Raw genomic sequence first — 51,426 nt, 5'->3', positions numbered from 1 at the left:
TTGTTCTTATCCTTCTCTTATTCCTCATGCTTGCACCTGAATCCTTACATAAAAAATAAATTTTAACTACACCTACAGCTATACCTAAACTGATTAAAGTTGCTCAAAATTGGGGAATTCCTGAGAATGCATGAATGCGATTATGCCAACAAATTTAATATTAATAATTAATTTCATAGTAAATTTACTGATTTTTTAGATACGGAACTAATTTATTTTATGCGGCTTTGGGTTCTAAAATTGTACTCAACTGCTCGATACCTTTATGTAGATGTCGAGTTACAGTCATCGGACTAATGCCGATATGTCTAGCTGCTTCCTTTCGAGGTAAATCCCATAAAAATACGCATTCGATCGCTGCTTTAGTTTTAGCTTCGAGTGTATTTAATGCTGTTTGTAACTGTAATTTATCATCTTCTAGTTTTCTCAACTCTAAAGCACGAGGATCGGCAATGGTATCGCCTACCGTCAAGGAAGAATCTAGTGAGTTGTTGACTAGTGCATCTAAACTTATTGGTAAGCGATTTTGTAATGCCAATCTGCATTCACTCCATTCTTGAAATGGTACGCCTAAACCTTCAGAGATTTCCAGATCGTTGGGCAAACGTCCTAATTGTTCGGTCAACTCTTTTCTTAGTTTTTTACCTTTAGTATAAAGTTCCTGCCAACGACGAGGAATTCTCATCATACTTGCTTTATCTCTCAGATAATGAAGCATTTCGCCACGAATATAGGGAATAGCAAAAGAGCTAAATGCTGCTCCCTGATGAGGTTCAAAACGTTCGATCGCTCTAATCAAACCTAGATAACCAATTTGTTCTAGATCTTCATAAGGTTCGCTACATTTCTGACAAATTTGATGGGCAACTTTACGTACTAAACCAGCATTTAGTTCTACCAATTGATTGCGTAATTTTAAAGAAGGACTATGAAAATAAATCTTCAGAAGTTCTATAGAACGGTAGCTAAGAGATTGAGTAGACATAAATCAATGAAAGCTATAGTAACAGTAACCCATAACGTTTTATACTTAATGGGTAAATCTAACTTTCATTGTCTTTCGCTTCAAAAAGCTATACCATAGTTGTTTTACGGAAAAATCAAATGTATTTTTTTCGATCCTCCGCACAAATACGCAAAAAACTTATAGTAATTTTGTAAAATTAGCGAAATTTTAAACCTAATATATTGGATATTTTTATGTCAGTTAAAAAAATGCGTTATAAATATTTTATTTTCATTTTGAATTAAATACGAGGTATTAATCCAAGAAATTTGTTATTTAAAGGCATCTAAATATTTAATTATTCTACCAAACTCACTCTTAGCTTTATCTGATAAAATATACATTGGTTTTTTGTTAAATTAGAGCGATCGTCGGTTATCGCAGCCTGGTTTTTACTGATAAATATCAGAGTTTTAGTTGATTTCTGGTAAAAATTCAATTTGTTCTGTGCCTGGTTTTGGACTTGTTTCTAATCCCTCGGGTTTTTCAGTCAAACCTAATTTTTTTAGTAACACCGTCATGCCCAGTCCTAAAATTAGACCTCCAATTAGCCCACCAATAATTAGTTTTTTAAACAAACCTTCTAGTTGTTTTTTATGTGCTTTATAATTCTCCAGCGAGCTAATTTTAGGTTCACTAGAGTGATTTTGTTGAGATGTGGAGCTTTGGAAATTTTGAAGAGGTTGGTCGATATCGAATCGATCTTCTGGTAGAGTCATCGATTTTAAAAATTACTAAATAAACGGCAATATAACTATTTTAGATTAATTATTAAATTTCATTTTAAGTTGAATGGCAAAACCGGCGACTAGCAATGTTAAACCTCCCGTAATCCACAGTGGAGTTTGGTAATCAAAGCTAACTAATAAACCAGAAATAATTGGTCCAATCGCGTTAGACATACTCAAGTAAGAAGCATTAATCCCTAATACTTCTCCTTGTTCTTGAGGACTGCTATTGAGCGACAGCACCGTATCGATTAAAGGCATGGGAAAAGAATTAACCAAAGCAAAAATACTCAAAATAACCACAAATGCGGCAAAGGTAGGGAAAGTTGGCATTAATAGAAAGGTTAATCCCCGAATTGCTAGGGTTACAGCAATAATATTTAGCAGATTGAATCTTTTGCTTAAAGGTTCTAAGGCGAAAACCTGAGAAATAAACCCCAGCATTCCAACAACGGCAAACATAATTGCCAATCTTTTAGTGTTTTGGTTGAGGACATTGAGAAAGAAAGGTTGAAAGGCAAAGGTAAAAATAGTGAAAGTGCTGCCGCTGAAAAAAGTAAGTACGAATAGTTGTCCCAACTTAGGTTTAGTTGCCGATTTAGCTATCTTTCCGAAGGCAAAATCATTCCAACCTAATTGAAAGTTTCCCCGTTGCGATCGCGTTTCGGGTAGGAAAAATAACGATAACAATAGAGCAATTGCCGCGATCGCCGCACTGACTAGAAAGCTCATTCCTAAAGGAGATACTCCAGCTACAGTAGGTAACTGCTGAGCTAAATAACTTAAAAACGGACCGACGACAAAACCCAAACGAAAGCTAGCACCAAAAATGCCAAAGGCTTTAGGACGCTGTGAAGGGTCGGTAATATCACTAATTGCGGCTCTAGCTACAGAATTATTACCTCCGGTCAAACCGTCTAGGATTCTAGCAGTATACAATAACCAGGCAAAAGCGGCGATACTGGCAATAAGATTTGCCAATACCGTTCCTGCTAAACTTACAATCAGTAGGGATTTACGACCGAGACGATCTGAGAGTCTTCCTAAAACCGGCGTTCCGAGAAACTGAGATAAAGCGAACGCCGTAATCAACAAACTAGCTTGAAAGTCGCTTAAGCCAAATTGTTTGGCGTAAGGATAGAGTAAGGGAATAATTATGGTGAAACTAACCGAGTTGATAAAGGCAATGAGAGTAATTAGCCAAAATAGAGGCGGTAAATCTAATTGTTGCAACCAACTGTTTTGTCTCATGTAAAGAAGGTTGAATCTATCCTATTGGCGATTGCCGACAATCTTGGTTTGTCGTCTTCAATTCGATTACTATTTACCTCTTTTGCAGTATTGCCTTCATTACCGCTTTAGATGTTTCGATATCTTCAGCAGAAGGTGCCGTTTGCTGCCAGCTCGATCGTTGTTGCAAATTATCTATCCATTTGCTTACTTTTGAGTAAGGTTTTAGTGAGATACCCAAAGTGCGAATCGCTGCTACTGCAGTTCCCGCTACAATATCGGCATAGGTCAGGCGATCGTCAACAAAAAAGGACGAATTAGCTGTCAAATTATCTTCAAAATATTGTAGAGCTGTCGCCATAGTTTGTTTGGCTGCTGCTATTTGTTGGGTGGTGACTTCTACGTCTAACATCTGTTTCATCAAAGCAATAGAAGCTGGCGGTAGCTCATTGACGGTAACTAATTCAACAATCCGTACCTTAGCGATATCTTCAGCCTTGGTCGGCAATAAAGAAACTTGGGGATATTTGGCTTCTAAATAATCGAGAATAGCTAAAGATTCAAATATACTAAATCCATCATCAACTAATACTGGAATATGGTGAAAGGGATTGATTTTAAGAAAATCTGGCTCGAACTGATCGCCGTTGAGTTTCATTAGAATAGGTTCGAATTCAAGCTTTTTTTCTAATAAAGTAACCCAGACTCTACGAGCATTTACCGATAAACGAGAGTAATAAAATTTCAACATAGCTTAATTTTTGTTAAAAGTATCAGCTCGAGCTAGATTGAAGTTTATATCTAACCAGCTAGATTCATAGTCGATCTTACTAGAATTCCCTCTAACAATTATCAGAAATTCCAGACTCTTATCTGACTTCCAAAGTTCTATTTAAAGCCTAATTTTTTCCATGGTGTTATTAAAACGGTTGCAGTCAGTTTTGGCAAAGTCCACTATGATTTGCCGCACCAGCTTTGTTTACCAAGACCGTAGAGAAAACAACGGGTGTCTATATATACCCGCTCAAGCTTAATAAGCTCCTTTTTCCTCGATTTTGCTATCTAATCTAACCTTGACAGCTAAATCAACTACTACCAGGCTACAAGAATTAATTACATAAAGCTAGGTTGATGGCGAATTAAGTTTAAAAATTCTTCGCGAGTTTTTTGGTCGTCTTGAAACGCTCCCAACATCGCGCTGGTGACCGTCCAAGAACCAGGTTTTTGTACTCCACGCATCGACATGCACATATGAGTTGCTTCCATAACTACTGCAACTCCCTTGGGTTCTAGCACTGATTGAATGGCTTCGGCAATTTGACGCGTGAGACGTTCTTGAACCTGAAGACGGCGAGCATACATTTCTACAATTCGCGCTAGCTTGCTCAAACCTACCACTTTTTGATTGGGAATATATGCTACGTGCGCTCTACCCATAAATGGCAGCATATGGTGTTCGCACAAACTAAAGAAATCAATATCTCTGACTAGCACCATCTCATTGTGTCCTTCGTCGAAGATTGCGTCATTAACGATAGTTTCTAGAGATTGATTGTAGCCTTGAGTCAAAAACTGCATCGCTTCTGCAACTCTTTTAGGCGTTTTTAACAATCCTTCTCGCTCTGGATCTTCACCAACAGAATCTAAAATATTACGCACCGACTCGATTATTTGTTCTTTAGCTTTTGCTGAAGTCTGGTGGATTTCCGCTTCTCTACCATTATGAGTGTTGCGGTCTGGACGACTATTAACCTGTTCTACTAAATTAGACTTTAATGGATTCTGACCATTTTTGTTCGTAGAGGCGGAAGGAATAGAACTGTTTGAAAAAGCTCTGGTCATAATTAATTGTGAGTAAAACTCTTCGATCTTGCTACTAATTTATGTGTTGAGCGTCATTTAAGTTATAAAGCCCCTCCACTGGGCATGACGGTCATTTCTTCGACTACCGCTTGAGATGGTAGTAAAGCTGCATGGAGTATAGATTGAGCGACAGCTTCGGGAGTTAGCATCGCTTGACGGTCGAAATCTGCTCGTACGGTGTCGGTATCCCAGATTGGAGTATTGACCGAACCTGGTGAAATAGTAACGACACGAATACCATTAGCCGATTCTTCTACTGCTAGTACTTTTCCCAAAGCAACTACGGCAGCCTTGCTGACGCTGTATGCTCCCCAATCGGGAAAAGCCCGATGGGCAGCGATCGAAGCAACATTAACGATCGTTCCCGTTTTACGCTGACGCATCTGAGGTAAGATGCCTTGTATGCATTGAAAAACGCTAGTAAGGTTGAGGTCGAGTATTTGCTGCCAGTCGACCAGAGGTGTTTCTTTCAAAGAATTGGTATAGCCCATCCCCGCATTATTGACGAGGATATCTACATCGCCAAAGTCATTGGCGATCGCCTCAACACGCTCTTTTACCCGATCTACAACCGCTAGATCTAATGGATATGCTTTTGCCACTACTCCCATTGCTGCGATCGCATCGGCTACTGCTTCTAGCTTATCCAAGGAACGACTGACTAACGCTACGTCAATCCCCGATTTGGCAAAGGCTAAAGCAGTTGCTTTTCCGATTCCGCTACTAGCGCCTGTCACAATCGCTCGTAGCTGATTTGGGGGTGGATTCATTATTGTCTGTTGTAAAAAAATTGTCTCTTAAAAAAAATAGCTACATGCTAGTTGTTTGTTAGCAACATCACATTAAAAACTAATGTAACAAAATATTGCCTTAGCAATTATAGCATCCTCATAATTGCAATTTGCATTCGATTATCCAAATTCCCCAACCTAAATTGACAACTACAATTTCTTACCTTAGACTGCTTCTCAGTTTGGAAACGGGGGGCTTGAACTAGCAGAAAAATCTAAAGTTTCGTATCTTCCTCACTCGTCTCTGCTGTAAAAACAGACAGCGAGAGCTTTTGAATTTAGGCGAGCACTATCTCACAGAAAGCCTAACCTCGAAAACTCGGTCAGTTTTAGACTGCAGCTAGTTTTGAGTTCCCTCGAACTCGGCGTTCGATAGGAAACTTATTCATCTGGAGATGAGACCATTGCAGTAGCCCGAACCTTCAGCAGACGCGTCCTAGAAATTGGCTACCTATATTGCCTATGAAGATAGTTCGGCATTCTGTGAATGTTCCGCGGCAGCGGTTTCAAACCTGCCCATGTTACGGAACTTTTGATAGCGTAACTCTTGTCTTTGTTTGGGGGTCATCTGCCACAACTGCTCGAGATTTGCCCAAATAGCTGCTTTGAGGTTAGCTGCGGCTTCCAAAGGTTCGGCGTGCGCTCCCCGAGTTGGTTCTGGTATAATTTCATCGATTATACCCAGTTCTTTTAGATCCCGAGAAGTTATTTTGAGGGCAGCGGCGGCACGGTCGGCTTTTTTAGCATCCTTCCAGAGAATTGCCGCGCAAGCTTCGGGACTGGCTACAGTATAAACTGAATTTTCTAACATCAATAGTCGATCGCCAACTCCAATTCCCAACGCTCCTCCAGAACCTCCTTCGCCGATGACCGTACAAATAATTGGTACGCCGAAGCCAAACATTTGACGCAAATTATAAGCGATCGCCTCTCCCTGACCTAATTTTTCAGCTTCGACTCCCGACCATGCCCCTGGAGTATCGATAAAGGTCAAAATTGGCAGATCGAACTTGTTAGCGTGTTCCATCAATCGCAGAGCCTTACGATATCCACCGGGAAAAGCCATACCAAAATTACGAGCGACATTATCTTTCGTATCTCTACCTTTTTGATGTCCCAAGATTACCGTCGGTCTGCCATTAATTCTAGCGACTCCCACAACTAACGCCGGATCGTCATAGCCGCCGCGATCGCCATGTAGTTCTACCCATTCATCGGTAATTGCCTGAATGTAGTCTAAAGTGCTGGGGCGACGAGGATGGCGGGCTAGCTGTAATCTTTGAGCAGGAGTTAGAGAATTAAAAATTTCTTTACGCAGTTGCTCGGCTCTTTCTTCTAGTTGAAGAATTTCTGCCGATACGTCAACCTGATTTTCTGCGGCTAAATTTTTAATCTGTTCGATCCTTGCTTCTAACTCGCAAAGCGGCTTTTCAAAGTCTAGTAAAAATGTTCGTTTGGGCTTGGGCATACCGTACTCAGAAATTTATTTTGGCAAATATAGCAATTCTCGGTTGAGTGAGATACACCTCGGTCAATTTAGGCACGCTTGCACTAGGCACTAGGGCTAAAGTGCTCCTCTACTTGTTTGGATTTGTACCTTACTAATATGAGAACCGCTATAGTAATTTAAAACTATCATTATTCTCTGTAAAATTGCTATCGATTAATATAGATTGACTATTAAGCTTTGAATTTTATTAGCTCTAGAAATCATTGCCTTTTTAAGAAAGAGTCAGGAACGAGTCTGTTCAGAAAAAATGAGCAGATTTTAAAAGTCAATCCTGACACTTTCCATAAATTCTATCCTGTTGATAATATTGTAGTACTAACACTTTAACCGATTATTAGTCACCTGTTATCGAACTCGATGGCACTGTCAACAAAGTGTTTGCTACCTTCAACGATTTGTGTAGCGATCGCCACGTTTGAGAAATCGAGTCTTTAGATGTATCGGTAAGTCAACTGTTAGACTACAGCAAACTAGGAACGGTTATTCCCTTATTAGGTCGTCTGTCATTACAAAACAAATCGATCGAACCGTAACCATTCAGACGGGCGAGGAACTAGAATACCGTGGAGTAAGGAGGCAAATCCCTTGGGAAATCACACCAATGCCGGGGTATGCGCCCATGTCGTCGCGCTACCGAACGACTTTGCCTGCTTCCCAGACTGCGCCATTTTTAGCTGATACAAAATATCTCCCGTTTGCTCCATTTAGGTGGTCTTGTTCTTGTTCTTTTCTTCTTGGGCAATAGAGGTTCAATTATCTTCCATTCTGTTTCTGTTAGACTGCTTGTATATGGCATTTTTTTGCTCATTTACTTTTTTACGAAGATTCCAAATGGATTCTATAAAGTAATTTATATAGAACTAAAGTTTTCTAGGAGCCGTGCCAATCGCTAACTCTAACGCAGTCATCTTGCCGCTAGGATCGATAATCGGGTGGATTGACAAATCGCTTAAGGCTTGCAAACACCAATTCGCGCCAGACAGTTTTGAGGCTGGATAGGTAGTTGCTACGGCTATAACCCTCATTCTGGCAGCACGAGCAGCTTCAATACCGACAGGGGCATCTTCAATTACAAGACAGTCTTCTGGAGCAATGCCCAAACACTCTGCTGCTTTTAAATAGCCTTCCGGATGGGGTTTGTAGTAAGCGACATCATCAGTGGTAATTAAAACCTGGGGAAAGGGTAGACCAACGTGACGTAAGCGATTGGTTGCAATTAGACGATTTCCAGAAGTGACAATTGCCCAACATTCTGACGATAACCCCGAAACGAGTGCTTCTGCACTAGAAACAGCTATCACTCCTGCTAAGTTTGTAGCCTGACTTTCATCAAGTGTTCTAGCTTCGGCGATCGCATCGAGATGTGGCGCGACGAGCCGAATCGTTTCTGCTGTAGGGCGACCGTGGGATATTTTAAGAATCTCCTCTGCATTGAGGTTATGCTGCTGCGCCCATTGTCGCCAATGGTTTTCGACACAGTGGGTCGAATCGATGAGAGTGCCGTCAAGATCGAACAGTATGGCTTGGCATTGCAATTGCTTCATAATTTAATTATTCTTATCGAATTTATCGCCACGCATCCAGATTTGAGATAGCTTTATCAGCCTCTGTCTGCTTGTGATGCCGCTTCTCCAGCCAGACTAAGAGTTGCTCGTAAGATTCAAACCATAATACCCGCGAGCAATTAGGGTCGTTTACTCGCCAACGCACTTTTCCGGAACGGTCAGTCACGGATCTAATTCGAGGCTCAGAACTGAGTATGCACAGATCGAGGAAACCGCACCAAATTTGACGAATTACTATAAGCAGGTTTGGGATAGGAAGTTTTTTCCTTACTGGCTGAAGACGTAAAAACTCTATTTGTCGAGCTTGAGTGGAGTGATGTCGCGTTTTCATCTTTCACAGAAAAAAAGTATCTACTTTCAAGCTAATTTGTTTGGACGACAAACAAACTTATAGTGGATAATTCCTAATTAAAACAAACTCTTCGCTAGATTGTTTCTTATGCTTACAAACTTTGCCAAAACACCAAACGCAGATGCAAGTTTACTCAAGCAAATTAACTCGGCTCGCATACTAGGATTGCTAAGATGTCACCCTGGCTTATCCCGCGCTGAGATTGCTCGCCGTACGGGGTTAACGCGCTCCACCGTAACTGTAATTACGGCTGAGTTAATGGCGGAAGAACTAGTTTGTGAAGGTTCTCAACTGGCTTCTAAACCAGGAGGGGGTCGCCCTGGAATTAAGCTACACTTAAATCCAGAGGGTGCATTTTTTATCGGAGCCGCAATTGAAGCCGACCATGTCAAAGTCCTAGAGTTAAATCTCGCCGCTCAAATTACCAACAAGTTTTCTTGCCAACTGACTCAGGGGACTGCTCCAGATATTGTTATCGAGCGGTTAATACATTTAATTGAAAAGCTGCGTCGAGCTAATCCCTTGAGTTTACAGCGTCTTCGAGGGATTGGGCTAACCATCCCTGGAACCATTAATAGAGATGGCTTACTAATTCGAGTACCTGGACTAAACTGGCATGGCATCAACTTACGGCAGCACTTAGAAGCTCGGTTCGATCTCCCTTTCTTTATCGACAATGATGCTAACGCTGCTGCATTAGCTGAAGTTTATTTAGGAAGTGCTATCCAAAGTGAGAGTTTGCTCTATCTATTGCTGAATGAAGGGGTTGGTAGCGGCATCGTGGTCAACTGTAGCATTATGCGGGGAGCAAACGGTACGGCAGGAGAGGTCTGCGAACTAATCGTAGACGCTCAGAATTCTAGAGGTAGCGACTATGGTCAGCCTGGTAGTCTAGGAGCATTAGTAGGTAAAGCAGGTCTGTTGCGGCAATATCGAGAGCAAGGTGCCACAACTGCCAACTTGAACGATTTAGTTCGAGCCCTAGCTCAGAAAAATGCACTCGCACGCGCCATGGTTCATCAATGGGGACAGCGATTGAGCAGAGGTTTAATTAGTATCCTCAATGTTCTCAATCCAGAGCAGGTAGTTATAGGCGGACCGCTAACTATTCTGCTACCTTATGTTGAAGAGCAGTTAAACCAGTCGCTGGAGCGACAACTTCCCCGCAATGGAGAAGCAGGATTTTTTGATACTCCTAATTCCCGATGGAAAATTTCTGAGTTTGGCGAGGATGCTTCAGCTATTGGCGGTGCGATACTTGTCTATCAATCCTTGTTTCAAGTTCCAAGCTTAGTGTTCTAAGGCTTGATTTAATCTTAGAATAAGAGAATGTACGCTTGACTATAGTTAGCTGCATAATTAAAGGGTGTGTCCGTCCTCTTGTTGAAGGTGCACTGACAAGATTTACCGCGGTAAACTCGATAGCCTAAGTTGGTAATGCGTTTGAGTTGAGTCGTGTTGGCAGAATGGCAGTGGGAACAGTTCATCAATGCTTACTGTAACTAGCTTGTCTTCATTAATCAGGATATCAAACCGCTCTCCTAATATCACAATCTAAGATCTCAGTACTGACAATTTCGTTCTAATAACCTGGTCTATTGCTCGATCTTGTTCTGTTTTAGCTATAACCTTAAACTCTAAAAAAATCATTTTTATGTCGACTCGACCCCATTGACATAAGTTAACATAAATAGGCTCTTAAAAGAAGCCAGTGCGGTATTATAGTTTCCCCAAGTGGAGCGACTGGTGTAGCAGAGTAGCCCGTATCCCACGCTGAAGCGACGTGGGTTTTGCGCTGCCCATTTTGATTTATAACCAATAGTTAACAATCCCTATGAATTCAGTAAATACTAAACTTCCCCCGATTATTCCTCGCAAAACTATATTTGGCAATCCCCAACGCGCCAGTCCTCAGCTATCAAAAGATGGTAAATATTTGGCATATCTCGCACCCAATGAACGGGATATTTTGCAGGTGTGGTTGCGAACTGTAGGTAAAACTGACGATCGCATCTTAACCGATGACAAAAAACGGGGTATTAGAGCCTATTTTTGGACATATACTGCCGAACGGCTAATTTATTTACAGGATGTTGACGGTGACGAAAATTTTCATCTTTTTTTGGTGAATGTCGCTACCAATGAAGTCAAAGACCTAACTCCTTTTCCTGGAGTTAAAGCGCAGGTAGTCGATCTCGATTATCAGTTTCCCGATGAAATTTTGGTGGGACTCAACAAGGAAAATCCCGAAAAATTCGATGTGTATCGTCTCAACCTGCAAACTGGTGAAATGGAACTAGAAGCAGATAATCCCGGTAATATCGTTTCTTGGACTGCTAATGCCGAGTTTAAAATTCTGGCGGCAACTGCGGCAACTGCCGATGGGGGGTCGGAATTATTATATCGAGAGACTACTGACAAACCATGGGAAGTCTTGCGTCATTGGGATGCTGACGAAGAAGGAGGAGCATTAGATTTTTCTCTCGACGGCGATACTTTATATATAGTTGGCAATCACGATGCTAATACTCAAAGGTTAATTGCCCTAGATTTAGCCAACCGAGAGGAAAAAATTATTGCCAAAGACGAGCAATATGACGTTGGCGGAGTGATTACCCATCCCACAAAACGCAATATTCAAGCGGTTTCTTTTTATAAGGATAAGTTGGAGTGGCAGGTATTAGATGATGAAATTGCAGCCGATTTTGAAGCGATCGCCAGTATTCGTACGGGACAGTATTTTATTTCTAGTCGCGATTTAGCCGACAAACATTGGATCGTTGGTTTTCTTACCGATGATGGTCCAGTTTATTACTATCTCTACGAGCGTGAAACTAAATCTCACACTTTGCTGTTTAGCAATCGACCAGAATTGGAAGATTTACCCCTCGCACCTATGGAGTCGATTTCTTATCAGGCGCGAGATGGTTTGACCATTCACGGTTACCTGACAGTCCCTCAAGGATTAGAAGCTCCTTATGCTACGGTACTTCTGGTTCATGGCGGCCCTTGGGTACGAGATACCTGGGGATATAGTCCTCAAGTTCAATGGTTAGCTAATCGCGGTTATGCAGTCTTGCAGCCTAACTTTAGGGGTTCTACGGGCTATGGTAAAGATTTTGTCAATGCAGGCAACCGTCAGTGGGCGGCAGCGATGCACGACGATTTAATCGATGCAGTCAACTGGCTAATCGAGCAAGAGATCGCCGACCCCAATAAAATTGCCATCATGGGTGGTTCCTATGGCGGCTACGCTACTCTGGTAGGCTTGACCTTTACTCCCGATGTTTTTGCCTGTGGGGTAGATATTGTCGGACCTTCCAATCTAATTACCTTAATGAAAAGCATTCCTCCCTACTGGAAACCATTGATGTCAATGTTCCAGCATCGAGTAGGTAACTTGGAAACAGAGGAAGAGTTTTTAAAATCGCGATCGCCTCTATTCTTTGTCGATAAAATTAACAAACCTCTTCTGATCGGTCAGGGTGCTAACGATCCCCGCGTCAAGCAAGCTGAAAGCGAACAAATTGTAGAAGTAATGCGTAAAGCTAATAAACCTGTTACCTATGTTTTATATACCGATGAGGGACATGGTTTTGCCCGTCCTGAAAATCGTCTGCATTTCTATGGTGTCGCCGAAGAGTTTTTAGCAAAGTACCTGGGAGGACAATTCGAACCGATCGATGAAATTTCAGGACATTCGGGTACGATCGGCTAACCTGAGTCCGGGTGAAAGCTGAAGCCTTTATTATTCTATAGACCGAAAATAGACCGAAAATACTGTATTCTGCCTAAAATCATTCGCTAAAATATCATAACCCAAACTGATGCGATCGGTCAGGTTTCAAGCGCTGAAAAAAGGTACAGATGCGACAAATTTAAATTTCTGGTCAAGCCAATTTAGTAACCCCTAATGAAAATGAAGGGGTTATCTTTTTTTTAACTTTTGTCAGTACTTTTTTACCTTTTAAGGTAGACTTTTTCCGAAAAAAAATGTTCCCAAAATTTTAAAAAGGTTTTTCGATCTAGCTATCATTTTTTTTACTTTTTATTATTATCTTAAAAATAACCACAAAACTAATAAACAAATAATCACTAAAAACATACCTATGAAATTTCAATTAAAAACTCTTTCTCTATCTCTAACTGTTGGTTTAATTGCTTTTTTAGGAGCTTGTACTTCAGTTGATAGCAGTACTCCTTCTACCGAAACTTCAGGTACTGATGATTCTGTAGAGTTAGAAGGAACTACCGAGGGTACAGAATTAGAAACTCCCGGTCTCGAAACTAGCGAAGAAATGGAAACTACCGAAGACCCCGTTACTGGTTTAGAAGAAACTGAAACTCCAGAAATAGAAGCCACTGAAGAAACCGAAGATCCTAACATGGAATCTAACTTATCTCCTTTGGATGAAACAGAAGAATCTGAAGTTATCGTTCCTGAAGGTATTAATAACGAAGTAGAAACTGAATCTGAAGCGGCTGAAAATGTAGAACCAGAACTAGAACCCGCACAGTAATTAGTTGCTTTTTAAAGATATATAAGCAATTAGTTATCCGTATTGCCTCCCCAGTTTGGGGGGGTTTGTGCTGTTCTATAACAAACTAAATAATAGTTAATATAAGGTAAACATTTATTCGATCGTTTACTTTATTGACGTAGATTTAAAAGTTCTTCAGGAGAAGCTAAAAGTTTTACTTTGACCATAGCTAAATGGCGATCGCTATCTAATAATAATTGCCAACGAACATTGACGCTAAACAAAGCTGTTTGTGCTTTTCCCATCACGGTAAACAACGACAAGTCCGAATCAGTTTTCTCGACAATTCCTCGCTCGGGAATTAGCTTCATACCTGCAGCTTCGGCTTCTAGATAAGCAGCAATTTCTTCTCTACCTACAACTGGAGAAGTAAATGGTGCGTGCAAAACACCTTCTTCAGCAAATAAAAATGCCGTTTCATCAAATCTACTATGATTGATAGTAGTAAAATAATTGAGAACGATAGGCTCTGTAATTCCTTCAATAATCAATTTTTCTGTATTAACAGTCATAAAGATCGCGCTAAAAACATCTCGACGATTGTTAGCTTAAAGGATTAAATCCAGGTTTTCTTGTGTCTCTAGAATGAGATTTGATAAATTGACTTAGATTGAGGCTCAATTATGAGTTTGACTAGTAGCCAAGTTAAAGCTGCCGCACGCTCTTTTGGTTTTCACCGAGTGGGAATTGCGGCGGTAGATGGACACGAAGATAATGCGTTCGAGCATCTCCAACAGTGGTTAGCATTGGGTTATCATGCTGATTTGAAATGGATGGCAAATCCCAAACGAAAAGATATTCAAGCGGTAATGCCAGAAGTGCGATCGCTAATTTGCGTGGCTTTAAATTATTACACTCCCCACGAACATTCTGACGCACCAGAAGACGCTAAAATTTCTCGTTACGGTTGGGGTAGAGATTATCACAAAGTCATGGGCAAAAAGCTCAAAGCTTTGAGTAACTGGCTGCGATTGCAAGAAGAATCCGTTATTACCCGATACTATGTAGACACCGGACCAGTACAAGATAAAGTTTGGGCGCAGCGTAGCGGCATCGGTTGGATCGCTAAAAATGGTAATGTAATTACGCGAGACTATGGTAGCTGGATATTTTTAGGTGAAATATTAACCAATCTAGAATTAACTTCAGATAAATCCCATACTGAACACTGCGGCACTTGTACTCGTTGTCTCGAAGCTTGTCCCACTGGCGCGATCGCCGCTCCTTTCGTCGTAGATGCCAATCGCTGTATTTCTTATCATACAATTGAAAATCGTGCTGAAGAATTGCCAGAGGCGATCGCTAATAATTTATCTGGTTGGGTAGCAGGTTGCGATATTTGTCAGGATGTTTGTCCTTGGAATCAAAGATTTGCCCACCCAACAGATATAGCAGATTTTCATCCTTACTCTAATAATATTAAACCCAAATTAACAGAATTAGCCGAGATCTCCGAAGCCCAATGGAATCGTCAGTTTCGTGCTTCAGCCCTGCGAAGAATTAAGCCAAAGATGATTCGACGCAATGCAAGAGCTAATCTAAATCGAAATAAATAACTATAAATTTTGCGGTAAGGATTCAGGTATCAGGGTTGACAAAAAGGAAAAAGAGATTAAAGTAGCCAATAATGAGCGAAGCTAATCACCCCTTCAAAGCCGAAGAACTGCGCCAGTTGTCCAATGAGAAACTGGCAGAAATCGTGACTACCCAACAAAAGCTGATTGAGAAGCTAGAAAAAAGAATAGAACAACTGGAACAGAGCCTCAACCTCGACAGCCAAACCTCATCGAAACCCCCTTCAACTGACTTGCTGAAAAAAAGCGAGAGAAAACCAGAAGTAGGGTTGGAAGAAGCCAAAAAAGAGACAAAAAGAAAACCAGGAGGACAACCAGGACATCAAGGGAAGACGAGAAAAGGATTTGGGCGTGTAGACCGCTACGAAGTATTGAAACCGACCATCTGCTCCAACTGTGGAAATCAACAATGGAAGACTAAGGGGGTACGAGTAGATACTCAACAGGTAGCCCAGTTGGTGGCAAAACCGATACAAGTCGTAGAGTACCAACGTCATCACTGTCAATGCGGCAAGTGTGGAGCAATAGAGGCAGCTCGACGGTCTCCCACAATGATTCCAGGTCAAGACTTGGGAGTCAGACTACAGGGGTTACTTTCCTGGCTGGGAAACTATGCTCATATGTCCTATGCTAAACAGCAAGAACTGTTGTGGGAACTGGGAGCAATAGAAATTAGTAGGGGAACTTTAGTTGCCACCAATGAACGAACGAGTACAACAAGCGAGTATCAACAGTGTTGAAGGGTTGAAAAAGTCGATTAATTCAGAGCATCCTCCTCTACATTGTGACGAAACCCCCTGCTCAGTTAAAGGAGTCAAAGAATGGCTCTGGGTTTTAGCTGGGTCAGAGTTCTGCCTGTTTCATGCCGGCGATACTAGAAAACGCAGAGAATTGGAAGCTGTATTAGGAGTATTCTATGATGGAGTTTTGATTAGCGACGATTTTAGTGTCTACAACGGCTATTCAGTAGCAGGACAACAAAAGTGTTTGGCTCATCTACGTCGTCATTTTCAAAAACTGTTAAAGACTAAAGGGGTAGATAACCAAGAAATTGCTACCACCTTTCTGTCTCTAATTGATGAGGCATTTAAGCAACATCGGGTTTGGCGACAGACCCATCAGGAAAGCCACTATCGAGATTGGGCAGAGGATTTCCGAAGGCGAGTGACTAGCGCAATTAAGACTTGGCTCAAGAATGCTGGTCATGAAGCTGGAAAACTGCTACGTTCGCTGCGTGATAAGGCGGAGCAATGGTGGTATTTTCTGACACATCCTCAGATACCCCCCGACAATAATCTAGCTGAACGATGTTTGAGAACTGCTGTAACCAAGCGGAAAGTTTGTGGTGGCTCTCGTTCCATCGAACGGTTTCAACATACAGCCAACCTGCTGAGTGCAATTCAATCTTGTCGTTTGCAAGGACGTTCGGTGATTACTTTTTTTCAACAGACTTTACAAGCTACAGTTGGACATTGTTCTTATCCTTCTCTTATTCCTCATGCTTGCACCTGAATCCTTACAAGCTGCGAGTCGAATTTCCCGATGTGAAGATGACTGTTATTTGGGGTAGATGAGGTTTAGAAGACTTAATTGAGCGTAATATACTAACTTTAATTTAAAATACAAATTACTCGCGGTAAGCTTATGCTTACGTTTTAAACTTTCGGCAAAATTATGCTTCCTCAAGAGATAAGATTATCGCGCATTGCCCAACGTAATAATCAGGATTGTAGAGTTTGAGGTGGCAAGGTTATGCTTCCTCTTGTGGCAAAGTTATGGTTCTAGTGACAACCGAACTGAGGTTAATAAAAATGCGGGGTTTAACCACCCCGCTGAGTGTGTGACTATCTAGTCGAAGTTTGAACTACTAGACTTTTTGCAGAAGTCAGGGGAAAGGGAAAAGGAGAAGGGGGAAAGGAGCAATTGTTATACCTTTAACCTTTTCCCTTGCCTCAACCGAAGTTTATTGGACTTATGCAAGAGTTCTACTCTCCGCTGAAATGGCAGAGCGTGCTCTAGCTTAGCTTAATTAAGCAAGAGCAGCTTCGCGTTCTTTAGCTGCTGCGATTACTTCATCAGCCACATTTTTCGGACAGGGAGCATAGTGAGAAAACTCCATAGAAAACTGACCGCGACCGGATGTCATAGTACGCAAGTCACCAATGTAACCAAACATTTCGCTTAATGGTGCTTCGGCCTTAATGCGTACTCCCATTGGAGTTGTATTTTGGGCTTTGATCATTCCCCGACGGCGGTTGAGATCGCCGATGACATCACCCATATGATCTTCAGGTGTAAACACATCGATGTTCATAATCGGTTCGAGTAATTGGGGACCTGCTTTAGGTATGGATTGACGATAGGCAGCCCTAGCAGCAATTTCAAAAGCGATCGCTGAGGAATCTACAGGATGATAGGCACCATCGGCTAGAGTAACTTTAAGGTCTACACAGGGATATCCAGCCAGTACGCCATTTTCAATACTGTTTTCAAAACCTTTTTGTACGGCAGGCCAAAATTCTCTAGGTACGTTACCGCCAGTTACAGTAGATTCGAACTGAAAGCCACTTCCCGATTCTCCAGGCTCGATAACATAGTCAATCTTACCAAACTGACCGGAACCACCAGACTGTTTCTTGTGAGTATAGCTGTCTTCAATACGCTTGGTAATCGATTCGCGATAGGCTACTTGAGGTTTACCAATTTCTACCTCTACTCCATGAGTCCGCTTGAGAATATCAGCTTTAATATCTAAGTGCAATTCACCCATACCTTTCATGATAGTTTCGCCACTATCCTGGTCGGTTTCGACGTAAAATGAAGGGTCTTCCTGAACCATTTTACTTAAAGCCATGCCCATTTTTTCAGCCATCGCTTTATTTTTGGGTTTGACAGCAATAGAAATTACGGGGTCGGGGAAAACCATCGGCTCTAGAGTAGCTGGTTCTTTGGGATCGCAAAGGGTATGTCCTGTCTGCACGGTTTTCATACCTACGATCGCCACAATATCTCCTGCTTGTGCCATGTCGATTTCTTCGCGAGAGTTGGCGTGCATTTCCACCATACGCCCGACGCGCTCGGTTTTGCCTGTAGCGGTGTTGAGTACTGTATCTCCTTTGTTAAGCGTACCAGAATAGATCCGAGTAAAAGTTAACGCACCATAGCGATCGTCCATGATTTTGAATGCTAATGCTCGTAAGGGGGCTTTTGGATCGACGATGGCATATCCGCCAGTTTCGTTGCCCTCTAGATCGATTTCTGGTTGTGGTCTGACTTCTGTAGGATTGGGTAGATAGTCAACTACAGCGTCTAGTACTAACTGTACGCCTTTGTTTTTAAACGACGAACCACAATAAGTTGGGAAGAAAGCGAGCTCTCTAGTGCCTTTGCGAATACACTGTTTGAGCTGGTCGATAGTAATTTCTTCACCCTCGAGATACTGTTCCATTAGGGCATCATCTTGTTCGATCGCCGTTTCCACTAGCTGTTCGCGATAGACTTCTACATCGTCAACCATATCGGCGGGAACGTCTTGGATTTCATAATTTAAAGGATCGCCCGATTCATCCCAGACCCAAGCTTTACGAGTTAGCAAATCGACAACCCCTACAAAATCGGATTCTTTACCGATGGGTAGTACCATAACCAAAGGCTTAGCGGCGAGAATGTCTTCGATTTGTTTGACGACGCTAAAGAAATCCGCACCAATGCGGTCTAGCTTATTGACATAGATAATCCGAGAAACTTTGGAGTCATTGGCATATCGCCAGTTAGTTTCAGACTGTGGTTCGACTCCACCAGAGCCACAAAAAACACCGATTCCGCCGTCGAGAACTTTAAGCGAACGATAGACCTCAATAGTGAAATCAACGTGACCTGGAGTGTCAATAATATTTAACTGATAATCCTTCCAGAAGCAGCTAGTAGCGGCAGACTGAATCGTAATGCCCCTTTCTTGCTCCTGTTCCATAAAGTCGGTAGTTGCCGCACCTTCATGAACCTCACCGATTTTGTGAATTTTACCAGTAAGTTTGAGAATTCTTTCAGTTGTAGTGGTCTTTCCTGCATCTACGTGAGCGAAGATGCCAATATTTCGATAACGAGTAAGGTCTTTTTTCATATTGTGGTAAGTAGGTAATTGCTACAAATAGTTGGCGATCGCCTCGAATGGTCACTTTTAGAGAGTATTTGGTTTGGTTTCGACAACTATTTCGATTCCAAATTTCAACCACTCATAACGCGATAAATCCTTGTTTGTCAGGGAATTAGCCCCCGACCGCATTCGGCGGTGACTGTGGCAACAGTACTTAATTATCTTGCCAATTATTAATTAATAATAAGATATTTACCCGTTTACTTGTAAGTGAGGAGATCGCTACAGACTAAAAAGTTTCAAACCTTAAATTGTTGCCCTCGGGAGTCAGAGTCTGCTGAATGAATTTTTGACAGCGATTGTTTTCGTCTGCGATTAAAATTTTGGCCTGGTGTCCGTGTTGTAAAATTTCGGCGCGATCGCGGATTTCATAGGCAATGACGATCAAAAGATCTCCTGGCTGACACAACAGTGCTGCACCACCATTAGAACATATTTCGCCACTCCCTGCCTCCCCAACGATGGCATATGTAGTCCAACGGTTACCGTTGTTGAGATTAATTACATCTACTTCTTCTAGAGGTAGAATGCCTACTTTATCCATTAAATCTCGATCGAGGGTGATGCTGCCGATATAATTGACATTCGCTTCGGTCACTCTAATGCGATGAAGTTTGGCGTGCATCAATTTAATTTGAGCCATTGACTTGTGACTAGACTGCTTTTTTATCTTAGACTTTTAACTTTTACAGGGAAGAATCGGAGAGAAATATCGCACTATAATACCTTTAGACGAGTTGACAAATTAGTAGATATGAATCCCGACCAGGTAAATTGCGCTGTAGATTGCGTTAATGGTTGTGTTCTGGGCGATCGCTGCCCCAACCTAAAATATCAACAGGAAACAGCTAAATTTATTGAAGAAACTTCTCTCGACCGAATGCTCGAGATGGCGGAAATAGCCAGAATGAAAAAGTTATCTGAATCGCCTAAGTGGGTAATTCCCGACGAAATTTAAATTTAAAGCCGTCGTCAATCGTTAGACTTTATTGATAACTAATTATGTAAATACTTTTTGTGGGCATTTATACTGAATAACGTCCCTCGGCTAATGTAAACATTAGATCTCTTTGAAGTAGCCAGAACTCTTTCCAAGGGATAGAAACTTATTTGCCAAAATATTACTTGAGTGAGACATCCTGCTAAATCATCCCTGTCGAGTCCTATTAATTGAAGACCAACCAGAAGATATCGAACGCACCAAAACTATCTTAGCCCAAGCTAGCTCTGCTTTTTTCCCTAGAGGTTTCGAGTTAGATTATGCTCATACCCTAGCTGAGGGTCAAGAAATGCTCGATCGCCAAAAATTTGATGTGGTTTTGCTAGATTTGATGTTGCCAGATAGTCGGGGGATGGATACTCTAAAAGCCATAGAGAAAGTAGTCTATCGAGTTCCCATAATTGTGGAAACGGCAATCGAAGACGAAGTCGTAGCGGTAAAAGCTTTAGAATCTGGAGCCTGCGGCTATTTGCCTAAGGTTTTGCTAGATAATAACTCAATCGTCTACGCTATCCGTGCGGCGCTCGAACGGCAAAAACAACTTGCCAAGCGGGAAGCTTCTCGGCAGAGTGATGAAATAGATGTTTTAGAGCGAATGAGTGCAGCAATTCCTCACAGCGATGGACCCTTTGCCAAAGCAGAATCTTTATCTCAGAGAATGCCAGATGTCTTTAAAGAAATCGAACGACGCTACGCGCAACTGTTCGAAGGTTTTGTCGAGGAAAGACTTTACAGAGTAGAAACTCAAATTAATAAAGAATTAAATATTTTAGTCGAACAATTAGGTTATCTGCAAGCTACTCCTAAAGATGCGATCGAATTACACACGGCAGTTCTCAAGCAAAAACAAGCTAATTTTGGTCCAACAAAAGCGCAAATTTTTATCGCCGAAGGGCGTTATTTATTGTTAGAAGTAATGGGTAAATTAGCAGCTTATTATCAAAAATACTACATTGGACTGAATAAAATCAATTTGACTCAAAGCTATAATAGAGTGTCCTCGAAAGAAGATAGATGATGTAGGACAAACCTTTATTAATGTCTGAAATTTATAGATTAAAGCTGTATATTAGTGGAGATACTTCTAGAAGCCGACTAGCGATCGCCAACTTACGAAAATTTTGTCAACGAGAACTGTTCGAGCGCAATCAGATCGTCGTGATCGATATTTTAGAATCTCCCGATATAGCCGAACGAGAAAAAATTTTAATTACCCCTACTCTAGTCAAAGAATTTCCGCCGCCACAAGAGCGGGTAATTGGCGACTTGTCAAATACAAATATAGTTGCTTTCGCTCTCGGTCTGCAACCGAAACCTCTCAGGTAGCAACCACGACAACGGGAATTATAGAATTATAAAAACCATAACAAATATAACAAAATTTAAATTTCGACGTAATACAGTTTTTGATGAAACAACCACAAGAACCTTCTTTTAAAATAGCTACGGGTATATCTGGTTTCGATGAAATTTCTGAGGGAGGATTGCCTAGAGGCAGAACTACCTTAGTTGCAGGTACTGCAGGTAGCGGTAAAACCATTTTTTCCAGTCAGTTTTTGGTTGAGGGCATTAAGCGCGGACAAAATAGTGTTTTTGTGGCTTTTGAAGAACCGCCAACCATGATTCGCCAAAATGTGCGAGGATTTGGCTGGAAGATCGCTAAATTAGAATCAGAAGGTAAATGGATGTTTGTCGATGCCTCCCCTCAAGACCGCAGCATTTTTTTAGTCAGTGGAGAGTACGATCTCGAGCCCTTAATTGCCCGACTAAAATATGCCATCGAGCAAATAAATGCTCAGAGAGTAGCGATCGATTCTTTGGGTGCGATTTTTAGTTATGTACCTGATGTCCATCAGGTTCGTAATGCACTGTTCAAACTCGCCCAAACTTTAAGAGAAATGGAAGTTACGGCAGTGTTGACCTCAGAACGGGTTTCCGATGATGGAGAAATTAGCCGCTACGGAATCGAAGAGTTTGTTGCCGACAATGTAATTATTTTACGCAATAATCTTGTTGAAGAAAAACGCCATCGCAGTGTGGAAATTCTTAAGTTTCGCGGTGCTTCCCATCAGCATGGGCAATTTTCGTTTACAATTAGTGCCGATGAAGGATTTACCGTCATTCCTTTTTCTACAGACGTTCTCAAACGTCAAGCTTCCCAACAGCGGATTACTTCTGGAAATAGCGACTTAGATGAGATGTGTCGTGGCGGTTGGTTTAAAGGCTCGACCGTTCTAGCATCGGGGGCGACGGGTACGGGAAAAACCTTGATGGCAGCCGAGTTTATTGCTGGAGGAGTGCAAAACCAAGAAAAATCTCTGCTATTTGCCTTTGAAGAAAGCCGCCAACAAATGCTTCGCAATGCCAGCGGTTGGGGGATTGATTTTCGCAGTTTTGAAGAGGCAGAAAAACTCAAAATTGTCTGTCGCTATCCAGAAACAAGGTCACTCGAATCTCATTTTGTCAGTATGAGAAAACATATTAAAGAATTTCAGCCCCAAAGAGTGGCAGTAGATAGTCTATCGGCTTTAGAAAGGATTACCACAAAAAAAGGGTTTCGCGAATTTCTACTTACATTTAATACTCTAGTAAAAGAGAACGGTATTACCTGTTTGTATAGCACTAATACCGTAAACCTAGTCGGAAGTGAAACTATCACCGAATCTGATATTTCGACCAACACTGACATAATCATTTTGTTACGCTACGTAGAGGTATATGGAGCGATTAGACGAGGAATAGCAGTTTTAAAAATGCGCGGTTCTCAACATGACAAAGATATTCGCGAATTTACTATCGACGATAATGGAATGCACATCGGTCGCCCCTATCGTACTGTTATGGGAATTTTAGCGGGTAATCCGACTTACGTTGAGTCTGACGAAATAGATCGCCTGAACAATTTAGATATTTAATGTAATTAATTAGAATAAATTAAAGATTAAAGTCTTGCGAGTGCCATTTTAAAATTATCAAATGTCCACAGCAGAGGAAGATAATTTGCAGCAAAATCGCGACTCTAGCTCAAAATTGAGTCTAAATCAGATCGAGTTATTAATCCTACATAATGCACCTTCAATTGCTAGTTCTGTCGGTTCGATTCTCGATCGCACCAGCTATCGAATCGACCAAAAGCAAGTAGATACTCAAGCAGATTTTCTAAAATGCTTAAATTCTCATGTGGATCTGGTTTTATTGGTTTATTGTCAAATTTCCTTGCCCATAGAAGAAGCCGTGGACTTACTCTCGTCCCAGAACTCCACAATTCCTGCCATCCTCATCGATAGCGAACCTAGTATCCCTCGCGCCGTTCGAGCGGTCAAAGCCGGTGCTGCCGAATATTTAGCTGCTTCAGACCTAGAACGTCTGCCTGTTGCTATAGAGCGAATTCTGCCAGCAGCCAAGAACGATAATCGACTCGAAAATCCGAGCTATAGCGATCGCCAATTGCAACAGTTAATTACTCAAAATGCCGACGGTATTATCGTCGTCGATCGCCAAGGAGTAGTGCGATTTGTCAATCAAGCGGCATTAAGTTTACTGGGCAGACAGAAAGAGGAGATTGTGGGCGACTGTCTGGGTTTTCCCGTAGTAGGAGAGGATTATTTGGAGGTAGATATTCCTTCACGAGATCGAGAAACGGTTCGCGTAGCCCAGATGCGGGTTAGTGAAATTCAATGGCAGGAAAAGACAGCATACTTGGTTTCTCTGAGAGACATTACTAAGCTCAAACAGATTGAAGCCGAACGAGCCGAACTCTTAGAATCAGCACAAGCGGCTAACCGTGCCAAAGATGAATTTTTAGCGGTGCTTTCCCACGAGCTGAGAACCCCTTTAAATCCTATTGTCGGATGGGCACAGATTTTAAAGCGAGGGAATCTACCAGAAAAACAAGTTCGAAAAGGAATCGAAATTATTCATCGCAATGCGAACTTACAGGCTCAATTAGTTGACGACATCCTCGATATTTCTCGAATTATTAGCGGTAAACTCAAGATGCAGACCTCAGTGGTCAACTTAAGCGAAATTATTGATGATGTCTTGGATACAGTTCAATTGGCGGCAAAAGCTAAGTCAATCGAAATTGTTACTCATTTAGAAAATGTCCAACCAGTGCAAGGGGATCCGATGCGTCTGCAACAAATTATTTGGAATTTGCTTTCTAACGGGATTAAGTTCACTCCCCGTCAGGGAAAAGTAATAATATCTTTAAAAAGTGTCGGTAAAGACGCACAAGTTCAAGTTAGAGACACGGGTAAAGGTATCGAACCGCAATTTCTGCCCCACATTTTTGATTATTTTCGTCAAGCTGAAAATTCCAAGACCAGAACTGCTGGAGGGCTAGGATTGGGGCTGGCGATCGCTCATTATTTAGCCGAACTCCATGGTGGGACTTTAACAGCCTACAGTGAAGGAAAAGATCGAGGTGCTACTTTTACTTTTTCTTTACCAACCATACCCGAAACTAAGAATTCGGTTTAATTGAAGAGAGCTATTCTTGTTTCGGTAGTAATGCATTGTAATGGTAATCTAAAAGTCGAAACATTTTAGGAATTATAGCCGAGCTAATGAACTGCCCCAAATGCCAATCAGCTCGAATCATCAAATACGGTTCTACCCATTACGGTAAACCAAGATTCCGCGGTCAAGAATGTGGACGACAATTTGTCGAGAATGCTAGCCGTCAACCGATTGAGGAGGCAACTCGCCAGTTGATTGACAAGCTGCTACTCGAACGCCTATCGTTGGCAGCGATCGCCAGAGTCTCAGGTGTTGCTCAACGTTGGTTACAAATGTACGTCAATCAGAAATTTTATCAAATCCCTAGGACTGTTAACGTTACCCAAAAAAAAGAGGTAGGCTGACGATTCAATTAGACGAGATGTGGTCATTTCTGGGTTCCAAGAAGAACAAGCAATGGATCTGGTTGGCTATTGATGCCGAGAGCCGCGAAATTGTCGGGGTATTTGTTGGCGAGCGCTCTCGGCAGTCAGCGCCGCCGCTTTGGCAATCTTTGGGGGTGATTTATCCTCAGTGTGCGGTCTGTTACACCGACTTTTGGGAGGCTTACGAACAGGTGCTACCAAGTAAGCCTCATCGGGCTGTTGGTAAAAACACAGGTAAAACCAATTACGTTGAGCGATTTAACAATACCTTGCGGCAACGAGTGGGTCCCTTAGTTCGCAAGACCTTATCCTTCTCGAAAAAGTTGAGCAATCACATCGGCGCAATCTGGTACTTCGTTCATCATTACAATAGTCTTCTTCGAGCTTAACCATTACTATTCACCACTACCTAAATTTTAATACTTTAGCGACAGAACGGATGCCTTTATCTTAAAAAAACAAGACTTGGTAATTTTGGTTCTTAATTAAGGAAAAATAGTGGTTTGAATTAAGTTATAAAGGTTGACAGTCTAATTTTTCCGTGATTAGTTATTGTGATTGAATTTTGCCAAGTCGTGTAAAAAAGGTATAATAGCAATTTGTGTCGAATTATAAATAGGTCATGCCCAAGCTCAAAACTAAGAAGGCTGCTGCCAAACGTTTTCGTCTCAGCGGTAGCGGCAAAAAAATCATGCGCCGTAAAGCATTTAAAAACCACTTATTACAGCATAAAGACAAAGAACGCACTCGTCGCCGCCTTTCTCACATTACAGTAGTTCACGAATCGGACGAGAAAAACGTACGCTTGATGATGCCGTATATGTAGGGGCTGAGATTTCCTAAAGCTAAATTTAAATACTATTAAAAATAAACTTCAGTTAAAGAGTAATTATGTCTAGAGTTAAACGAGGTAACGTTGCCCGCAAACGCCGCAAAAAAGTTCTCAAGCTAGCAAAAGGATTTCGCGGTTCTCATTCCAAACTATTCCGCACTGCCAATCAACAGGTAATGAAAGCTCTGCGGAACGCCTATCGCGATCGCCGCAAACGCAAACGCGATTTTCGCCGTCTGTGGATTACTCGGATCAATGCTGCTTCCCGTCAGCACGGCATGAGCTACAGTAGCTTGATTGGTAAGCTAAAAAAAGCCAACGTCGAATTAAATCGCAAGATGCTCGCTCAAATTGCGATGGTCGATCCTCAAGCCTTCGCCAAAGTTACCGAAGTAGCCAATCAGGTAGATTGATAGGCGATCGCTCGCTACAGAAAGAAAAAATCTCAATAATATTTTGGTAGGGACGCTCGATAGAATTGTCCCTATTTTTTTATTAAGTATTTCATAAAAGTTGGCGATCACTTTCAGTACTTTACCTTTTGCTTATTAATCTAAATCCCGAGCTGCTTTTGCTGCTGGGACTAAATAGTCTGTCAAGGTAAAAGCATCTACGCCCAATTCCGTTCGTTCTTTTGCCGCCATAATTCCCGCGTTGGCATGCCAGCAAGCTGCTGCAGCCACCGTATCTTTAGCTAAAGCTCGCTTATCTTTAGCCGTTTGCGCCATCAAACCGCCAATTAGACCAGTTAGCACATCTCCAGTACCGCCCCGTGCCAATGCCGGCGTACTGTCAGAATTCAACCATATCGAACCTTCAGGAGTAGCGATCGCAGTTCTCGCTCCTTTTAGCACTACGATTGCTTGACTCTGTTGGGCAGCGCTGCGTACGGCACTCAGGCGATCGCGCTTCAGTTCGATTTCGGGAAACAAACGTTTAAATTCTCCGACATGGGGAGTCAAAATGGTTACCGCAGGTCTTTGAGCTAATGTGGGTATAGTTTCTAGTTGAGCTAAGAGATTTAAGCCATCAGCGTCCAAAATTAGAGGAGATTCTACCTGCAAAACCTGCTGAAAGATTGCCTCTGCATTGGTAGTCAAGCCAGGACCACAGGCAACCACATCAAAATTATCGAGATTGACTGGAATTGAGGCAATCGCCCCATCTCTGGTTTCCGGACAGCCGATAACTAGAGCTTCTGGTACCTGGCTCACCAGAAGAGGTTTTAAAGTTTCGGGCACGGCTACAGACAGCATTCCCACCCCACTCGCTCTGGCACCCAAAGCAGTTAAAATAGCTCCTCCTGAATAGCGACGAGAGCCACAAATTAATAACAAATGTCCCTGTTTGTATTTATAGGTAACTAGGGAACGAGATAGCGGTAAAAACTGGCGTACCATGTCCGGAATCATCTGCCGTACTGGGGCAGGCTGGGGTAAAACCGACCAAACATGATGGGGTAGGATGCCAAAATCAATTCTATGGGGTTGACCGATGTATTCTAGAGCGTCATCTTGAAAAAAAGCTTTTTTCCACAAACCCAAACACAAAGTATGAGTAGCGCGAATTGACCCACCCAAAACCTCACCGGTATCGGTGTGGATACCAGAGGGTAAATCGATACTAACCACAGGTTGGGATTGCTCGTCGAGCTTATTTAAGGCTACGACGATATTTTCGGGTAAGGAGCGAGTCAAGCCAAAACCGAATAGTCCATCGACAATTAAATCGCAGGGGAGTAAAGAGTCGATTTCTTCGTAAAATTCAATACCCAAACTAGCTGTATAATTAGCCTGTTTGCTAGTTAGATCTTTGGCTTTGGATAAAGGACGATAAACTTTGACTTGATAGCCAGCTAAATATAGTTCGCGAGCTATAACCAAAGCATCTCCACCATTATGACCGGGACCTACTAAAATTCCCACGGAACTCGTTTGAGGGAGAGGATAGAGAGTGGTTATTTTAGCCGTACAAAGTAACGCTGCCTTTTCCATTAATGCCGCTACTGGCATTCCCGCCTTAAAAATTTGCTCTTCTATTTGGCTCATTTCGGCGGCGGATACGATTATTGATTCGAGTTTACTCATCAATCGAACATCGGCAATCTACTATCAACCATCATAAATCTACTTTGGGACGAAAGATATCAATCGTTAGTTATTTAAATTTATTTCATCTACTATAAATGGCGTACGGAAGCGATTGTTGATTGTTGATTGTTGATTGGTAGCTACTAAATAATTAATCGCTCTTAAAAAATCACTTTGAGCAAGATTATTTGGGAATACGAGGTAGAATGGGGCGATCGCCAGCAAGTCGAACGCAATTTACGGCGTATTGCAGATATTTTTTTAACGGTTGAGTGGTATTTGCCAAGGCACGAATTAATAAACCTTTGTCGTATGGCAACAGGGAACAAGCCACCAGGATGTCTTGAGAATCAGCCTGCCGCAAATCCTCTAAGATGCTGCTCAAGGCTTCAAGATCGCTTTGAGGTAAAATTACCACTGCGCTACCCATAACGGGCATCGAGGCAAATAACTTACTTGCTTTAAACGGATTGAGTTTTCCTACCAAACGCATTGCATCTCGACAATATATTTCTCCTTCTAGCGAACTAACCTGCAGGTGGTTGAAATAATCGCGAAATTGATAGCATTCTCCTCTAGCCAATCTACCTGGAAGAATTATTTCGCTCAAAAATAGTGTTGCAGTATCGTGAAGTTCGATCTGAGTCGTCTGTTCTAAAGCTGCATCCTGATAGAGAATTAAAGGTTCCGGAATCAATTCTAAACTAGCGTTAGCCTCTAGCCTAATTTTGCTGCTAACTTTAGCAATAGTATCGAGTCTGGGCATGGGATGAACTTTGGTGGCAGCTTGATCGGTAAGATAGAGATTGGTATCTTCTGTCAGAGTTAGCTCGAGCTTTAGTTCATCTCCAGCTAATAATCCCGGGGAAGTATTCATCAGGTAGAGATAGGCGCAATGGGAATTTTTACGATCTAACCGCAGGATCGGCGACAGTCGCAACGGATAAGCGGTATACTGACTGGCAATAACAGTACGCTTGGCGCGATCGCACTTTAAAGTTAGTTCTAAATTATTCATCGGTCGCAGTCGTTATCCTAAGCGTGCTGCTGCCTCATGTAAACGTCGGTTACAATCGGCGACTATGGGACTACCATGAGCCACAGAAACTACTCGCAAGTCTGGTATGCTCTCTGCTAGCGTTCTCAACCACTGACGATAGGCGTTGCGATCCTGTATAAAAAACCGCCTACCTAAGTAAGTGATACCAAAAAATCCACTCGCTCCAATTAAACTGGCTCCTAGCCACTGAAATAAAGATTGTCCTTGGGGTGAATGCTGCCGAAAATAAGTTTTGTTTAAGTTAAATAGAATATCTGTAAAAATTAGTGCTTTTCCCGTCGGTAATGGTAGTTCGTAAACCAATTCTTGAGGACGAATACCTTGGGGTTCGTGACAAATGATTCCGTATGTAGGTAAAATTTCCTCGGCAATGCCGTCTACTGCTACTCTTTGTTCGACATAAGGTTTGGCTGCTGCGGGACAAACTACGACTAACTGCGGATAGCGTTTTTTGTATATACCAGCATCGAGTCTGTGGATGCGGTTAGGCACCACCATAATTTTTGGCGTACCTAAAGATTCTAGTTTTGCCATTTCCGATTCATTCAAAGCGATCGCACTATGAATCAGTAAACTATCGTCTCCCAATTTATAAACTACCATTTCGCGAGGAACCATAACAAAGCTGGGCGAAGTTCCAGTTACGTGCCAAAGATTTGATGCGAGTTCTTCAATCAATAGCACTATGGGGTAAAACGTGAAACTGCCATTCATTCTGAGTAGAAGTGCCTTGATGCTGACGGGGTTTAATAGCAGAGAAAAAAGAATAAAATATCTCTGGGTCATCTTGTTGTTCTCGATTCATCTCGGTAGCTGCCAAAGCGACTTAACTAACTACATATATACATCTTTTTTCGAATTGAACTTTAACTGATGCCAAATATACAGCAACAAATATACTATTACCAGCAATATTCGAGTTAATTTCAAAATAACTTAAGAGAATACCAAATTTTTTTGTATCCTCAATGATGTAAAGTCGATCTTGCTAGAGGTACGGTTTTGGAACATTACGCATCAACAATCGCCAATTTAGAACTCTTTTTATCTCAAGCAGCATTAATGATTAAAATGGCTATTGAAGCTATAGCTGTAGTTTTAGTTGCCTTTTCCATTATTAAAACCATTCCCAAAATCATTCGCAGCTATCGACACAGACAAGGAGAAGACTTCTATCGCGAGATTAGGTTGGACTTGGGACTATCTTTAGTCTTAGCTTTAGAACTACTTTTAGCCGCAGATATTGTCGGTACGTCAGTATCTCCTACCTGGAATGCGATCGGTATTTTAGTGGCGATTGCAGCTCTTAGAACCGTGCTCAACTATTTTTTAGAAAAAGAAATCAAGGATATAGAAGCGGAAAAATTAAGCCGAGGAAAAAATTAAGAGCTGATTCCTAAAGTAAATATTAAGTCAGCTAGATATCAGTCACAATAGGGATTTCAGGTGGCTAGTAGTTCAATTGTTTTAATTCGAGAAAACACTTACTACACAAGGGTTTTAGCTTGTTAAGGAATCAGCTCTTAATTAGAGTTTTCTGCGGACAATATCATCGAAACTAAATACTATTTTCTTCCTGTTTAGAAAACCGACACATTGTGTTTATAACTCATGACAGATGCAAACATTAGTTTATTTTCAATATAAATGACTCAGATAGCTTTACAAAAATTTATATATATAAAATAATAATTTCTCATTTATAGACCCACTATCTATTAACTACTAATGTCAGGAAAATCAAACCTTACCGCAGAAGAAATTAGACTAAAAGAAGATCGAGAACGACGAGCCTACTGGCGCAGATGGGGTTCCTATTTGAGCGATCGCCAGTGGGCGACGGTAAGAGAAGATTATAGTAAGGATGGCGAGGCTTGGGAATATTTTAGTTTCGAACAATCCCATTATCGTGCCTATCGTTGGGGTGAAGATGGTATTGCCGGTATCTCGGATAATCACCAAAGAATCTGTTTTGCCTTTAGTTTTTGGAATGGCGAAGATCCATTTTTAAAAGAAAGACTATTTGGTGTGACTAACGCTCAAGGGAATCATGGTGAAGATGTCAAAGAGTATTATTTTCAACTCGATAATATTCCTTCTCATGCCTACATGAAATTTCTTTATAAATATCCCCAGCAATCTTTTCCCTACGAAAGATTAGTGCGAGAAAATCAAAATCGGGATTTAAAAGACCGAGAATTTGAATTAATTGAAACGGGAATCTTTAATGAAGATAAATATTTCGATATTACGGTAGAGTACGCCAAAGCAAATGACGAGGATATTTTAATTCAGATTGAAATCGCCAACAGAGGTTCGGAAACTAAAACTTTGCATCTATTGCCTACTCTCTGGTTTCGCAATATTTGGTCTTGGGGTTATGAGGTTGAAAAACCAAAATTAAAGATCTACGATCGCCTGGAAGATTATACGGTAATTGAGGCGAACCAGCCGGATTTAGGCAAAAGATGGCTGTATTGCGAGGGTAAACCACAACCGTTATTTACAGAAAATAATACTAACTATCAACGCCTAGCATCTCAGCCAAATCCATCACCCTACGTTAAAGATAGTTTTAGTAGCTATGTGGTTGAAGGTAAACTTGATGCGGTCAATCCCGATAAACTCGGTACTAAATTTGCTGCCTATCATCAACTAGAAATAGCTTCGGGGGATACCGAAGTAGTTAAACTGCGACTGTGCGATAATCCTGAAATCGGAGATCCGTTGGGCAACGATTTCGACGAAATTTTTCAAACTCGTCTGAAAGAAGCAGATGAATTTTATCAACGCATCTGTCCTCACGAAAAAAATGCTGAATTGCGTAATATCAAGCGTCAGGCTTTTGCAGGGTTGCTGTGGAACAAGCAATATTATCACTACGTAATCGATACTTGGTTAGCAGGAGATCCCGCCCAACCAGAACCACCCGAACAACACCGGCAGGGTAAAAATAGTGACTGGCTACATCTCCACGCCGATGATGTTATTTCCATGCCCGATAAGTGGGAATATCCCTATTTTGCCGTTTGGGACTTGGCTTTTCACATGATTCCCATGGCGGCGATCGACCCCGACTATGCTAAAAAGCAATTAGATCGCCTGACTCGTGAGTGGTATATGCACCCCAACGGACAACTTCCCGCCTATGAATGGGATTTTAATGGGGTAAACCCACCGGTACACGCCTGGGCTGCTTGGCAAGTCTATAATATCGAAAAAAAGATCTATGGGCGTTCCGATAAAAAGTTCTTAGAGCGAGTGTTTCAGAAGCTACTGCTTAACTTTACCTGGTGGGTCAATCGTCAAGACCGCGATGGTAACAATGTGTTTCAGGGTGGTTTTCTCGGTTTAGATAACATCGGCGTATTCAATCGCGGTGGCGAACTACCGACGGGTGGAGAACTAGCTCAATCCGATGGTACGAGTTGGATGGCAATGTACAGCCTCGATCTCTTAACCATTGCCCTAGAATTGGCGCAGGATAACGAGGTGTACGAAGATATTGCCAGTAAATTCTTCGAGCATTTCCTCTACATCGTCGATGCCATGAATCATATCGGTTCGGAAGGAACGGATTTATGGAACGAGGAAGACGGTTTTTACTATGACGTGCTGCACTTACCCAATGGCAAGTGCGTAGATTTAAAAGTGCGATCGTTGGTCGGTTTGATTCCCTTACTAGCTGTGACTGCGATCGAAAGTGAAACTCTGAAAAAACTCAAGGGATTTAGCGGCAGAGTTGATTGGTTTGTTAACAATCGTCCTCAACTCAGTCGTAACCTTGCCTGTATGGAAGGTTGCGGTCGGAATTCTCGCCGTCTGCTAGCGGTAGTCAACCAAGATAGATTGCGTCTACTGCTACAAAAAATGCTCGACGAAACTGAATTTCTCAGCGATTATGGCATTCGTTCCGTGTCTCGCTACCATAAGGAACACCCCTACACCTTTAAGACTGATGGCGAAGAACATAAGGTTGCTTACGAACCTGCTGAATCACCTACCTATATGTTTGGGGGTAACTCTAACTGGCGAGGTCCAATTTGGTTTCCAATTAATTACTTGATAATTGAAGCTTTGCAGAAATTCGATTTTTATTACGGTGATGATTTTAAAGTAGAATGTCCTACTGGTTCCGGCAAGATGATGAGTTTATGGGAAGTCGCTTTAGAAATCGAAAGAAGACTAATTAGTATGTTTCTACCCAACGAGTCGGGATGCAGACCGATTTATGGCGACTTTGCTAAATTTCAATCCGATCCTTACTGGCGTAACTTAATACTATTTAATGAATACTATCACGGAGATAACGGTGCGGGTTTGGGTGCCTCTCACCAGACCGGTTGGACGAGTTTGGTAGCCAAGTTAATCATGCAGAGAAGTAAATATAGTAAAGAGAAGTAAATATAGTAAATAGTGGACGCGATCGCCTGTACAAACGTGGAGCAAGATGGTATCTCTAAAATTGTAGTTGCTTTAATGACATTGACGTTATGTTGGGTGATTAAAACAGGGGAATGGTTGCATCAACATCAACCAATTAACATCAAGAAACATGGTTGTAAAGCTAAAAGTATCTTTCGTTATGGTTTTGATTTTTGTTTACTTACGCTCCATTGTCACTGATTTAGATTTAAAACAGAATAGATTTGTCCACTCTTGACAATTTTGTCCTCGTATCTCAAAAGAAGTAGGCTCTGCCAACACTACCTAGGAAAGCTTGGGTAGAGAAGGAAGAAGAATCTGTTTTTGTTCAAAGGAGTTGCAATTACTATACTAATTTTGCTACATTAGTTGAGCGCAAATAAAAAGTTAGGCAGGATAGCTCAGTCGGTAGAGCAGAGGACTGAAAATCCTCGTGTCGGCGGTTCAAATCCGCCTCCCGCCATTGTTGTACATTTGTGTACATTAAAAATTATTTGTCAGATTTAAATAATTAATGTCAAAAAACTCCATGACTTGAACGATTTTATAGACGTTTGAGCCTTTTTTGTGTTTTTATTGGTTTAAAGTGCAAAGATTTTTGCCTAAAAAACCAGATTTAAAGAATTAATGTCAAAAATTAACGAGATCTATTTTACTGAAACACACTAACAGTTTTCAGTCCTCTGCTCCTTTCAACTTTTTCCAATACAGAAATCTTTCAACATCTCCCATAGCGGGAGAGGTGAAGCAACCACTATTGAGAATTTCTCTAATATTTGTTAAATCTGGCAGGACGATACTACTAACTCGATAGCAAACCGCTATTTCTACAATCGCCTTAGCTAACAGGCGATCGCCTATGGTTCCTCTCTACCCGAACATGAATCGACAATTATTTTATAGGTTAAAATAATGACAACTTTTGCCAAACCCAAGCATGGGCGTAATCCCCGCGAGGTTCGACAAAAACCCAGAACCAAGATAATTCAATACTTTTAGCCATTGAGCTTTTGTAACTTTTGTATTATGAGAGAGGTTTTCGGGTCAAAATTTGGAGCTTCGACAATTTTAGCTGTAGAAGCTATACGCACTCTAGTTTTAAGGCGGCGCTGTCGCTAACCACTTAATCCCAACTACGGGACTGAAACATTACAATTTTATCTAAGCGATCTAATAAGCCAATAGTCGCTAACCACTTAATCCCAACTACGGGACAATCCTTCGCCAAAAAAAGACCAGAGAACATACCCCCTGTCAAGAGATTTTTAGCAGCAGAGAATAATTTTTACTATTTTTGGAGTTGATTCAGGTGAAATATTAAGTAACAGGAACCGAGTGAATCGCTCCGAGGTTAGCCACCTGATTCTTGATGCAAGAGATTAAAATAGGCTCTGGTTGTTGCCGAAGTAATTTAATGACCTCGTCAACATATTTGAAGGCTCTATAGCAAGCCTTCAAGTCCAAGATACTAAACTGTGGATGGCGAGCTCCTCGAAAGTCACGTAAGAGCTGACCGGAGAGATTGATCGTGAAGAAGGCTAGATTCACGGCATTAGTTATGGCGGTTTGGGAGATATATTCATAAAATCCTCCAACCCCCAGAATTGTTTAGCTTTCTATAGAGCGAATTGATACGCCTAATTTCTTTGCTGCTGCTTTTTTTCTTTGACTGTAAGTAGCGCGATCGCATGGTTCGGTTAAACTTTAGTTAATTATTGAATGTACATCTAAACAGACTTGTTCGTGTTGAAGTAAGAACTGACAGTTTCCTTGTTAAAACTTGTAAACTATAAACAGCGATCGACAAACAGCAAACTAATTTAACTGTCGATTTTTTCTCTAAGTAACTCCGTGTCTATTATTGCAGTCGAAAATCTTAGCAAAATTTATCCAGTTGCGGTCAAACAACCGGGAATTAAAGGAACTCTAACTCATTTCTTTCGCCGAACCTATCGCGAGATCGTGGCAGTACAAAATGTTTCCTTTTATATCGAGCCAGGAGAGGTAGTAGGTTTTCTGGGTGCTAATGGCGCGGGTAAAACTACTACCCTGAAAATGTTAACTGGATTGATTCATCCTTCTGAGGGTAAAGTTAGGGTAGCTGGTTACATTCCCTTTCGTCGTCAACCCCAGTTTTTACATAAGACTAGTCTGGTGATGGGACAAAAACAACAGCTACTTTGGGATTTACCCGCTCTCGATTCACTTAAAATTAATGCTGCGGTTTATAATCTCTCCGATAAAGTCTTCAAACAGCGGCTAAGAGAATTAGCACAGATGCTCGACATTGAAAGCAAATTAATTCAACCAGTGCGCAAACTATCTTTAGGAGAAAGAATGAAAGCGGAGTTGCTCGCCGCTCTTTTGCATCATCCTCAAGTGTTGTTTTTAGACGAGCCTACTCTCGGTTTGGATGTTAATGCTCAAGTCGCAGTAAGAGAATTTTTACAAGAATACAATCGACGGTATCAGGCAACTATTTTGCTTACCAGTCACTATATGGCAGATATTACCGCCTTGTGCGATCGCGTGTTGTTAATTCATCAAGGACGACTAATTTATGATGGTAGTTTAGCTGGACTGTTGGATCGTTTTGCTCCTTGTCGTGAAGTCAGAGTAGAACTCGCTCATCCCATCTCAAAGAGCGAATTAGCTAAATATGGAAAGGTAGAAGCGAGCGATGGACAGCAGGTAAGATTTTTAGTCCCAAGAGAAGATTTGACTGCTACTATTTCTCGTCTGCTTTCACAATTACCGATACAGGATTTAAGCGTCGGCGATCCACCTATAGAAGAGGTTGTCGGTCGTCTGTTTAGTGCGGGAACGGTATCTTGAACGAGAGTATGAATTTGAAGGTCGAAATTAAAGGCAGAGGTTATCCCATTCTTTGTTTACACGGACATCCTGGTTCTGCCGCTAGTATGTCTGTATTTACCAACTACCTGGCTCGCCAATATCGGACTATTGCTCCTGATTTGCGGGGCTATGGTAGAAGCCGCGTTCGAGGCAATTTTAACATGGCAGATCATTTAAGCGATCTTCAAGCTTTATTAGACCGAGATAAAATTAATCGCTGTTTGTTGTTGGGCTGGTCTTTAGGAGGAATTTTGGCTTTAGAGTTAGCCTTAGCATCTCCAGAACGCTTTAGCGGACTAATTTTAATTGCTTCAGCAGCCCGTCCTTGCAGCAGTCATCCTGCCGTTAACTGGCAAGATTTACTGTTCACTGGAGTGGGAGGAATAGTTAACTATCTGGTTCCAGGGTGGCAGTGGAATATCGATACTTTTGGCAAGCGCTCGCTGTTTCGTTACTTAGTGGTCGAGCAAACGCCAGCAGCATATTGTTATCTTGCCAGACAAGGAGTACCTGCGTACTTACAGACTTCAGCGGCGGCAAGCAGGGCTTTAAATCAGGCTATAAGTCAAGGTTACAATCGCTTGGAAGATTTAGAAAAAATAGAAGTTCCTTGTTTGGTCTTAGCAGGAGAAAGCGATCGCCACATTACCGTTGATTCTAGTCGCGAAACCGCGCGAAATCTAAAGCATTGTCAGTGGAAAAGCTATCCTCGAACCGCTCACCTCTTTCCTTGGGAAATGCCGCAGTTAGTGCTGTCGGATATCCAACAATGGTTGAAATCTAATCCAGAGGTAGTGACAAACTTATAATAGCTTGTAATCTAGCAACCAATAAATCACCATAAAAAATTAAATTACTCGATAAGTTAGATCCCACCATCATCTTTTATCGATCTAACTGTCTTAAAATCTCTTCCAACTGTTGCTGATAGCGTCCGTATTCTCCCCAATTTCCTTGACGTAGTGCTTCTTGGGCTTTCTGATAGGTATCTAAAGCCGAGCGCGTTAAATTAGGGTCTAGATCGGTAGATGTTGATGCTTGCGATGCTGTTGTTGATGAGTCGCCAAACACCGCAGCGAGTGACTGTTCTAAAGTCGGAGTCATTACTACATCTTTGTCATAAGCGACGATAACTCGTTTGAGTTCGGGGAGTTCTCCCTGTTCGGCGCGCAAGTAAATGGGTTCGACATACAGTAAAGAACCGTCGATAGGAATTACCAGTAAATCGCCGCGAATTACTCTCGATCCTTGTTGACTCCATAGGGTTAACTGCTCTGCAATTTCCGGATTTTGGTCGATTCTGGCTTCAATTTGAAACGGTCCGTAAACTAGTTCTTGTTTGGAAAATTCATATAGCAATAAATTACCGTAATTTTCGCCATCCGAACGTGCCGCCATCCAAGCGATCATGTTGTCTTTGTTGACGGGAGTAAAAGGCAAAATCAAGGCAAACTCTTCTTGTGGTTCTCCAGGCAAACGCATTATTAAGTAATAGGGTTCGCTGGGTTGCTGTTCGTCCTCATACAGTTCGGTAGCAAAACGCCATAAATCTTCGCGATTGTAAAATACTTGCGGATCGCTCATATGGTAGGTTAAATACATTTTTGCCTGGATTTTAAATAAATCCAAGGGATAGCGAAAATGGGCTTTAACCTCTGGGGGAATAGTATCTGAAGCTTTAAATAGATCGGGGAAGATTTTGCGATAGGTTGTGAGAATGGGGTCGCTTTCGTCGATCGCATAAAACTGCATCGTGCCGTCTTTGGCATCGACTACTACTTTAACTGAATTACGAATATAGTTGATAGCTTCGTTTTCTAATAATTCTGTTTCATTTTCATAGGCGACGGGTTCGGAATAAGGATAGCGATCGCTCGTAGTGTAAGCATCGATAATCCACTGCAATCTACCATTAATAATCGCTATATAAGGATCGTTATCGAATTGCAAGAAAGGGGCGACGTGACTGACTCTTTCTCTAACCTGGCGATAATAGTGAATGCGGGAGTCAGGAGTAAAGTATTGAGAAATTAAAATTTTCAAGCTGCCAAGGTCGTAAGCATAAGCTAATTTGCGTAATAAACTGGGAATAGGTACGCCGCCAATACCATCATATTTAGTAAAAGCGTTTTCATCGCCCCGTGGGTAATCGAACTCTGGAGTACTCATCCCTGTAAAAATATAGTCTGAGGTTTCTTCTCCGTAATAGATTGCTGGTTCTGCTATTTCCAAATCTATTTCCGACACGGGGGGAATATTTTTAATCCAAAAAACTGGCAAACCATCAGCAGTGACTCGATTGACGGGATTCATTACCAACCCATAACCGTGAGTGTATTTGAGACGCTGGTTAACCCAGGTACGTGCTGTTTGAGGGACTTGTGAGTAATCGAATTCTCTGGGAGAAAGCATGACCTGACGATAGTTGCCATCTATGGTGTAGCGATCGACATCTACGTCTTTAAACTTGTAGTATAAACGAATCTCCTGAAGTTGACGATAAGTGCTTAATAATGGTCGATAATCCCAGAGACGAATGTTATCAATAGTAGCTCGATTTTCAGGTTCTATAGCATCTGCAATATTAGAAACTCGGTAGTCATTTTCTTCGATGCGGTCTAAGTTATATGCTTCTCGCGTATAAGTAATATTATGTTTGATATAAGGTAACTCTTTAGCTAGTTCATTGGGTTCGACTACCAATCGCTGTTGAAATTCGGGATAAAGTCCACTGACAACAATTAAAACCACAAGATAAGCAATAATTCCATATGCTGGCAGTAAGACTTTTCTCGACCACAGGGCAGCAATAAAAAATATACCCAGTAAGATCGAGCCGAAAGTCATTACCCAATAGGCAAATAGCCTAGCATGAGTATCGGTGTAGCCTGCACCCCAAACAACTCCATCGAAAGAATATAATAACTCGTAGCGTTCCAACCAGAAATCGACGGCAATATTAAGGGCGATCGCAGCAAGTAACAAACTAAGATGAATTTTTATTGGCTTAGTAAGTAATCTTTGCCACCGACGCTCGACTACAAAACTTTTCCACTGCCAATTAAACTGAATCGTACCTTTAAAGAGGTATACTAATACAGCTAATACTAATCCAGCGATTAATAGAGTTAAAAACCAATCCTCAACATTATCGTAAAGCGGAAGGCGAAATAAATAAAAGCCAAGATCTTTCCCAAAAATTGGCTCGCTACGATTGAAATCTGTAGCATTAAAATACTTTAGAATAGTTTCCCAGGCTCCGGCACTAGCATTGGCAACTGCAAAAGAGCACAGAAAAATTAAGACTAAAGCCGTGTAGTTAGCAATTTTTTTGGTGTATGGTTCTAGTTGGCTAGCTTCTAAGAAACGAAAAGCACGATCTTGAGTTAAGCGTAATGCCAACCAATAATTCCACCAAAGAAACAATGCAAAAGCTGTTAGAGTTACCACCCAAATAATAACTTGCCAACTAATTCGCTTCCAAAAAACTCCGGCATACTCTACCGCTTCAAACCACCATAGTTCTGTTAGCAGATGAACTAAAGTAGAGGCAAAGGTCAAACCTACGATCGCGACAAAAAAGATTGCGATCGTTATTTTTTTTGAAAGTTGCATTATTTTAAAAGCTTAGAAGATTGAGAAACTAAGGCTAAAAATTAATCTCGGTAACTAAATTGTAACGTAAAGCAAAACCCCAGTTCCGATTCGAGGTAACTGGGGTGAATGATTAAAATAATTAACCTGGCACTGAGCTATTTTTCCAGGAGGCTACCCTCCAAGTATCTTCGCCGCTACAGCGTTTCACTGTCGAGTTCGGGATGGTTCGAAGTGGTGCCACTGTGCTTAAAGCACCAGGAAAGTGCTGGTGGTCTCCATTGACCCTCAAGACTGCATAAATCTCACTCGCCTCACACTCTTCCAGTCGACAATCAGCTTCAATTTTCTTTGATGAGGTCAAGCCCTCGGTCTGTTAGCACGCCTCGGCTACAAACATTACTGCTCTTCCACCTAGCGCCTATTAACGGGTGTTCTGCCCGTGACCTTACTGGATTACTCCATGAGAGCACTCATCTTGAGGTGGGCTTCCCACTTAGATGCTTTCAGCGGTTATCCTCTCCGCACTTGGCTACCCAGCGTCTACCGTTGGCACGATAACTGGTACACCAGCGGTGCGTTCTTCCCGGTCCTCTCGTACTAAGGAAGACTCCTCTCAATGCTCTTGCGCCTGCACCGGATATGGACCGAACTGTCTCACGACGTTCTGAACCCAGCTCACGTACCGCTTTAATGGGCGAACAGCCCAACCCTTGGGACCTACTTCAGCCCCAGGTTGCGATGAGCCGACATCGAGGTGCCAAACCTCCCCGTCGATGTGAACTCTTGGGGGAGATCAGCCTGTTATCCCTAGAGTAACTTTTATCCGTTGAGCGACGGCCTTTCCACGCAGCACCGTCGGATCACTAAGACCGTGTTTCCACCCTGCTTGAGTTGTCTCTCTCGCAGTCAAGCTCCCTTGTGCCTTTACACTCTATGGCTGATTTCCATCCAGCCTGAGGGAACCTTTGTGCGCCTCCGTTACCTTTTTGGAGGCGACCGCCCCAGTCAAACTGCCCACCTGAAACTGTTCTTCTCCCGGCTTACGGGTTGAAGTTAGAATTCTAGCCTCGCTAGAGTGGTATCTCACCGTTGGCTCCCTATCCCCCACGAGGGATAGTTCTTCGCCTCCCACCTATCCTGCGCAAGCGAAGCCCGAACCCAATTCCAGGCTACAGTAAAGCTTCATAGGGTCTTTCTGTCCAGGTGCAGGTAGTCCGTATCTTCACGGACGTTCCTATTTCGCCGAGTCTCTCTCCGAGACAGTGCCCAGATCGTTACGCCTTTCGTGCGGGTCGGAACTTACCCGACAAGGAATTTCGCTACCTTAGGACCGTTATAGTTACGGCCGCCGTTCACCGGGGCTTCGGTTGCTAGCTTTGGGCGAACCCTAACCAACTTCCTTAACCTTCCGGCACTGGGCAGGCGTCAGCCCCTATACATCCTCTTACGAGTTGGCAGAGACCTGTGTTTTTGGTAAACAGTCGCCTGGGCCTCTTCACTGCGACCACCTCTCGGTGGCACCCCTTCTCCCAAAGTTACGGGGTCATTTTGCCGAGTTCCTTAGAGAGAGTTATCTCGCGCCCCTTAGTATTCTCAACTTGCCCACCTGTGTCGGTTTCGGGTACGGGTCGAACCACTTCAACGTCTGAATGGCTTTTCTTGGCACTTGCTTTTACTAAAGCACCATCCATTCGGGCTCTAGCTATGACTCGTGCGTCCCCACTCAGACTCCCTGGTTCGAGTCTGGGAATATTCACCCTGTGTCCATCGACTACGCCTTTCGGCCTCGCCTTAGGTCCCGACTAACTCTCCGCGGACGAGCCTTCCGGAGAAACCCTTGGGCTTTCGGGGTATATGATTCTCACATATATTTTCGCTACTTAAGCCGACATTCTCACTTCTGTATCGTCCACACCTGCTTGCCGCTAGTGCTTCTCCCAATACAGAACGCTCCTCTACCACTAGAAAATCTAGTCCACAGCTTCGGCAGGATGCTTAGCCCCGTTCATTTTCGGCGCAGGAGCGCTTGACCAGTGAGCTATTACGCACTCTTTCAAGGATTGCTGCTTCTAGGCAAACCTCCTGGTTGTCTGTGCACTCCCACCTCCTTAATCACTTAGCTTCCATTTGGGGACCTTAGCTGGTGGTCTGGGCTGTTTCCCTTTCGACGATGAAGCTTATCCCCCACCGTCTCACTGGTTGCATTCCACGAAGTATTCTGAGTTTGCCTCACTTTGGTACCGCTCTCGCAGCCCGCAGCGAAACAGTGCTTTACCCCCTCGCTTCTTTCACAACCGCTGCGCCTAAACGCATTTCGAGGAGAACCAGCTAGCTCTGGGTTCGATTGGCATTTCACCCCTAACCACACCTCATCCGCCGGCTTTTCAACGCCGGTCGGTTCGGACTTCCACTTGGCTTTACCCAAGCTTCATCCTGGACATGGTTAGATCACCCAGGTTCGGGTCTACAACTGGTGACTCTCGCCCTGTTCAGGCTCGCTTTCACTTTGGCTTCGGATTTAACTCCTTAACCTGCCACCACCTGTAAGTCGCCGGCTCATTCTTCAACAGGCACACGGTCAGACGTTCAATCGTCCTCCCATTGCTTGTAGGCTAACGGTTTCATGTTCTGTTTCACTCCCCTCGCCGGGGTTCTTTTCACCTTTCCCTCGCGGTACTGTTGCGCTATCGGTTACACAGTAGTATTTAGCCTTACCTCGTGGTCGAGGCTGATTCACACGGAATTCCACGAGCTCCGTGCTACTCGGGATTCAGCCTGGTGGCTTCTGCTTTCGACTACAGGACTTTCACCTTCTCTGGTGCAGTTTTCAGCTGCTTCGTCTAGCTTGTTCCTTCCTTGATGGCTGTCCCACTACCCCAACAACCTTGATTGTTGGTTTAGGCTTTTCCCGTTTCGCTCGCCGCTACTTAGGGAATCGCATTTTGCTTTCTCTTCCTCCAGCTACTAAGATGTTTCAGTTCGCTGGGTTGGCTCGCGTCTACTTATAGATTCGGTAGACCGTTCTTTGGGGTTGCCCCATTCGGAGACCTCCGGCTCATTGCTTGCTTCCAGCTCCTCGGAGTGTTTCGTCGGTCGCCACGTCCTTCTTCGCCTCTGTGTACCTAGGTATCCACCGTTAGCCCTTCGTAGCTTGACCTCTCTCGGTCTGACTTGGTAATTATCAATTACCTGGACTTTTCGTTACTGATTGTTACCTAATTAGTATTAGTGTTTAACTTGGTTTTGATTTATGCAGTTTTCAAGGTTCTGTACTGAGTTTAACCCCCAGCATTCTCTCGCTGCTAATCTTTTCGCTGAGATGATGCTAGTTGTTGTTCCTCTGTTCGGGCACTCTTCGCTTTCGGCTTGTGGTGGAGGTAAGCGGACTTGAACCGCTGACATCCTGCTTGCAAAGCAGGCGCTCTACCAACTGAGCTATACCCCCTCGCTCGTTTCACTCCGAGTTTCTTACTCTGAATTTCGAACTTATCCATGGTGGGCCATCCTGGACTTGAACCAGGGACCTCACCCTTATCAGGGGTGCGCTCTAACCACCTGAGCTAATAGCCCGTTCTTTATTTTGCCGAACCCCTTCTAGTTTGACGATTCTACTCCTTGTCTTCACTTGCTTGATGACCTTGGGATTGTGGTGTTTTGCAGCTGTCTTTTTTTCGCTGCTTTTCCCACGGTCTCCCTAATAAGGAGGTGATCCAGCCACACCTTCCGGTACGGCTACCTTGTTACGACTTCACCCCAGTCACCAGCCCTGCCTTCGGCATCCCCCTCCTCGAAAGGTTAGGGTAACGACTTCGGGCGTGGCCGACTTCCATGGTGTGACGGGCGGTGTGTACAAGGCCCGGGAACGAATTCACCGCAGTATGCTGACCTGCGATTACTAGCGATTCCTCCTTCATGCAGGCGAGTTGCAGCCTGCAATCTGAACTGAGGCTGGGTTTGATGAGATTCGCTCACTCTTGCGAGTTGGCTGCCCTTTGTCCCAACCATTGTAGTACGTGTGTAGCCCAGGGCGTAAGGGGCATGCTGACTTGACGTCATCCCCACCTTCCTCCGGTTTGTCACCGGCAGTCTCCCTAAAGTGCCCAACTTAATGCTGGCAACTAAGGATGAGGGTTGCGCTCGTTGCGGGACTTAACCCAACATCTCACGACACGAGCTGACGACAGCCATGCACCACCTGTGTTCCGGCTCCCGAAGGCACCTGGGGTTTTCACCCCAGTTCCGGACATGTCAAGCCCTGGTAAGGTTCTTCGCGTTGCATCGAATTAAACCACATACTCCACCGCTTGTGCGGGCCCCCGTCAATTCCTTTGAGTTTCACACTTGCGTGCGTACTCCCCAGGCGGGATACTTAACGCGTTGGCTACGGCACTGCTCGGGTCGATACAAGCAACGCCTAGTATCCATCGTTTACAGCTAAGACTACAGGGGTATCTAATCCCTTTCGCTACCCTAGCTTTCGTCCCTGAGTGTCAGTTACGGCCCAGTAGAGCGCCTTCGCCACTGGTGTTCTTCCCAATATCTACGCATTTCACCGCTACACTGGGAATTCCCTCTACCCCTACCGTACTCTAGCCTCCCAGTTTCCACTGCCTTTCCAGAGTTGAGCTCTAGTCTTTGACAGCAGACTTGACAGGCCACCTGCGGACGCTTTACGCCCAATGATTCCGGATAACGCTTGCATCCTCCGTATTACCGCGGCTGCTGGCACGGAGTTAGCCGATGCTGATTCCTCAAGTACCGTCACTGTCTTCTTCCTTGAGAAAAGAGGTTTACAACCCAAAAGCCTTCCTCCCTCACGCGGTATTGCTCCGTCAGGCTTGCGCCCATTGCGGAAAATTCCCCACTGCTGCCTCCCGTAGGAGTCTGGGCCGTGTCTCAGTCCCAGTGTGGCTGCTCATCCTCTCAGACCAGCTACCGATCGCCGCCTTGGTAGGCTCTTACCCCACCAACTAACTAATCGGACGCGAGCTCCTCTTCAGGCGAATTTCTTTCACCCCTTAGGGCATATTGGGTATTAGCAGTCGTTTCCAACTGTTATCCCCATCCTGAAGGCAGATTCTCACGCGTTACTCACCCGTCCGCCACTCTCTCTTGCGAGTTCGTTCGACTTGCATGTGTTAGGCATACCGCCAGCGTTCATCCTGAGCCAGGATCAAACTCTCCATGGTAAACTTCACCATGAACTCAGTTCATCGTTTAGCTCTTGTTTTTTTTGGTTTTATATGTTGATTTCAAGCAACTTTTGACTTGGTGTTTTATCGTCAAACTATTGGTTTGTCTTGGTTCGGGGCGACGTTGAGAACTTCCTCTCTCAACCGCGCATTTACCAATATACCCACTCTATTTTTTTTTGTCAACTTCTTTTTTCGGTTTTTTTCTCCCAAGCTGATTCTCCCGATCTATCAAGATGTTCGAGTTGATTTTTCGGTATATTTTGAAGAATATGAAAACCCACGAGATTAATCATGTCCATCTCTTTTCAAGAAATCATTGCCTGCTTAAATCTGTTTTGGAGCGATCGCCGATGTTCCATTGCCCAGCCTTACGATACCGAAAAGGGAGCGGGCACGAAAAATCCTAATACTTTTCTTAGAGCATTAGGTCCTGAGCCTTGGTCTGTGGCATACATCGAACCTTGTCGTAGACCGACCGATGGCAGATACGGCGAAAATCCCAATCGCTTTCAACACTATTATCAGTATCAAGTTCTAATTAAACCTTCTCCTAGTAATATCCAAGAGATTTATCTTGAATCTTTACAAGCACTCGGTATTCATCCTGAAGACCATGATATTCGTTTTGTAGAAGACAATTGGGAGGATGCTGCCGTAGGAGCGTGGGGAGCAGGATGGGAAGTTTGGTTAGATGGGATGGAAATTACTCAGTTTACCTATTTTCAACAGTGTGGAGGGATTGACTGTAATCCCGTTTCGATAGAAATTACCTATGGTTTGGAACGATTGGCGATGTATCTTCAAAATATCGATGCAATTAACAAAATTCGTTGGAACGATCGCTTGAATTATGAAGAGATATTTTTACAGGCAGAAATAGAACAGTGTACCTATAATTTTGAAGCTTCCGATCCCGATTTGTTGTTTGAGCTGTTTAATCTCTACGAACGAGAAGCCAAACAACTTATCGAGCGCGGATTAGTTATGCCTAGTCTGGATTACGTGCTGAAATGTTCTCACACCTTTAATTTATTAGATGCTAGAGGAGTCATTGCCGTTACCGAAAGGACTCGTTATATCGCCCGAATTCGCCACTTAGCCAGACAAGTAGCTCGTTTATATATCGAACAACGAGAGAGTTTGGGTTTTCCTCTAATGAAAGAAGTCAAAAACTCAGTAGCTGGGTGAAATTAACTGAGTTAGAAGCTAAGTAGCTCCTTAATAATTTATCAGATTATAATTATTCAGTTTAATTAAGCGCACCAACTATGAATGATTTAACTAAAACTTTAGAACCGATCGCAGCTTGGTTTCGGAGTTTAGGAACGCCAGAACCTGTAGTGCATTGGGGACATCCCGTGATGATGGCGCTCGTTGTGTTTGTAATGGGTAGTTTTGTTGGTTTAGCTGGCTGGCGCGGCAGAGTTTTAGCCGGAGTAAATCGAGAAGAAGCGCTTCATAATAAAGCCGAGCATCGTAAACTACCATCGTTAATGTATTTTTTCTTAGTTGCAGGTTATACTGGCGGCATTTTATCTCTAGTGATGCAGCGAAAACCCATTTTGGAAAGTCCTCATTTTTGGACTGGTTCGACAGTAATTGTTTTGCTCACTATTAATGCTTTAATTGCTGCTAGCGGTTTTGTTGGCGATAAAAAGATTTCAAGAACCGTTCACGCCTATGTCGGCAGCATTGCTTTATGTATTATGTTTCTTCATGCAATTTTAGGATTAAAGCTCGGTCTTTCAATATAACGGATCGAATTAATTAGAAAATCTAGTCTCGGTCGATAGGCGTTCCTAACATGCTGAGATTGAGAGCGTGACCACCAGTAACCAAATATACCGTATTAGCAATATTACCGATTTGTCGGATTAAATATCCCAGGCGATCGCGAAATAGTCTACCCGATTTATAAGCAGGTACTACTCCCCATCCAGTTTCTTCCCCAACTAAAATTATTTCCGTCTTAGCTGTTTTCAAACTTGTTATTAAGCCCGTAGTAGCTTCAGTCCAAGAATCTGACTCCAATTCTAGTAAATTAGCTACCCAAGTTCCTAAGGAGTCAATTAGCAAACATTCGGACTCTGAAGCCCGATCTATGGTAGAAGCTAGTTCGTATGGAACTGAGAAAGTTCGCCAATTATCTGGTCTTCTTTGTTGGTGTTTGAGAATTCTGGCTTGCCATTCTTTGTCGCCAGGATCGCTAATTGAGGTAGCGGCGTAAACAACCAATTTATTTGTTTTAGCTGCTAATTTTTCCGACCATTCACTTTTTCCCGAACGCGCTGCACCGGTAACTAAAACTATTTGCCCGTTCATTTCTCGATCTGAGCAATTATTAGGTTTTGTGTAGAAAATATTTAGCTTTAGTTTATTTTACTGTTTTTCTTATCTGACTTTAGTGAAATGTGAACAGAACCTAGCTCGTGGCAGAATTAAAATAAAGATCGCAAATTGTTTATGGAAGCTCGCCCTCAAACTAAAAATCAAAAACCAATGCTGCGACAGATAGTCAATTTAATATTTATCATTGCAGCTTTTGGCACTAATGTCTGGGCAAACATCAATCCTCCCAAGGGATTAACTATAGGTGAAATTTCAAACGAACTTTTTGGCAATATTTTAATTACCCCTGCTAACTATGCTTTTGCAATTTGGGGTTTAATTTACCTTGGTTTGATTAGCTTTGCTATCAATCAGGCATTGCCTTCCCAAAAGTACGATCCTTTACTACAAAAAATTGGCTATTCAGTGGCGATCGCCTCAGCCGCACAAATTATTTGGGTATTTTGCTTTTTATATCGTCAGTTTACCTGGTCTTTAGTATTGATGCTGGCAATTTTATTGCCCTTAATCGGCGCGTACTGGCGTTTATTAAGATACGATCGCTCGTTTACGCCACGACAAAAGTGGTTTATCTATTATCCTTTGAGTATTTATCTCGCCTGGATTAGCGTTGCTACTATCGTTAACAGTGCTACGGTTCTCAAGACTTGGGATTGGAATGGCTGGGGACTCAGCCCCGTAGTTTGGACGATTATTATGGTATTAATTGCAGCTTTAATCACGGTAGCGGCAACTATTTCCAGAACCAATTTCGCCTATGCCGGGGTGTTTGTCTGGGCAGCAGTGGCGATCGCCGTTCGTAACTGGAACAATAATGCGATCGCGATTGTGGGAATTGGTAGTGCGATTGTTGTAGTGTTAGCTTTGGTTATTAGATGGTTGCGCAGTTCTAAAGCTTAAATTTATAACTTCAGCAAGATTTCTAGAACTACTTGGCTTTAATTAAATTAATTTAGTTAGATTGACAAAATAATAGCTTCCACACGATGAAAGGTTTACAAGGAAAAAACGTCTTAGTTACGGGTGCGACTTCGGGAATTGGTAAGGCGATCGCTGCCCGTTTTGCGGTTGAGGGAGCTAATGTTGCCATTAACTATCGCCAAGATCCAGAAAAAACTGAAGGTACTGAAAAGCTGATTGAGGAAATGTGTTCTCAAGTTAGAGGCTGCGGTGGCAAAGAAATAGCAGTAGAAGGAGACGTTTCCCAAGAAAAAGAAGTTATTAGAATGTGCGATGAGGTAATTGGCAAATTTGGCAGTCTGGACATTTTGGTGAATAATGCCGGCATTCAAATTGCTGCCGATTCTCATCAGCTAGCGACAGAGGATTTCGATAAAGTAATCGCCGTCAATCTTCGAGGAAGTTTTCTTTGTGCTAGAGAAGCAATAAAACATTTTTTAGACCGAGGTAACGGCGGTATTATTATTAACGTTTCCAGCGTCCACGAAATCATTCCTCGCCCTCAATACCTTAGCTACTCAATTAGTAAGGGGGGGATGGAAAATATGACCAAAACTCTAGCTTTAGAATACGCACCTCAAGGAATTAGAGTTAATGCGATCGCGCCAGGGGCAACAGAAACTCCCATCAATGACTGGGCTAACGATCCTCAGAAAAAACAAGAAATTAATAGCCACATTCCCCTAGGTAGAGTGGGTAACACTCAAGAAATGGCAGCTATCACCGCTTTTTTGGCTTCTGATGAAGCTTCATATATTACAGGACAAACCCTATTTGTAGACGGTGGCTTGACTCTCTATGCCGATTTTCTCAAACCTTGGTCAGCAGGCGAGTAAAAGTTGACAAGAATTTATACATTATCTAAAAGTTCTTGAAGAGAATCAGATAATTTTGATTGTGGTTTAAACAGTTTAATATTTCCTTTGCTACATCCTGTAGCTATTATTTTGCTATTGGGACTAAATGCAACTGCTCGTATTTTTTCATGGTGAGTTACGGTAGAAATTAATTTGCCCGTAGCCAATGTCCACAATTTTAGAGTTTTGTCTTTACTACCACTAGCCAATATTTTATTGTCTGAACTAATAACAACCGAGGTAACATCATCGCTATGTCCTTCAAGGGTGATTAATTCTTTTCCCGTGTAAACTTCCCAAATTTTTATAGTTTTATCTTTACTGCCGCTAGCAATTAACTTGCCATCGGGACTAAAAGCTATTGAATAAACTCCACCAAACCAATCAGAGTGTCCTTTCAAAGTAATGTTCTGGTTTTCAGTCAAGAACCATAATTTAACTGTTTTGTCATTGATATCACCGCTACTAGCTAACACATTTCCTTTAGGACTAAACACGACTGCAACCACATTATCTTTATGTCCTGTTAAAGTACAAATTGGGTGTTCTGTTTTCCAAGACCAAAGTTTGACTGTTTTGTCATCACTTGCACTAGCAAAAAGTTTGCCGCTAGGATGAACTGTTACAGAATTAACTGCTTTTTGATGTCCTTTTAAAATACGAATTAATTTTTTGTTTTCTAAAGACCATAATTTAATGCTACTGTCGCTTTCTCCGCTAATCAGTTTTTTATTATCTCTACAAAAAGCAATTGAATTAGCAAAATCCGATTTAAAAATCACCTTATTATCAATTTTTTTAGGCTCAGAAGACCAAAATTTTATAGTTTTATCTTTGCTAGCACTAGCCAAAAACTTGCTGTCGTAACTAAAGCATAGAGAGTTAATTTTGTCAGAATGCCCTTTTATTTCAGAGCTAAATACCAATCTGCTAGTAGCCATATTTAAATTTACTAAAAACTCATAAGAAGATAATTCCCATAAAATCTCGATAAATAACAATCTGTGCTTTCAAGCACCTGAAGTGAATTTAGGTGATAGCTCAGGCAATGGAATGGGTGACTAGAGGTTTGGGAACAAAACCAAGAAGTTAAGCCGCCGTAAAAAACAACTTTTCTGATATTCTCTAACTAAACCTGTGGCATGGTTACAAATTTTAATTCGCTCTTCAGCAAGATTTGGCAGATAGCAGTAAATGATAAATTAAATATAAAAATATTAATTAAGATTGAAGCAACTTAGCCATATACAATCTCATGAATAATAAAACCCAGCCAGAATACAAAAGCGAGTCTAATAAATCAAATTTGGAAACTAACGATAACTACCAAACTTTAGATGTCGATGGTTCTCGTCCAATAGACCAAGGAGAGATCGCAGTTAACAATACTTTTTATGAAGATGGAGAACGTCCAGTAGCAGCAAGTAATCTCGATCTGGTAGCTGCTTCAAATACAGATAATGAATTAGCTTCCGCTCGCCAAATAAACGAAGTTAAAGAGTCCATGGGTCAAAACCTCAGCGTTGCAGGCAATCGCGACCTGGAAACCGTACTAAATATAGACGAAGAAAGTGCTGTTGCTTCAGGAAGCTCAAATACTGAAAAGACTTTGAAAATAAACGGTTCTCGTCCTGTAGACGAAAGCAACGTTGAAGTTGTAGATACTTTTAATGAAGATGGCAAACGTCCAATTATGTCAAATAATCGGGCGATCGAAGCAACTTTAGATCTAGATGGCGAACGTCCAATTACTTCTCAACCCTTAAATTCTGAAAAGATCTTAGAAATAGATGGTTCTCGACCCGTAGATCGAAGTAATGTTGAGGTTGTGGATACTTTTAATGAAGATGGCGAACGTCCAATTATGTCGAACGAATTTACCGTTAAGGATACAATAGAAGTAGACGGTTCTCGTCCCATAGCTTCTAATTAATAATAAAGTACGTTTTACCTCGACTTTATCCAATCAAGCAGCATAAATAGCAAGATCTCTCAAACGGTTGAAT

At 42.3% G+C, this 51,426-nt stretch carries 39 protein-coding genes, 3 tRNA genes, 3 rRNA genes and 2 pseudogenes; 24 read left to right on the top strand and 23 right to left on the bottom strand.

Annotated features, from left to right (window positions below):
* Positions 1 to 217: 217 nt before the first annotated feature.
* From ACLFKQ_RS17710 to ACLFKQ_RS17675, 8 genes are all read right to left on the bottom strand, one after another.
* On the bottom strand, positions 218 to 985 hold the full coding sequence (locus ACLFKQ_RS17710; RefSeq protein WP_449001101.1) for an RNA polymerase sigma factor SigF: 768 nt from the start codon (positions 983 to 985) through the stop codon (positions 218 to 220).
* A 434-nt stretch (positions 986 to 1,419) separates the two neighbouring features.
* Positions 1,420 to 1,725 (bottom strand): hypothetical protein, encoded by a 306-nt coding sequence (locus ACLFKQ_RS17705; RefSeq protein WP_449001100.1) that lies wholly within the window; start codon positions 1,723 to 1,725, stop codon positions 1,420 to 1,422.
* Between the two features lie 45 nt (positions 1,726 to 1,770).
* Positions 1,771 to 2,985 (bottom strand): MFS transporter, encoded by a 1,215-nt coding sequence (locus ACLFKQ_RS17700; protein ID WP_449001099.1) that lies wholly within the window; start codon positions 2,983 to 2,985, stop codon positions 1,771 to 1,773.
* A 73-nt stretch (positions 2,986 to 3,058) separates the two neighbouring features.
* A complete protein-coding gene (locus ACLFKQ_RS17695) occupies positions 3,059 to 3,715 on the bottom strand; it encodes a glutathione S-transferase family protein (RefSeq protein WP_449001098.1) in 657 nt (218 codons plus the stop codon).
* A gap of 362 nt (positions 3,716 to 4,077) precedes the next feature.
* A complete protein-coding gene (folE, locus tag ACLFKQ_RS17690) occupies positions 4,078 to 4,806 on the bottom strand; it encodes a GTP cyclohydrolase I FolE (protein WP_449001097.1) in 729 nt (242 codons plus the stop codon).
* Positions 4,807 to 4,868: 62 nt separating this feature from the next.
* Positions 4,869 to 5,597 (bottom strand): SDR family oxidoreductase, encoded by a 729-nt coding sequence (locus tag ACLFKQ_RS17685; RefSeq protein WP_449001096.1) that lies wholly within the window; start codon positions 5,595 to 5,597, stop codon positions 4,869 to 4,871.
* A gap of 481 nt (positions 5,598 to 6,078) precedes the next feature.
* Positions 6,079 to 7,086, bottom strand: a complete 1,008-nt coding sequence (accA, locus tag ACLFKQ_RS17680; protein WP_449001095.1) for an acetyl-CoA carboxylase carboxyl transferase subunit alpha — start codon at positions 7,084 to 7,086, stop codon at positions 6,079 to 6,081.
* A 902-nt stretch (positions 7,087 to 7,988) separates the two neighbouring features.
* Entirely contained in the window at positions 7,989 to 8,672 is a 684-nt protein-coding gene (locus tag ACLFKQ_RS17675; RefSeq protein WP_449001094.1) for an HAD-IA family hydrolase, read from the bottom strand.
* A gap of 460 nt (positions 8,673 to 9,132) precedes the next feature.
* Here ACLFKQ_RS17675 and ACLFKQ_RS17670 point away from each other — a divergent pair, with 460 nt between their 5' ends.
* The 3 genes from ACLFKQ_RS17670 to ACLFKQ_RS17660 all read left to right on the top strand — a co-directional run bounded on the left by ACLFKQ_RS17670 (position 9,133) and on the right by ACLFKQ_RS17660 (position 13,565).
* Positions 9,133 to 10,347, top strand: coding sequence for an ROK family transcriptional regulator (locus ACLFKQ_RS17670; protein ID WP_449001093.1), 1,215 nt, complete (start codon positions 9,133 to 9,135; stop codon positions 10,345 to 10,347).
* Between the two features lie 532 nt (positions 10,348 to 10,879).
* Positions 10,880 to 12,763 (top strand): alpha/beta fold hydrolase, encoded by a 1,884-nt coding sequence (locus tag ACLFKQ_RS17665; protein ID WP_449001092.1) that lies wholly within the window; start codon positions 10,880 to 10,882, stop codon positions 12,761 to 12,763.
* A gap of 391 nt (positions 12,764 to 13,154) precedes the next feature.
* On the top strand, positions 13,155 to 13,565 hold the full coding sequence (locus ACLFKQ_RS17660) for a hypothetical protein (RefSeq protein ID WP_449001091.1): 411 nt from the start codon (positions 13,155 to 13,157) through the stop codon (positions 13,563 to 13,565).
* A gap of 131 nt (positions 13,566 to 13,696) precedes the next feature.
* Here the strand turns inward: ACLFKQ_RS17660 and ACLFKQ_RS17655 are convergent, their stop codons facing one another.
* Positions 13,697 to 14,098 (bottom strand): nuclear transport factor 2 family protein, encoded by a 402-nt coding sequence (locus tag ACLFKQ_RS17655; RefSeq protein ID WP_449001090.1) that lies wholly within the window; start codon positions 14,096 to 14,098, stop codon positions 13,697 to 13,699.
* A 111-nt stretch (positions 14,099 to 14,209) separates the two neighbouring features.
* On the opposite strand from ACLFKQ_RS17655, the gene queG reads away from it, so the two are divergent.
* A complete protein-coding gene (gene queG, locus ACLFKQ_RS17650) occupies positions 14,210 to 15,142 on the top strand; it encodes a tRNA epoxyqueuosine(34) reductase QueG (protein ID WP_449001089.1) in 933 nt (310 codons plus the stop codon).
* 71 nt (positions 15,143 to 15,213) lie between these two features.
* Positions 15,214 to 16,672: pseudogene (gene tnpC / locus ACLFKQ_RS17645) on the top strand (IS66 family transposase).
* 517 nt (positions 16,673 to 17,189) lie between these two features.
* On the opposite strand, the gene fusA reads toward tnpC, so the two are convergent.
* Both fusA and panD read right to left on the bottom strand, forming a co-directional pair.
* Positions 17,190 to 19,280 (bottom strand): elongation factor G, encoded by a 2,091-nt coding sequence (gene fusA / locus ACLFKQ_RS17640; RefSeq protein ID WP_449001088.1) that lies wholly within the window; start codon positions 19,278 to 19,280, stop codon positions 17,190 to 17,192.
* Positions 19,281 to 19,542: 262 nt separating this feature from the next.
* On the bottom strand, positions 19,543 to 19,956 hold the full coding sequence (gene panD, locus ACLFKQ_RS17635; protein WP_449001087.1) for an aspartate 1-decarboxylase: 414 nt from the start codon (positions 19,954 to 19,956) through the stop codon (positions 19,543 to 19,545).
* A gap of 111 nt (positions 19,957 to 20,067) precedes the next feature.
* On the opposite strand from panD, the gene ACLFKQ_RS17630 reads away from it, so the two are divergent.
* From ACLFKQ_RS17630 to rplT, 8 genes are all read left to right on the top strand, one after another.
* Positions 20,068 to 20,271 carry a hypothetical protein gene (locus ACLFKQ_RS17630; RefSeq protein ID WP_449001086.1) on the top strand — a complete coding sequence of 68 codons (204 nt, stop codon included), beginning with the start codon at positions 20,068 to 20,070 and terminating at the stop codon, positions 20,269 to 20,271.
* A 178-nt stretch (positions 20,272 to 20,449) separates the two neighbouring features.
* The gene (locus ACLFKQ_RS17625) at positions 20,450 to 21,331 is read left to right on the top strand and encodes a response regulator (RefSeq protein ID WP_449001298.1); all 882 of its coding nucleotides are present in this window, start codon (positions 20,450 to 20,452) and stop codon (positions 21,329 to 21,331) included.
* A 20-nt stretch (positions 21,332 to 21,351) separates the two neighbouring features.
* Complete coding sequence (locus tag ACLFKQ_RS17620; protein WP_449001085.1) at positions 21,352 to 21,639, top strand: circadian clock KaiB family protein; 288 nt, start codon at positions 21,352 to 21,354, stop codon at positions 21,637 to 21,639.
* Between the two features lie 80 nt (positions 21,640 to 21,719).
* Positions 21,720 to 23,228, top strand: a complete 1,509-nt coding sequence (gene kaiC / locus ACLFKQ_RS17615; RefSeq protein ID WP_449001084.1) for a circadian clock protein KaiC — start codon at positions 21,720 to 21,722, stop codon at positions 23,226 to 23,228.
* 61 nt (positions 23,229 to 23,289) lie between these two features.
* A complete protein-coding gene (locus tag ACLFKQ_RS17610) occupies positions 23,290 to 24,795 on the top strand; it encodes an ATP-binding protein (protein ID WP_449001083.1) in 1,506 nt (501 codons plus the stop codon).
* A gap of 86 nt (positions 24,796 to 24,881) precedes the next feature.
* A protein-coding gene (locus ACLFKQ_RS17605; protein WP_448999162.1) for an IS1 family transposase occupies positions 24,882 to 25,588 on the top strand; the annotation gives its coding sequence in 2 pieces (ribosomal slippage) (positions 24,882 to 25,155 and positions 25,155 to 25,588; 708 coding nt in all).
* Between the two features lie 233 nt (positions 25,589 to 25,821).
* On the top strand, positions 25,822 to 26,025 hold the full coding sequence (gene rpmI, locus ACLFKQ_RS17600) for a 50S ribosomal protein L35 (RefSeq protein ID WP_449001082.1): 204 nt from the start codon (positions 25,822 to 25,824) through the stop codon (positions 26,023 to 26,025).
* A 65-nt stretch (positions 26,026 to 26,090) separates the two neighbouring features.
* Entirely contained in the window at positions 26,091 to 26,444 is a 354-nt protein-coding gene (gene rplT / locus ACLFKQ_RS17595) for a 50S ribosomal protein L20 (protein WP_449001081.1), read from the top strand.
* A 135-nt stretch (positions 26,445 to 26,579) separates the two neighbouring features.
* On the opposite strand, the gene ACLFKQ_RS17590 is transcribed toward rplT, so the two are convergent.
* The 4 genes from ACLFKQ_RS17590 to ACLFKQ_RS17575 all read right to left on the bottom strand — a co-directional run bounded on the left by ACLFKQ_RS17590 (position 26,580) and on the right by ACLFKQ_RS17575 (position 29,986).
* Positions 26,580 to 28,118: an NAD(P)H-hydrate dehydratase gene (locus ACLFKQ_RS17590; protein WP_449001080.1), complete on the bottom strand. Its 1,539-nt coding sequence runs from the start codon at positions 28,116 to 28,118 to the stop codon at positions 26,580 to 26,582.
* 187 nt (positions 28,119 to 28,305) lie between these two features.
* The gene (locus ACLFKQ_RS17585) at positions 28,306 to 29,139 is read right to left on the bottom strand and encodes an urease accessory protein UreD (RefSeq protein WP_449001079.1); all 834 of its coding nucleotides are present in this window, start codon (positions 29,137 to 29,139) and stop codon (positions 28,306 to 28,308) included.
* A 12-nt stretch (positions 29,140 to 29,151) separates the two neighbouring features.
* Positions 29,152 to 29,859 carry a hypothetical protein gene (locus tag ACLFKQ_RS17580; protein ID WP_449001078.1) on the bottom strand — a complete coding sequence of 236 codons (708 nt, stop codon included), beginning with the start codon at positions 29,857 to 29,859 and terminating at the stop codon, positions 29,152 to 29,154.
* Complete coding sequence (locus ACLFKQ_RS17575) at positions 29,852 to 29,986, bottom strand: hypothetical protein (RefSeq protein WP_449001077.1); 135 nt, start codon at positions 29,984 to 29,986, stop codon at positions 29,852 to 29,854. Before ACLFKQ_RS17575 ends, ACLFKQ_RS17580 begins: the two co-directional genes overlap by 8 nt.
* A gap of 197 nt (positions 29,987 to 30,183) precedes the next feature.
* Here ACLFKQ_RS17575 and ACLFKQ_RS17570 point away from each other — a divergent pair, with 197 nt between their 5' ends.
* The 6 genes and pseudogenes from ACLFKQ_RS17570 (at position 30,184) to ACLFKQ_RS17545 (ending at position 37,271) form a co-directional block, all read left to right on the top strand.
* Positions 30,184 to 30,567 carry a DUF1622 domain-containing protein gene (locus ACLFKQ_RS17570; RefSeq protein ID WP_449001076.1) on the top strand — a complete coding sequence of 128 codons (384 nt, stop codon included), beginning with the start codon at positions 30,184 to 30,186 and terminating at the stop codon, positions 30,565 to 30,567.
* Positions 30,568 to 30,909: 342 nt separating this feature from the next.
* The gene (locus ACLFKQ_RS17565; RefSeq protein ID WP_449001075.1) at positions 30,910 to 33,585 is read left to right on the top strand and encodes an MGH1-like glycoside hydrolase domain-containing protein; all 2,676 of its coding nucleotides are present in this window, start codon (positions 30,910 to 30,912) and stop codon (positions 33,583 to 33,585) included.
* Between the two features lie 54 nt (positions 33,586 to 33,639).
* Positions 33,640 to 33,844, top strand: a pseudogene (locus ACLFKQ_RS17560) (IS4 family transposase); the annotation flags it as partial.
* A 152-nt stretch (positions 33,845 to 33,996) separates the two neighbouring features.
* Positions 33,997 to 34,069: transfer RNA gene (locus ACLFKQ_RS17555), tRNA-Phe, on the top strand.
* A gap of 1,388 nt (positions 34,070 to 35,457) precedes the next feature.
* Positions 35,458 to 36,441: an ABC transporter ATP-binding protein gene (locus ACLFKQ_RS17550; RefSeq protein WP_449001074.1), complete on the top strand. Its 984-nt coding sequence runs from the start codon at positions 35,458 to 35,460 to the stop codon at positions 36,439 to 36,441.
* Positions 36,442 to 36,449: 8 nt separating this feature from the next.
* Entirely contained in the window at positions 36,450 to 37,271 is an 822-nt protein-coding gene (locus ACLFKQ_RS17545; RefSeq protein WP_449001073.1) for an alpha/beta fold hydrolase, read from the top strand.
* A gap of 76 nt (positions 37,272 to 37,347) precedes the next feature.
* Here ACLFKQ_RS17545 and ACLFKQ_RS17540 read toward each other — a convergent pair whose 3' ends face one another.
* The 6 genes from ACLFKQ_RS17540 to ACLFKQ_RS17515 all read right to left on the bottom strand — a co-directional run bounded on the left by ACLFKQ_RS17540 (position 37,348) and on the right by ACLFKQ_RS17515 (position 45,248).
* Positions 37,348 to 40,077: a UPF0182 family membrane protein gene (locus ACLFKQ_RS17540; protein WP_449001072.1), complete on the bottom strand. Its 2,730-nt coding sequence runs from the start codon at positions 40,075 to 40,077 to the stop codon at positions 37,348 to 37,350.
* A 124-nt stretch (positions 40,078 to 40,201) separates the two neighbouring features.
* Positions 40,202 to 40,318 (bottom strand): 5S ribosomal RNA (rrf, locus tag ACLFKQ_RS17535).
* Between the two features lie 94 nt (positions 40,319 to 40,412).
* Positions 40,413 to 43,216: ribosomal RNA gene (locus ACLFKQ_RS17530) — 23S ribosomal RNA — on the bottom strand.
* Positions 43,217 to 43,428: 212 nt separating this feature from the next.
* Positions 43,429 to 43,504, bottom strand: a tRNA-Ala gene (locus tag ACLFKQ_RS17525).
* Between the two features lie 48 nt (positions 43,505 to 43,552).
* Positions 43,553 to 43,629, bottom strand: a tRNA-Ile gene (locus ACLFKQ_RS17520).
* Between the two features lie 128 nt (positions 43,630 to 43,757).
* Positions 43,758 to 45,248 (bottom strand): 16S ribosomal RNA (locus ACLFKQ_RS17515).
* Together the 16S, 23S and 5S rRNA genes with 2 tRNA genes alongside form the textbook arrangement of a ribosomal RNA operon.
* Before the next feature lie 297 nt (positions 45,249 to 45,545).
* On the opposite strand from ACLFKQ_RS17515, the gene glyQ reads away from it, so the two are divergent.
* Both glyQ and ACLFKQ_RS17505 read left to right on the top strand, forming a co-directional pair.
* Positions 45,546 to 46,442, top strand: coding sequence for a glycine--tRNA ligase subunit alpha (glyQ, locus tag ACLFKQ_RS17510; RefSeq protein ID WP_449001071.1), 897 nt, complete (start codon positions 45,546 to 45,548; stop codon positions 46,440 to 46,442).
* Between the two features lie 80 nt (positions 46,443 to 46,522).
* Positions 46,523 to 47,008, top strand: coding sequence for a DUF4079 domain-containing protein (locus tag ACLFKQ_RS17505; RefSeq protein WP_449001070.1), 486 nt, complete (start codon positions 46,523 to 46,525; stop codon positions 47,006 to 47,008).
* 22 nt (positions 47,009 to 47,030) lie between these two features.
* Here ACLFKQ_RS17505 and cobU read toward each other — a convergent pair whose 3' ends face one another.
* Positions 47,031 to 47,576: a bifunctional adenosylcobinamide kinase/adenosylcobinamide-phosphate guanylyltransferase gene (cobU, locus tag ACLFKQ_RS17500; protein WP_449001069.1), complete on the bottom strand. Its 546-nt coding sequence runs from the start codon at positions 47,574 to 47,576 to the stop codon at positions 47,031 to 47,033.
* Positions 47,577 to 47,717: 141 nt separating this feature from the next.
* Here cobU and ACLFKQ_RS17495 point away from each other — a divergent pair, with 141 nt between their 5' ends.
* Together ACLFKQ_RS17495 and ACLFKQ_RS17490 are read left to right on the top strand one after the other, a co-directional pair.
* Entirely contained in the window at positions 47,718 to 48,503 is a 786-nt protein-coding gene (locus ACLFKQ_RS17495) for a tryptophan-rich sensory protein (protein ID WP_449001068.1), read from the top strand.
* Between the two features lie 86 nt (positions 48,504 to 48,589).
* On the top strand, positions 48,590 to 49,399 hold the full coding sequence (locus ACLFKQ_RS17490; RefSeq protein ID WP_449001067.1) for a glucose 1-dehydrogenase: 810 nt from the start codon (positions 48,590 to 48,592) through the stop codon (positions 49,397 to 49,399).
* Positions 49,400 to 49,413: 14 nt separating this feature from the next.
* On the opposite strand, the gene ACLFKQ_RS17485 is transcribed toward ACLFKQ_RS17490, so the two are convergent.
* A complete protein-coding gene (locus ACLFKQ_RS17485; RefSeq protein WP_449001066.1) occupies positions 49,414 to 50,361 on the bottom strand; it encodes a WD40 repeat domain-containing protein in 948 nt (315 codons plus the stop codon).
* Between the two features lie 314 nt (positions 50,362 to 50,675).
* On the opposite strand from ACLFKQ_RS17485, the gene ACLFKQ_RS17480 reads away from it, so the two are divergent.
* Positions 50,676 to 51,353, top strand: a complete 678-nt coding sequence (locus ACLFKQ_RS17480) for a hypothetical protein (protein ID WP_449001065.1) — start codon at positions 50,676 to 50,678, stop codon at positions 51,351 to 51,353.
* The last annotated feature ends 73 nt before the right edge of the window (positions 51,354 to 51,426 follow it).

Source organism: Myxosarcina sp. GI1(2024) (assembly GCF_053543375.1).
Note: the sequence above shows the minus strand (reverse complement) of the source record. Positions and strands in the feature narration are given on the sequence as shown.

Coding starts and splice junctions, on each gene's coding strand:
- ACLFKQ_RS17710 (WP_449001101.1), bottom strand. CDS start 985: ATGTCTACTCAATCTCTTAGCTACCGTTCTATAGAACTTCTGAAGATT.
- ACLFKQ_RS17705 (WP_449001100.1), bottom strand. CDS start 1,725: ATGACTCTACCAGAAGATCGATTCGATATCGACCAACCTCTTCAAAAT.
- ACLFKQ_RS17700 (WP_449001099.1), bottom strand. CDS start 2,985: ATGAGACAAAACAGTTGGTTGCAACAATTAGATTTACCGCCTCTATTT.
- ACLFKQ_RS17695 (WP_449001098.1), bottom strand. CDS start 3,715: ATGTTGAAATTTTATTACTCTCGTTTATCGGTAAATGCTCGTAGAGTC.
- folE (WP_449001097.1), bottom strand. CDS start 4,806: ATGACCAGAGCTTTTTCAAACAGTTCTATTCCTTCCGCCTCTACGAAC.
- ACLFKQ_RS17685 (WP_449001096.1), bottom strand. CDS start 5,597: ATGAATCCACCCCCAAATCAGCTACGAGCGATTGTGACAGGCGCTAGT.
- accA (WP_449001095.1), bottom strand. CDS start 7,086: ATGCCCAAGCCCAAACGAACATTTTTACTAGACTTTGAAAAGCCGCTT.
- ACLFKQ_RS17675 (WP_449001094.1), bottom strand. CDS start 8,672: ATGAAGCAATTGCAATGCCAAGCCATACTGTTCGATCTTGACGGCACT.
- ACLFKQ_RS17670 (WP_449001093.1), top strand. CDS start 9,133: ATGCTTACAAACTTTGCCAAAACACCAAACGCAGATGCAAGTTTACTC.
- ACLFKQ_RS17665 (WP_449001092.1), top strand. CDS start 10,880: ATGAATTCAGTAAATACTAAACTTCCCCCGATTATTCCTCGCAAAACT.
- ACLFKQ_RS17660 (WP_449001091.1), top strand. CDS start 13,155: ATGAAATTTCAATTAAAAACTCTTTCTCTATCTCTAACTGTTGGTTTA.
- ACLFKQ_RS17655 (WP_449001090.1), bottom strand. CDS start 14,098: ATGACTGTTAATACAGAAAAATTGATTATTGAAGGAATTACAGAGCCT.
- queG (WP_449001089.1), top strand. CDS start 14,210: ATGAGTTTGACTAGTAGCCAAGTTAAAGCTGCCGCACGCTCTTTTGGT.
- fusA (WP_449001088.1), bottom strand. CDS start 19,280: ATGAAAAAAGACCTTACTCGTTATCGAAATATTGGCATCTTCGCTCAC.
- panD (WP_449001087.1), bottom strand. CDS start 19,956: ATGGCTCAAATTAAATTGATGCACGCCAAACTTCATCGCATTAGAGTG.
- ACLFKQ_RS17630 (WP_449001086.1), top strand. CDS start 20,068: ATGAATCCCGACCAGGTAAATTGCGCTGTAGATTGCGTTAATGGTTGT.
- ACLFKQ_RS17620 (WP_449001085.1), top strand. CDS start 21,352: ATGTCTGAAATTTATAGATTAAAGCTGTATATTAGTGGAGATACTTCT.
- ACLFKQ_RS17610 (WP_449001083.1), top strand. CDS start 23,290: ATGTCCACAGCAGAGGAAGATAATTTGCAGCAAAATCGCGACTCTAGC.
- rpmI (WP_449001082.1), top strand. CDS start 25,822: ATGCCCAAGCTCAAAACTAAGAAGGCTGCTGCCAAACGTTTTCGTCTC.
- rplT (WP_449001081.1), top strand. CDS start 26,091: ATGTCTAGAGTTAAACGAGGTAACGTTGCCCGCAAACGCCGCAAAAAA.
- ACLFKQ_RS17590 (WP_449001080.1), bottom strand. CDS start 28,118: ATGAGTAAACTCGAATCAATAATCGTATCCGCCGCCGAAATGAGCCAA.
- ACLFKQ_RS17585 (WP_449001079.1), bottom strand. CDS start 29,139: ATGAATAATTTAGAACTAACTTTAAAGTGCGATCGCGCCAAGCGTACT.
- ACLFKQ_RS17575 (WP_449001077.1), bottom strand. CDS start 29,986: ATGAATCGAGAACAACAAGATGACCCAGAGATATTTTATTCTTTTTTC.
- ACLFKQ_RS17565 (WP_449001075.1), top strand. CDS start 30,910: ATGTCAGGAAAATCAAACCTTACCGCAGAAGAAATTAGACTAAAAGAA.
- ACLFKQ_RS17545 (WP_449001073.1), top strand. CDS start 36,450: ATGAATTTGAAGGTCGAAATTAAAGGCAGAGGTTATCCCATTCTTTGT.
- ACLFKQ_RS17540 (WP_449001072.1), bottom strand. CDS start 40,077: ATGCAACTTTCAAAAAAAATAACGATCGCAATCTTTTTTGTCGCGATC.
- glyQ (WP_449001071.1), top strand. CDS start 45,546: ATGTCCATCTCTTTTCAAGAAATCATTGCCTGCTTAAATCTGTTTTGG.
- ACLFKQ_RS17505 (WP_449001070.1), top strand. CDS start 46,523: ATGAATGATTTAACTAAAACTTTAGAACCGATCGCAGCTTGGTTTCGG.
- cobU (WP_449001069.1), bottom strand. CDS start 47,576: ATGAACGGGCAAATAGTTTTAGTTACCGGTGCAGCGCGTTCGGGAAAA.
- ACLFKQ_RS17495 (WP_449001068.1), top strand. CDS start 47,718: ATGGAAGCTCGCCCTCAAACTAAAAATCAAAAACCAATGCTGCGACAG.
- ACLFKQ_RS17490 (WP_449001067.1), top strand. CDS start 48,590: ATGAAAGGTTTACAAGGAAAAAACGTCTTAGTTACGGGTGCGACTTCG.
- ACLFKQ_RS17485 (WP_449001066.1), bottom strand. CDS start 50,361: ATGGCTACTAGCAGATTGGTATTTAGCTCTGAAATAAAAGGGCATTCT.
- ACLFKQ_RS17480 (WP_449001065.1), top strand. CDS start 50,676: ATGAATAATAAAACCCAGCCAGAATACAAAAGCGAGTCTAATAAATCA.